We start from the raw sequence: 40,787 nt of genomic DNA, 5'->3' as shown, positions 1-40,787 counted from the left end.
CCGTCACACCGTCTCTCCAGTGGGTCCGCACAACCTCAGCTGCGCCGGTGAAGGGCGTTCTAAGTAATACTCAAAACTTCCGCAAGAAGAAAAATGGCTATTTTCACATTTTTTTCAAATTTATAATTTCACCATAAAAAACAATATCTTACATTCACCTGAGGTCACATAAGCCTTTGGTGCTGGCCCGTGCGCCCTATTCAGCAGCCGCAAACCCGAAATCAGCACTCGGTCCGAACACAATATATAGCCCAGGATACCCCCCACAGCACAAGAACCCAGAGCCACAAGTGATTCACCTTGGCCCAGAAACTGTTCTCAAAACCGCATCTGGTGGTTTCGGATTCTCTCCCCTGAGAACTTGCACTTTGGTCATTGATGGGGTCAGGTCGCTGCATGAAACAACAGGCCAGTACTGCAGGCACCCAATGACAGGCACAAAGACGTTCCCACGAATTCGATCCGTTGGCCTTGACGGAGCGCTGGTCACATTTGCAGATACTATGACAGAAGCCTCAAACCGGGCAGCGATTGCTTTTCGAAACGCAGTCGAAACGCTGAACTGGGACGGGGTTATCGAAACCTCGGCTTCGCTTGCATCAACTTATCTGCGGTTTGATCCGCAGGTCCTGCCACATGAAGACGTTCTGGAGCGTTTGAGACAGATGTTAGAGCGCCAGGACTGGTATGGCGCGCCTTTGCCAAAGGGCCGTAAGCTGTGGCATGTGCCCACTGTCTACGGAACCGATCTTGCTCCCCAATTGGATGAGGCGGCGGACGCCGCGGGTTTAAGCCCCGAAGAGGCTATTCACCGCCTAAGTCAATCGCGTGTACGCGTTTTGACTATCGGGTTTGCACCTGGGCAGCCCTATCTTGGCCCGCTGGGGCCAGAGTTCAACATCCCCCGGCAGAAAGAGCTGACCCCCATGGTACCGTGCGGTGCGCTGGTGCTGGCGATATCGCAATTTGTGCTGTTTGCGGGCCCAACGCCCACCGGATGGCGCCATGTGGGGCAGACCGGGTTTCAGTGCTTTCGCCCTGATCACGCCGACAGCTTTTCTTTGGCCCCCGGCGATGAGGTGGTTTTCACCTCTGTCACCCGCGACGAATACGACGCGCTGCAAACCGATGCCATGGGCGGTGCTGTGTTTGAAGAGATCACATCATGAGTTTGCGGGTGCACGCAATCGGCCCGGCCTGCACGGTACAGGATCTTGGACGCAGCGGATACCTTGATCGCGGTCTGTCCCGGTCCGGTGCTGCCGATGTTTTGGCTCTCTATGAGGGGGCCGCTTTGCTGGGTCAAAGCCCTGATCTGGCACAGCTAGAGATGGCCGGGCTGGGCGGCACGTTCGAGGCAACGCAAAGCCTGCGCTTTGCGCTGACCGGAGCACCCATGCAGGCCACAATCGACGGGGCGACGATTGCCTGGAACGCGTCGCATAGCCTTGAGCCTGGACAGACGCTTGTGATCGGCGCCGCCATACACGGCAATTATGGCTATCTTCATCTGGGTGGCGGGATCGATACGACGCCTTTTCTTGGCTCACGCTCGACCCATCTGACCGCCAATATCGGAGCAGCGATCCAAGCCGGTGACATTCTGCCAACGGGACCAGACAAAGGGGAAGCAGGTAAAAAGCTGCGGCCCGACAATCGGTTCTCGGGCGGTCTGTTGCGGATCGTCTCAAGCTTTCAGACTGAGCTGTTCGATCAATCCACTCTGGACCGGTTTACCGCAACGACTTTCCGACGCGGAGCCCGCGCCAACCGAATGGGCATGCAGCTGGAAAGCGACGGTGCGGGGTTTGCCGCCAAAGGTCAGCTGAACATCTTGTCCGAAGTGATCACGCCGGGAGACATACAGATGACCGGCACGGGTAACCCGTTCATCTTGTTGCCCGAGTGTCAGACCACCGGGGGCTATCCCCGAATTGCGACGGTCCTGCCCTGTGACATGCCGCGCGCGGTGCAAACACCGGCGGGTGCTGGGGTTCAGTTCGAGTTTGTGTCGCTCGATCAGGCTTTGGCGGCAGATGCAGCTTTCCGGTCGGAACTGATGCGCCTGCCCCGCCGGATCGAGGATCTTGTGCGCGACCCGCATGACATTCCAGATCTGTTGTCCTACCAATTGATCAGCGGAATGATCTCAGCCACAGAATAAGGAGTCTACCCATGCCCCGCGTCGATCTGAATGCCGATATGGGGGAAAGCTTTGGCCCTTGGAAGATGGGTGATGACGCCTCCCTTTTGAAGATTATCACATCAGCCAATATCGCCTGCGGGTTTCATGGTGGCGATTGGGACGTCATGGCCCAGACGATGGCTCTGGCGGCGGAAAACGATGTGGGGATCGGCGCGCATCCGGGGTTCCCGGATTTGCAAGGCTTTGGTCGCCGCCAAATGAAAGTGCCTCATGACAGCCTGCGCAATCTGGTGCGGTATCAACTGGGCGCGGCCATAGGAATGGCCAAGGCGGTCGGCACGCATGTCCGACATCTGAAACTGCATGGTGCACTGGCGAATATGTGTTCGGTCGATTTCGACATGGCGCGCGCCTGTTATCAGGGTGCATTGGACGTCGATCCCGACATCATCATCATGGTTCTTGCGGCCACCAAACAAGAAGAGGCCGTGCGGGAGCTTGGATGCAAATGGGTGGGCGAAATCTTTGCGGATCGGGCTTACAACGATGATGGCACACTGGTTGATCGCAGCCTACCCGGCGCCGTCATCCACGACCCTGATCTGGCCGGGCCGCGTATTCTGAATATGGTGAAAGAAGGTGCTATCATTACAGAAAGTGGCAAACGGCTTGAAACATCTATCGATACGATTTGTCTGCATGGCGATGGCCCTACGGCCGTTCAGATTGCGCGATCCGTGCGGGAAAACCTGATCAATGGCGGCGTTGAGGTGACCAAATTCACCCGATGATCAGGCAAACTTCATGGGCATTCACCAGATAGCTTAGTGTTGCCCCGGCGCGGCTTGGGTGCTTAGCATGCGGTGGCAGAAGATTTTCTTTTCCACCCCGCGCTGGCCGGGATCGGAATACGCAAGGAGCATTGCTTATGTCTTTTGATCTGATGTCTTATCAACCCCGGGGCGATAAGAAAAACTCGGACTTTTTCGCCGAATACCTGCCTAAGATCTACGAACGGCGCACCAGTTCGGGCTTAGCCGATCTGGTCGGCCCTATGAAGGCAATTGTCATGCAGGTCGAGCGCGACGCCTTGTTTGACACGCTGGTCGAGCTTTATGTGATGACCCCCTACCGCCACACGGCCAGCTATCTGGGCCAAACCCATAAATTCGCGATCCTGCATTCGCAGCCCCAATTTCCTGCGCTGATTGTCATGGCACCGCTCAGCGACGCGTTCGAGGATTTCATTTCGCGCGTCAATCGCATGTATCCGCTGGCACGCGGCACGCCGCAAACGCGGTATGTTGGCGAAATTTACGGTGCCAGCGATTTGGACACGTTAACCCGCACCCTCGAAGATCAAAATATCCGCTTTGAATACAGCGGCGAAACTGAAAACCCGTTTTATTCCGCGCAGGGTTTCCGCTTTACCACCCCATCGGATTTCACGTGCAATCGGATTGGCTACTCCAGTCTGGACTTCAACGACACTGACAGCCTTGGCCTGGGCGAACGCGTGTTGCTGAGCGATGAGGAACAAGCCCGGTTGGATCAGGCCGCAGGTTTTGGGCAAGACAGCAAGATCGCACCCCTGATGCTGGGCATCGACCATCTGGCAACACGCATTCTTGCCGGTGAACGAGAGGATGCCATTCTCGAGTTTCTGACGATGGTGCCCTATTACTTCTGGGGCGCATACAACATCTTTGACATGAACTCCTCGACCAATGTGAACCGCAACCCGACCGTGGATGATGACAAGAAATCACCCGCCAAAGTCTTCACAGCCAACAACACGCCGTCATTTGTAAACTCTTTCGCAAAGCTACCGATGCCTACCGAGGATTTCGTGCGCAATTTCGGACGTCGCCTGCACCACATGGCGGTCGAGATACAGGATGGCGACCACAATGCCGGGGAAAAGAACGTGGATTTCGTGGTCAACACGCTGAAGGACAAAGGCGTACCCTTTCTGGCCCATGTCGTGGGCGAGTGCAAAGACGATCCCAACCTGAAACAGATCTTCTCGAAACACTCGAAGAACACCCTATTGATCACCGAGTATATCGAGCGCTGCCACAAATATGATGGCTTCTTTACCAAGGACAATGTTGCCGCCCTGACCGCTGCGGCAGGTCAGGATGAGCAGTATCAGCATGGTCAGGTTTTCGACTGACAGCCCCTGAAAATGAAAAAGGCTGTGAACCGAGGTTCACAGCCAGTGCCCATGAGTGAGAATGTGCCGGCCCTTATGATGGGCCGATCATGAAACAGGTTACGTTGCGCGCTTGCAAGCGACGGCAGGCCAAGTCCGCCTGTTCGCGTGTCATCCCCTGGAAGGTAGCATCAAACCCGCGATTGCTTTGGTTCACCTTGCGCAAGGTGCCTTCCAGGGTCGTCATTTCGGTGAGCGCCGTTTTCAGCAAGACCTTCTCGGCCTCATACCGGGTCGTGTAACGGCCAACGTTCACGCCCCACAGATGCCCACCAGACGATGACAATCGAGTCACCACCTCTTGCTGCGGTTCAGGAATTTCGACCGGTTCGGCTGAGGCGACTTGCTCACCCTGAGGGCGCGGTGCCGGGCGTGGCGCGGTTGACCCTGCGGCCTCGGCAATGGCTTCCGCGATACCGTCCTGAATACGAGAACGTTTCTCGTCTACAGTTTCTGCGCCAGCCTCGGCTATCTGAACCCGCGGTCTGATGACGGGACGCAAGCTGGTTTGGGGGGCACCGGTTGCCCGCGCGACCTGAATATCACCCAACCCTGTGTTGCCCGCGTAGGCCGGACGTGCCGGTTTGCGGATGGGTGCGCGAGATGGTGCGCGCCGGAAACCCATATCGAGCAATTCCGCGACTTTTGCGTTTCGCGATGCCCCGGACTTGCCGCCAAACACAGTGGCAATAATCCGTTCATCCTTACGTTTTGCCGAAGCCACAAGATTGAAACCCGCCGCCCGCGTGTACCCGGTTTTGATCCCGTCCGCGCCTTTGTAAGCCGCCAGCAGGCGCCGGTTGGTATTCGGCACGGTTTTGATCCCGGCATGGGTCGATTGGCGTGAGAACAGGTTATAATACTGCGGGTAATCATACAGAAGATGCCGCCCCAGCGTGGTCATGTCACGTGCCGTAGACAAATGCCCGGCCTCGGTCAGACCATGCGCGTTTTTGAACGTGGTGCGGCTCATCCCCATCGCTTTTGCTGTCCGTGTCATCCGCCGAGCAAAGGCCGCCTCGGACCCGCTGAGCGCTATTCCGATCGCCGTGGCCGCATCATTCGCAGATTTCACGGCCGCAGCACGGATCAGATAGCGGAACGCAATCGTCTGCCCGGTCCGCAGTCCAAGCTTGGAGGGCGGCTCAGCCGCTGCAGCCTTGGTGATGCGTACGGGGGTGTCCAGAGTGATCTCGCCGTTCCGAACGGCCTCGAACGCGATATAAAGCGTCATCATCTTGGTCAGCGAGGCCGGGTGCAGTCGTGTATCGGCATTTCGCGAGTGCAGAACCTCTCCGGTTCGCGCATCGATTACCATTGCCGCGTAGGGTGCCGCCACCGCCTGAACGGGCGCGAACGCCATCAGCCAGACGAATGCTGTAAGGATAAAGCCCATCCGGGCCGGAACTGTCCGCCGAATCCGCACGATTTTTGCCTCTGTCTGCCTCGCGCCGCCGGGTTTTCCCGGTCAGCTCATTTATTTATTGTCTGTCAGGCTAACACAGAGTCCTCGCCAAATAAACCAAAACCCGCGCGTTTCGCCGATTCGTGAGCGGCCTCAAACGCCACTATATATGGTGTTTTTCCCCACTCTACCCACCACATTCGGATCCCCTCCAAGAACAAAGGAAACTTGTGAACAGTTTTTTCCCAACCTGCGACCAATGGGCCACATCACCCAAGCGACTGAACCAGTTCTGCAAGTCCGCTCAGGTCCTCAAGTGCCCGATATCGCGGATGCTCCGACGGTGTGTCAGCATGCTCGATATCCCACAACAGATCATGCGGGACATGAACACCCCAACTTCCGGCATCAAGCGAAGCAACAACATCCGACCGCATTGAATTTCCAACCATCATCGCGGCCGCCGGCCCATCCCCGTGTCTCTGGAAAACATCGCGGTAGGTTTGCGGCGTTTTTTCCGAAACGATTTCTACTGCGTCAAACAACTCGCCCAAGCCCGATTGAGCCAGCTTGCGTTCCTGATCCAGCAGATCACCCTTTGTCACCAAAACAACGTTATGAGTAGGTGCCACGGCCTCGACCGCCTCGCGCGCATGCGGCAACAGCTCGATCGGATGGGCCAACATCTCTTGCCCCGCTTCGATCAAAGAGCGAATGACGCGCGCAGGAACGCGGTCGTCCGTGACCTCAATCGCGGTTTCGATCATCGACAGGGTAAAGCCTTTAATCCCATAGCCATAGCGCTGGATGTTGCGCTTTTCAGCGTCCAGCAATCGTTCCATCAGGTGATCATGTTCGGCATAATCCTTCAGCAGTTCGGCAAAATGAGCCTGTGTCAGTTGAAAGAACCGTTCGTTGTGCCACAACGTGTCATCTGCATCGAAACCAATTGTTGTCACCTTCTGATCCATGCTGATTCCGTTCGGTTCCTCTTTTCTCTGACCACCTGCACGTTATATAAGCCCGGATACGAACCGAAGACTGAATCGGACCTATAAGATCAATGCGCGAAACTCCTTGGATGATGTCTGACAAATCGGACGACGATGGCGACACGTCGATCCTGGTCGAGTCGCGCCCGAAGACCAAGCGTCCACCATTGTATAAGGTATTGCTTTTGAACGACGATTATACTCCGATGGAGTTTGTTGTTCACGTGCTTGAACGGTTCTTTGGCATGACCCACGCACAAGCATTCGAGATTATGCTGACGGTTCACAAGAAGGGTGTGGCGGTCGTTGGTGTCTTTAGCCACGAGATTGCCGAGACCAAGGTGGGTCAGGTCATGGACTTTGCCCGGCGGCACCAACACCCCCTGCAATGCACCATGGAGCGTGAAGAGTAGGCGCAGCCGTCGCCAAACTCTTGTGTGGAAATATCGATGTCCTCCCGCCTCAGCTATGCATTGGAGTCTGGCCTTTCTCTATCACAACCGATCTCGGTGATCGGCGCGACGCCTGAACACAATCTGTCCGCTTTGCCTCGGGACACTCAGGTTGTTCAGCCGTTCAAGCCTTTTCACGACCGCTTTGCTGCAGCAGGTTTTGAAACCGTACCGAAAAGCGACGCGCCCTGTCAGGACGTGATCTTGATCCTGCCGCGCGCTAAGGCTCTGGCCCGTGCTTTGGTGCAACAGGCTTGCGCGCGCGCTGACGGCCAGGTGATCATAGACGGCGCCAAGACGGATGGCGTGGACAGCCTTCTGAAAGATATTCGCAAGCGTGTGGATGTTTCGGGGCCGGTCGCAAAGGCGCATGGCAAGATTTTCTGGTTCTCCACCGATAAAACCGCATTCGAAGACTGGACCGCCCCGGTATCGCAAGAGGTGCAGGGCTTTCGCACCGCGCCCGGTGTGTTTTCAGCAGACGGGATCGACCCGGCCTCGGCCCTTTTGGCCACCAATCTGCCCCAGAAACTGGGCGCGCGCGTCGCCGATCTGGGCGCGGGCTGGGGGTTTCTGTCTGCACAGATCGCACCGAATGCGGCAGTGACAACCCTGCATCTGGTCGAGGCTGACCACACCGCGCTGGACTGTGCGCGGATCAATGTGACCGATGCCAAGGCGCAGTTTCACTGGGCGGACGCGGTGACCTGGACGGCGCCCGACCCCGTTGACACCGTGGTTATGAACCCGCCCTTTCATACCTCGCGCAGTGCGGATCCCGGTCTTGGCCAGGGCTTTATCACCTCAGCCGCGCGGAACCTGACCCGCAGCGGCCAGCTGTGGATGGTCGCCAATCGTCATCTGCCTTACGAGGCCACGCTGAATGACGCGTTCATGCAGGTTGATGAGATCGCGGGTGACAATCGGTTCAAGGTCTTTCATGCCTCTCGCCCTCGGCGGTAAGCGCCGCTAACCTATTCCGCAACTCAGGAGGATTCGGATGTCCTTTTCCATAGCCGGCAAAACCGCGATTGTGACAGGTGGCGCCAATGGTATCGGTCTTGCCATCGGACGACACTTTGCGGATGCAGGCGCAAATGTCATGTTTGCCGATATGGACGAAAAACGCCTGAGCGAAGAGCTGGGCGACAAGGCCGAAGACGGCAATATCCGTTATTTCGCGGGCGACCTGCGCGAGAAACTGACGATCGCCAATTTGCTTTCGGCCACCCTGGATGAGTTCGATCAGGTCGACATTCTGGTCAACGGCGCTCGTCAGGTGATCCCGTCCGATCCGCTGGATACCGATGACGACTCGGTCCGCACTTTGCTCAACCAGAACCTGATGCCTGCCTTGCGGCTGAGCCAATTGGTTTCCAAACGCATGATAAAGCAAGCCGGCGACGACGGTGACAGCCCTGCAGGTTCGATCATCAACCTTTCGTCTATTGCCGCAAGACGCACGCATCCCGACCTGATGGCCTATTCCGTGTCAACCGCTGCGCTTGATCAAATGACCCGGTCGCTGGCCGTGGCGCTTGCCCCCAACCGGATCCGCGTCAATTCGATTGCGCTTGGCTCGGTCATGAGCGCATCGCTGCAATCGACCCTGAAGGAAAACCGCGATTTTCGCGATGACATTGAAAAACACACACCCCTGGCCCGTATCGCCGCCCCGAATGAGCTGACAGAGACAGCGCAATTCCTGGCCTCGGACGCGGCGGGCTTTATCACAGGTCAGATCCTGACCATTGACGGTGGGCGAACCCTGCTTGATCCTGTCGCAGCACCAGCACACTGAACCCCATGTTTGATACCGAAAAAGCCACAGCTTCTGGCTGGTTCCGCCAATTGCGCGATGACATCGTAGCCGCGTTTGAATCACTGGAAGACAACCACCACACCGGGCCGTTCTCTGATGCCGAACCGGGAAGGTTCGAAGTGAAGGAAACCAAGCGCCAATCAGAGGACGGATCGGATGCCGGTGGCGGGCTGATGTCGGTCATGCGTGGCGGTCGCGTGTTCGAGAAAGTCGGCGTCAATGTCTCGACCGTATTTGGCACCCTGGGCGATCGTGCCCAGAACGCGATGGCCGCGCGCAAGGGTATTCCCGGCATGAAAGACGACCCGCGCTTTTGGGCGTCGGGCATCAGTCTTGTGGCGCATATGCAAAACCCGCATGTGCCTGCGGTGCATATGAACACGCGCATGTTCTGGACGCCCCATGCCTGGTGGTTTGGCGGCGGGTCCGATCTGAATCCCTGTTTGGAATATGCCGACGACACCGCGCATTTCCACGCCACGCAAAAGGCACATCTGGATCCACATGGCACAGATCACTACCCTCGCCTGAAGGCTTGGGCGGATGAATATTTCTATATCCCCCACCGCAAGCGCGCGCGCGGCGTAGGCGGTATCTTCATGGATGACTATTGCACCGGTGATTGGCAGGCGGACTTTGCCCTGACACAAGACATCGGACGGGCCTTTTTACCTGCATTCGTTCCACTGGTCGAAAAGCGTCGCGCTCAAGATTTTGGCGAGGACGAAAAAGATACGCAACTGGTTCATCGCGGACTTTATGCCGAATACAATCTTGTCTACGACCGGGGGACCAAATTCGGGCTTGAAACGGGCCACGATCCCGACGCTGTTCTGATGAGCCTTCCGCCCCTTGCCAAATGGGTTTAGCGCTTAGAACCCAAAGTCGATGAAGTTGTCATAGCAGTACCCCTGCGCTGTTCCTGCGGACATATTGGCGCCAACGCGCTTTACCGTGACTGAATAGCTTTTGCCGGTATCGGCACCTTCTGGCGGTGTGAATGAAAACTGCACTGTCCGCGCGCCCTTGATATATTCACGGCTTATGTAAATGCGTTGGCTTGACTTGGTTCTGAGCGTTCTGATGGCATAGTCACCGATACCGCACCAATAGGCCACGGGTGCCGAGCTCCCAAATGTTTTGACCTCGTAAACCCCACCGTCCAGCGGTGTCACCTCGGTTCTGAACTGCGGTCTAACGCCGATACCAAATCCGACGGCAGCCGCAATTCCGGGCGTCAATCCAAGACACAATACCAATAACAGTCTAGAGACCCGCATAGAAAATCCTCGCTGTAAAATGGCCGCACGGATGCGGCTGTGCGACGCTGACACAACCTTAGCGCTTTCCAGCAGGTTTGCCATCGCTGTCTTTGAAGCACTGGCGCAGGAACTAGGTTGCAACGCGCCCGCCGACATCCTGGGGGGCCAAAGCCACCGTTTTGATCACTGCATGGCACGGCTGGCCCAGTTCTAAGCCCAAGGCCTCGACCGAACGCCGTGTTACCCGGGCCAAAACAACACCTGCGGGGGTCTTGACCGAGACAATTGCCCCTGGTCCCTCACCAGCACGCACCGCCTCGACCGTGCCCGAGAGGATGTTGAGCGCTGATAGCCCCTCGGGAGGTTTGTTGGACAGGATCACCTCTTGCGCCGGGATGCGGATGCGCAAATGCTCTCCAACCTGATGAGGAATGCGCGGCAGGAAAAGACGCGCGTCACCTGCGCGCAGTTCGGTGAGCCCGTCGGTGTGATGCTGCGCCACCTGCACCTGCAACACCGCCCCCACCGCGCGTACACCCGCAGGCGCCACAGACGGGTCCGCCAGCACGTCCGACGCAGGACCATGGCGCAAGACCTTGCCGTCTTGCAGTGCGACGACCGAGGTTGCCAGTCGCGCCACCTCGGCTGCGGAATGCGTGACATAGAGGATCGGCACCGAAACCTCGTCGCGCAGGCGTTCGAAATAGGGCAGGATCTCGGCCTTTCGGGCCTCATCCAACGCAGCCAGCGGCTCATCGGCAAGGATCAGGCGCGGGGCGGCCAACAGCGCCCGGCCAATGGCTACCCGCTGTTTTTCCCCGCCTGACAGCATCGCCGGACGGCGATTCAGGAGATGACCGATCCCCAGCATCTCGACCACGCGGTCCTGGCTTTCGCGCTGCGCCCCCCGAGGGGCAAACCAACGACCATAGGCCAGGTTCTGGCGCACGGTCAGGTGCGGGAACAAACGGCCTTCCTGAAAGATGTATCCAAGCCGCCTGCGATGGGTCGGCAACCAACTGCCCTGATCGGTATCGAACAAAACCCAATCGTCGACGGCCACGCGCCCGGCCTGTGGGCGCAAGAGCCCCGCCACCGCATTGATCACTGTGGTTTTACCCGCACCTGATCGCCCGAACAGAACCGTCACGCCCGGAGGGGCTTCAAACTCCAGATCCAGCGCGATGCCGGGCAATTGATGCTGCAATCGGACCGAAAGGCTCATGTCCCGGCCACCCGCCGCGCCACCCGGCGCCCCACATATTCCGAGAGCAGCAGCGCTGTCATCGCGACAATGACCGAAATGATCACCAGCCGCAGCGCCGCCGGTTCACCCCCTGGCACCTGTAAAAAGGAATAGACCGCGGAAGGCAGTGTCTGGGTCTGGCCGGGAATGTTCGACACGAAGGTAATGGTCGCGCCAAACTCTCCCATTGCTTTGGCAAAAGCCAGAATTGCGCCTGCAATGATGCCTGGCAGGATCAGCGGGAGCGTTACAGTGGCAAACACGAACATGCGCGAAGCCCCCAACGTCGCCCCGGCCTGTTCCAGTTTTGGATCCACCGCCTCGATCGACAGTCGAATGGCGCGCACCATCAAAGGAAAAGCCATGATCCCGGCGGCCAGAGCGGCCCCGGTCCACCTAAAGGCGACCACAATGCCGAACTCGGCCAGAAACCGCCCCAACGGGCCTTGGATACCAAAGGTCAACAACAGCAGATAGCCAGTGACAACAGGGGGCAGGATCAGCGGCAGATGCACCAATCCGTTCAACAGCTGCCGCCCCGGAAAACGCCAGCGAGCCAGCGCATAGGCGACAAAAATACCCAAAGGCAAGCTGACCAACGTGGCCCAGATCGACACCCGCAGAGACAAGCGCAGGGCTTCGAGCTCTGCAGGACCCAGCCACCCCATGGCTCAGCCCTGCGGCAGGGTAAAGCCCTGCGCCTCAAAAACCGCGCGCGCGGTATCTGTTTGCAAATAGGTCAGAAACGCAAAGGCTTGGGGGGCGGCGTCACGCGTCGCAGCTGCCGGATAGATGATCGGCGGATGGCTGTCAGACGGGAATACCCCGATCACTGAAACACGGCTCTCGGCCAAAGCATCTGACCCGTAAACAATGCCCAAGGGCGCGGCTCCGGTGGCTACCAGTGCCAGTGCCGCCCGAACGTTATCAGACTGGGCAATACGCCCCTCAACATCAGCCCAAAGCCCCAGTTCCTGCAGTGCCGATTTCCCGTAGATCCCTGCCGGAACGGCATCGACCAACGCCATCGCCAAAAAGCCACCGTCCAGCCGCGCATTCAGGTCCAGCGCAGCATCGATCTGGGCCTCTGCTTGCGCTGGCACCCCGATCAGCACCAGGTGATTGCCCAGAAGATCAACCCGGGTTGTCGCGTCTACCAGACCGTCCTGCACCAAAACGTCCATCCATTGCGCATTGGCCGAGATGAACAAATCCGCAGGAGCCCCCAACTGAATCTGACGGGCCAGAACCGAAGAAGCCGCATAAGAAACGGTTACCTCGCCCCCCGTTTTATCAGAGTAATCGGCAGCGATCTGATCCAATGCAGTTTTCAGACTGGCGGCCGCAAAGATCAAAACACCCTCAGCCGACGCCCGAACCGGCGCTGCCAGCACGACGCACAGCGCCATGACCATCAGCAGGCTGCGTCGGGCGACAGTCATATTTGAGCCTCCGGTTCAGAGGGTTGCGGTTCTCAACGGCATATCGGAGGCACCCGGGAACAAGCAAGGCCCTTTGCAGCCACCGATTGGCGCATATCGCCGACCTGACATGTCGCAATTGGGATTGATCCCGCGCTTTTTCCTGTCAAACCTACACCGAGCCAAAACAGGACCCGCCTCATGCTGCACCAGACCCCCGGCCTTATCGACGACATCCGCGCCCGTTTTGCCCACGTCGACAGCTGTCCGTTTCAAGGCCCCCGTATCTTTTTCGAAAATGCCGGTGGTGCGCTGACACTAAATTCGGTCACTGAAACCTCGGCCAAGTTTGCCGCGATCCCCGATAATCAGAGCCGTGACAATGTGGCCAGCCATGCGCTGGTGGAAATCATCAATACCGCAAAGGCGGATATGGCAACGTTCATGAACGCGCCAAGCGGGCAGTTTTTCATGGGCGAAAGCGGGACAGAGTTGCTGTTCCGCATGATCCGAACTGCCTGTGTCAACGCGCCGTCAGGCTCGAAAGTGATTGGCAGTTCAATCGAACACCCCGCCAGCCGTAGCGCTGCGCGTCGCTGGGCCGAGATTGCCGGGTTGGACTATGTCAACGTTCCACATGATGACGCGACGGGTATGGTCACGGCAGAGGCCTATGCGGAACAGATGACACCGGATGTGGCGGTGGCAACGATCCTGCATGGCTCTCCTGTGACCGGAATGGGTATGGAAGTCGCCGCCATCGCACACGCGATCCGCGCCGTCTCGCCTGATTGCTTCATCATCGTGGACGGCATCCAACATGCAGCTCACGGCCAGATCGATATCGCAAGCTATGACATCGATGGTTATGCCGTCTCACCCTACAAGGTGTTTTCCCGGCACGGTTTCGGAATTGCCTGGATCTCGGACCGGTTGACCGCCCTGCCCCATGACCAGCTCATCAACGCTCCGGCCTCGGGCTGGGAGTTTGGCACCCGCGACACCGGAGCCTATGCCACAATGTCGGATGTGGTCGCGTATTTCGACTGGTTGGGCGGCCGGGTCTCTGGCTCTGAAGATCGATCAGAACGCATTCGCGCGGCTGGCGCTGCGATCCATGCGTATGAAACACATCTGACGCACGCCATGATCAACGGCACCGGCAACCTTCCCGGTCTGCGCGAGATGGACCATGTCGCGATTCTGGCTGGCGCCGACAATCCGGCGCGCGAAGGCCTGGTTTCGATAACTGTAAAAGGCATGGCGTCGGCGGACGTGGTCACGAAACTGAACCAACTGGGTATTCGGACCCATACCCGAAAAGCCGACCATTACAGCGGCAATGTCCTCGACCCGTTGGGATTGCCCGATTGCATCCGAATCTCACTCTGCCATTACAACACTCAGCACGAAGTGGCTCAGCTGTTGGCGGCCATGAACGCCATAACTGATTGACGCCGAAAAATGATGCCGAATTCAGAAAGAAATTCCACGAAACCCTCTTGCGCCCACCGGAACCCTTAGCTAAATGACCCCTCACGGGTGATTAGCTCAGTTGGTAGAGCGCTTCGTTTACACCGAAGATGTCGGGAGTTCGAGTCTCTCATCACCCACCATCCTTACTTCGCGATGTATCAAGGTCTTACGCGACTAGCACCTTTTGCTGTGCTGCGCACGAAGCTGTGTCCGCTGCGCCTCCGCTGCACTTAGACAGAAAAGATGTCTCCAACACAGGAGATATGGGCCATGGCAACATTCGTAAAACGGCCTAGTGGAAAGTGGCAGGCGACTGTTCGGAAGGACGGGCTATCCCGATCCAAGTCATTTCTAAGGCGTGCTGATGCGACGAAGTGGGCTCGTGAGACGGAGTTGAGCGCGGAGAGAGGATTGCTCACCCCTGCCTTCAGCATTAACGCATCCGAGATGACACTTGGTGAGGTGCTAAGAAAATACCGTGATAACGTCACGAGCAAGAAACGGTGCGCGGACAATGAGAGCTGTGCAATTAACGGGTTCCTGCGCAAATGCTCCAAGCTAGCCGAAATGAAGGTCAGTAAGCTGCGATCCACTTACTTTGTCCACTATCGTGACCAGCGCATTAAATCCATGAAGGCGGCAACTGTAGTGAGGGAGTTGGGTTGGTTACAGCATGCCCTTGATGTCGCCTGTGAGGATTGGGGGCAGAACCTGCCACAGGGGAACCCAGTCAAGTCTGTCCGGCGGCCCAAGATCGACAACCGCCGAGAGAGGCGATTGCAGCAGGGAGAATGGCAGGCTTTGCTGGAAGCCGTGAACCAAGCCCGGTCTCCGCTGATGAAGCCATTGCTGACGCTTGCTTTGGCAACCGGGATGCGCCGAGGGGAATTGCTGACGATACAATGGAAGCATGTAGACCTTGAGCGTCGGACAGTGTTCTTGCCCCAAACCAAAAACGGTCGCGCCCGTACAGTGCCTCTCAGCCCGAATGCCGTTGCCGTTTTGATGGATCTGCCACGCGGGAACGACCGGTGTTTGCCCCTGTCTGGTAATTCTGTGCGATTAGCCTTTGAGCGCCTCAGGCAACGGGCAGGCGTGGTAGACCTTACATTTCATGACATTCGACACGAGGCGGTGTCCCGCTTTGTGGAAAGCGGATTATCGTTGGCGCAGGTCCAAATGATCAGCGAACATCGGGATTTGCGGATGCTGATGCGTTACACCCACCTGCAGACCGATGACATCGTGGCAAAGTTGGCAGCCGTCGAACAAGCGTAAATCGGCGTGATGCTGTGCAGGGTGGTCATAGTCTCTCAATGCGTCAGTTTTTGACCACCCTACTCCCTATCAAGCGACAACGCTGCTCTACTAGCCTTTTGGCTATCCCGTGGCTGGCTTTCTATCCCGCACATTTGGAAATGGCATTAACCCTTCCTCTTGTGAACACACAGGCGCTAACCCTCCGTCTTGTGAACTAACAAGCGTTACCACTCCCTCAGTTGAGCAAAACCCCTCCCTCAGTTGAGCATACAGGTTTCGCTTGGTCATTGTTGATCGGGTTGCTTAGACGACTTGGCCTTCCTTTACTCCAATGCGAGTGGAGTAAGTGGCAAGTAAGCACAAGTAAATAAACACTAAATAACGCTGACCTGTAAGCAAAGGTACTAAAAAGAGGGCATTTGATCCCTCTAGTTTATCCAATGCGTGTTCACCGGGATTTCCTCCCAGTCGCCCCAACGGGGCAGTTCCATTTGCTCGGTATCCACCAGAGCGTATTCCCCAAACTGGTCCAATGGACCGAACACAGGAGGCTTGAATGCCCCACATCACTATTGTCGACAAACCCTGTGGGTATGGCAAATCCACAGAAATCAACCGCAACTTCAAAAAGTCGGAAAAATACATAGCCGTTGTCCCGTATCTAAGTGAGGTGGAACGATTCATCAAAGGTGCCCGAACGGGTTCCGATTTCATTCTGACACAGCCTATTTGCAACGGCGGCAACAAACGCGATCACTGCGAAAAGTTGATCCGGGCGGGTAAGTCAATCGCTTGTACACATCAACTATTCTACCGGCTCGGAACTCTTGCAACCCAAGACACCGGCGTTGCGAGATGTACTGAGTTCGACAGCCACAGCAAACCGACCATCGAAGTCGATCACTTGCTTAGTGGATACAATCTCATCATCGACGAGGTCGTAAACCCCTTCGAGGTCGAACAGACTGTCCGAAAGGTTGACTTTGATGCAGTTTACCTCGGTCTTGGCATGGCAGAAGAGGAGCCTGACGGACGTATTGTTCCAACAGAAAAGTGGGATGAGCTATACCGCTTAGGGGACAAGACACTTAACCGATCACTATATGAAAAGGCCAAGTCTGGTGCACTTTATCGCATAAGCGAGAAGCTGTTAGTGCTCGCCATTCCCAAAGAACTCTTGCTCAAGCCCAAGTCCGTGACGATTTACACGTACCTTTCGGAAGGATCGGTGCTGCTGCAGTACCTGCAAAAACTGCGGAAAGACCACCCCGAATGCTTCACACTGGAGGTGGAGCGTCTGGATGCAGTAGATGAGGCAGCATGGCGAGAAGATGTTGCTAACGCGCTAACGGTTCTACCCATGCCAGAGATAGCGAACCAAAAGTGGACACATTGCGCACAGCTAAAGTCGATCAAAACGCATCGGGAGTGCTCTTCGATTGGTCAGAAGCTACGCAAGTTCAAAGACAGAGAACTGTATGGAGTAAACCTCAAAACCGTTATGCTGACGTGTGCACGTGACCTGTGGCATGGGGCAGCAACAGGCCAAAAACCAAAGGCAGGCAGGCTATCAAAGCATACACGGCTGTTCGGTCGCGCAATGAAGGAAGACGTGTACAACAAGGACACGGAGACCTTTGACGAGGAGTGGACCACAAACGGTGTCAGCTTTGTGCCCAACACTACACGCGGGACCAATGACCATATCGGGTGCACAACAGCAGTGTACCTATATGATCAACACCCCAACCCACAACTGTTGACCTTCCTACGCATGAAACGCGACAGCAAGGAGGCTCATAGGTTCTCGGATGCCTATGCGTTGACCGAACTGGTGCAGTGGCTGTTCCGGTCCGCAATACGTGTCGGTGGCCTAAACGGTACAGGACACACCCACACGCCAAGGCGTCGGGTAACGCTCTACATGCCATCTAAGAGAATGCGGAACCTACTGCTGAACTGGCTGCTGACGGGTCAGGTCAATAGTGGACCGGTCAATACAACAGGACAGAGACAGACTGAGTTGCTTGCCCGATTGGAGGGTCGTCAGGTGGCGGCAGTAGCTTAATGCCGTTTGATATAGCAGCGGAACAGACGTTCCTAACTCGTGAAGAGGCCGCCTTGCGCGGCCTTTCTCGTTTCTGGACTGGTCGACCATGTAAGTATGGGCACGTGTCCGAGCGGTATGTTAGCAATCGCCAGTGCGTGCAATGCAACGCCGAGAAAACGATGGAACGGGATCGACAGTATCGAGCAACCGATCCTTCTTACCGTATGTTCCGGTCAGTACTAAATCGATCTGGGCAAGTGCTGTTGGGTCGAGCTAAACCGTCTAACTCGGTCGGCTGCTCAAAGGAAACGCTAACGCGGCACATAGAGACCCAGTTCTCGGACGGCATGACATGGGCTCGGTACGGTCAGTGGGAAGTAGACCACATTGTCCCTCTCTCGGCTGCCCGATCTTTGGAGCACCTTGTCGAACTTTGCCACTACAGCAACCTGCAACCTCTTTGGAAGCGGGACAACCTAGCAAAGGGCGGGGCGTAAGCCTCGCCCGTGCGGGCCAGCATCTATCTTCTTTGCACAAGGCGGGTTTGCGAAATTTGTTCAGGCCGCACCTACAGCGAGTATTCAGGAAAAAAGGTACAGCCGACATTCCTTGAGTTTAGGCCGAACGTCAGTTCTGCGGACTTTGCAGCCATCCGCATATTTACTCCAAAGGACCGCAGTCAGCCCAAACCAGACATTCAGAGTCGGACTTTGCAAAGTCCGGCGGACGGAATAGGCGGACTTTCTTGCCTATTTGAAGATCATGCAAACTTCATTCAACTTGAGAACCGGTGTGGTAGCTTGGTCGAGTGAGTTCATGAGATCAGATCAGTCCAATTGGAGAACGACCATGCGTCATATCGAGTTATTTCGGATATTACCAAAAGCGACCATAGCCTTTGTGGCTTCAGTATCGATGGCCTGGGGATGCACTGGCATCATGTTGACAGGGCAGGATGGAAGCATCGTTCGCGCAAGGACCGCCGAATGGGGGCCGTTCGATCTTGAGACAAAGATCAACATTATTCCGCGAGGTTTCACTTATACCGCAGGCGAAATGCCAGATGGGCAAGACGGAGCAAACTGGACCGGCCGATTTGGAATGGTCGGTATCAGCATGTTGGATCATGGGGCTCCCGCAGATGGGATCAACGAAGCTGGGTTGACCGCCGGGTTGTTTTATCTGCCCGGCTTCACCGAGTATCAGGAGTACGACCCTGACCTTTCCGGCAACACGATTCCCGGCGATTTGCTCGCCAGCTATGTCCTTTCCCAATTTGAGACAGTTGAAGAGGCTGCCACAGGGTTGGCGAATGTCCGTGTCGTCGGGGTCGTGGATGAGACCTTAGGATTTCCATTCCCGTTTCATATGTTGGTTGCTGACCGGTTCGGCGGAAGGATCGTCGTCGAGTACATTGATGGTGACCTGACGGTTTTCGATGCCCCGCTTGGCGTGATCACCAATTCGCCAAACTACGATTGGCACATGACGAACCTAAACAACTATGTAAACCTGTCGGCTCTTGGGCTTCCCGAAGTTGAGGCAAGCGGCGTTACTTTCGCGCCCCTGGGCGCTGGGAGCGGTATGATAGGACTGCCAGGCGACTTCACACCCCCATCCCGGTTTGTCCGCGCAGTCGCCTTTTCCCAGACAGCGCGGGAGACGCAAGGTGGCTATGACACCGTACGCGAGGCATTCCGAATACTGGACAACTTCAACATTCCTGCCGATGCCGCTGAGGGCGCTCAAGACGATGTGCAGTCGGATGACCTACTTTACAGCGCAACACAGATCACAACCGCTGCGGACTCCCTGAACCTCGTTTACTACTATCACACGATGTACGACCGAACGGTGCACATGGTTGATATGAAGCAGATTGACTTCGGAGCTATGGGAGGCGAGATGATCGTCTTTGAAACCAGCGGTGATCGCGAACCAACGTTAATCGATGTGACCCCAACGAATTGACGTTTTACCACGTGGGCCGTGGCGGCATCACCGCTAGCTGCGGCCCAATAAAACTTCGGAATGGAGGGTTTACCGCTCCAGCGAGTTACCGGCGCTAGGCTCGAAGCCGCGTTCACCACTGTTCGCACTAGTGACTGGAGGCAGCCCAAACCGGACGTTCACAGTTAGACTTTGCAGTTTCCAAAACGCCAAAGAGCGAACTTTCGCACGAGGGCTACACCCGATACCAGTTTTCAACTTCTCGGGCGGCTTCTTCGGCTGTAAAAGTAGTCTCTACCTCTGCGATTGCGTACTTTACTTCGTCTGAGCTAGCACTGAGTTCTAAGACGTTCGCATCCAGATCATGGGCTGAACCGGCATTTGAATAAATCGTATCGACCCCAATTCTAATGGCGTTTCGATGTTGCAGTAGGTGCTCAAAAAACCGCAAATAAATCATCTCCTCGTACGGAGAATGACTGTCCGCTTCAGAGATCAAACCCAATTCTGCGGCCTTGGTACACGTCAAACGCCAAGCCAGTTCCATTGTCGATGGAGGCGCATCTCTGGCCTCATCAGGGTGTTTTGGGTTCGCAAACGTAGACCTTCGGATGGCTTCGAGTTTGGCGCGCAAACTCTTTGTAGGAACAGGATAGATGAAGGTGGTTGCCTCGGATGCTAAGGCTGGTTCAACCTGATCCGGCTGCGCCTGGATGAACTCGGAAAACCTGTTTCCGATGATAGGGACTTCACCGACAATCATGTCAGTGGGATCGGTAGTCTCTGTCAGCCATCGCGCTAGGGCTCTCCGGCCCCACAATCCGGCTGCCTTTCGGATCAACGGATGAGTTCCATCTGAAACATCTGGGTACTTTGCGAGTATGTCTTCGGTCTGAAACGCCGCGAGTCCTGTATCCCACCGCATGATATGTACGCGTCGTCCCAACGAGACCGAAATGGATATTTGCTGGCGCAACAGAAATGACTTTCCAGACGCTGGTAATCCAGTGAAGAAAACCATACGGCAACGACGTGCAGCGTCGGCGAGGTGTTTTCCAATCTCAGTGTCCGCAAAACTGTCGATAGAAATTGCGAATCTCCTAGTTCGGTGTCGGCAATAGGCTGGCGCGGCGAGCGTTCACCACCTCCAAGATTGTTGCCCAAGAAATCCGGCGATTTCACAGACGAATTGTCAACCTAAATTGCCCCAAAGTGAATTTTGCCTCTCAGTTACTCTCTTAACCACCTAATAACTCGCCGGTCTCAAAAATTGACCATTCCGCAGCACACGCTTCTTGACGAGCGTGCGTCCTTGACTCTTCACAGACTAGGAACGACAAGAGTGCATTGGTAAAAAATTACTCGCCGCCGCGATGCTGCCGGTTACGATAATCCAATGGCCTTCAGACTAATTGTAGCATGTGCCTCAGCATAGGAACGGGTTCCGCTGGGGTCTTCGCTATGAGCTCGTTCCTCGCAAGCATTTGCAACTGTCACCTGACGTGCTCCAGTCATCGCGTGACCCATGAAAGAAGGCGCAGTATGAACAACACATGGCTCTTAAATTGCGTGCTTGATGCCCGATAGATCAGGTCTCAGGCTCCGTGTCGACCATTCATTCATCGTGTTTGCTCGCTGCATTCTTTGTTTGATCCCGATACTTTTGGTGTTTCTCTCAGGAACGCAGCTTCCTGCTCAGGTCGCGGGCAATGCCGATGGGTCTGTTTGTGACGAAGGTTTCGAAAACAAGAACGGATCCTGCCAAAGAACAGACTTACCAGAAAACGCATTTTTGACGGGTAGCACCTATGGCAGCGGTTGGGAATGCAATCACGGTTTTCAGAATGTCGGAGAACTCTGTGAGGAAATAAGAGTTCCTGAAAATGCCTATCTTACATCAACAGGAGATCAGTGGGAGTGCAATCGGCTGTTCCAGCGTGTCGGAGAACTCTGTGAAGAAGTGATGGCACCTCAAAATGGATACGTCGAAACCCGGTTTGGCGTGCAGGAAATACACTGCAACTGGGGATTTCGTAAAGAGAACCAGGATTGTGTTGCGATAGATGTCCCGCGCAACGGCCGCCTGACTGACAAAAACAGCGCGGATGGTTGGGTGTGCATCAGAGGTTACAGCGCAGCGGATAGCGGCTGTGAGCCTGTGGCAGTTCCACAGCATGCATACCTCGCGCCTGAAACTTATTCCGGATGGAAATGCGAACGTGGTTTTCGCGCAAACCGGGACAAATGCGTTGCGATCCTTGTCCCTTCAAACGCTCATTTGAATCGAAGAGGTGATGGTTGGGAATGTAACCGGCCGTTCACGAGACAGAACGACCAGTGCACCGAAAATGCGCCGCGACAATAAGTTAGCGGAAACCAAAGTCGCCCGACAAATCCGGAAGGACTAAGCCGTGAACTATAACTCGATTAACGAAAACCTGGGTAAAAGTCTCAAAGCCGAAAAGGCGCGTCGCCGGTCCTATGGGATTAAGTTATCTATTGCGTCAGCAGTGTGCGTTGCAGCGATAATTACCGTGGTGTTTCTCTGATGCGCAAAAATGCCCCTCAAGTAACCCTTCACGGTTCAAAGATGTCAGCTCGTGGTCTGGAACAAAGAGCATTTCAGGATCGCAGTGTTCGTGAGTCGCGGAACGCTGACGTAGCAGGAGTGATTGAAGAAGAATTTGGAAAGTACTTGATTAAGGCCGGCATCCTGAGCGGTAACAGCGTTGCGCGCGCATTCCCCAAGCCACCGGCTAAAACGCAGGCAATGATTGCCGATGCAGTCGGCGAAACACCAGCATTGGCCATTGAAGCCTTAAAAGGAATTCTCGAAGAACGAGACAGGAAACGTAGCGGTCAACGACGTTTGGAAGGAAACTCCGGCACGCTCGTTCCCAGTGCAAGAGAATATGCAGAGGCATTGCGCCAGATCAGGCTCACCCCTGCGCAGGTCACAATGCTCAAAGCACTTACAATCGCAGGCAAGGAAGGTCTGACTATTGGTCACTTGTCTCAGGCAGCCTGTTACAAATCGCGCGAGGCCTGCATCAAGGTCTTCAAGAAAATCGGACTATTAATTGCTGAATATCTGGAACTCGAACTTCCCGAAGCCGGATCGGCACAGAATGATGGCGCCGCCCAGGTCCTGGCCTTTTCTCACATCGAAAGTGACGATGAGCCAGCAACTTGGATCATGCATCAGGAACTGCGCGACGCTGTTCGTTCGGTTCTATGACGTGCGTTCCAGCGCCTGCTTTTGAAGCGAAACCCGAACCGGAACAAGTGCACGAAAGGTTGCTCACGTAGCTTATGTTGGAGAAAAGACCATATCCGCTTGAATTGATCTATGTACCTGTGAAACGTGCAAAAACACTTGATCAGCAAAAAGTGCTGACGCTGGCCGAAGATATTCTGAAGAACGGCCAGAAGACCCCGATCCAGATACGCTCGGACAACAAGAGGTTCGTACTGATTGAAGGCCTTCACCGATTAGAGGCCATTCGCGCCCTAGGAGGTGATACCGTCGAAGCCTATCTGGTCCGCGCCAGACTACACTAAATACCTATTGGAATTGGCGTTCGACAAAGCCTCGGAAAATGTCAGCAGACGTTGACTTTTTTCATCCCAAAGATGCAACCGTGCGCAATGAAGGCTCTCAAATAAAGTAATACGCTGGCAATCTTCCAACTCAGAATGGTCACGCAAAACCTCGTTTAGCCGATAAAACGGTATGCGGCTGGCGAGATGGTGAACATGGTGCACACCAATGTTGCCAGAGAACCACCGCAGGATGCCTGGCAGGGCATAGTGAGAACTGCCATAGAACGCGGCGTTCTGAAGGTTCCAGCCCTCTTCCCGATCCCAAGTCGTGTGTTCGAACTGGTGTTGAATGTAGAAAAGCCAAATACCAATGGATGATGCGACAATCACGGTTGGCAGGAAAACACACGCCAACACCTCAAAGCCTCCGGCCCATAAAATCAGAGCCAATAACCCTGCAATTGCGGCGTTTGTTCCCATCGCACTTGCCCAATACAGCCAGCCCGACCGCATGAAGCCAACAGGTAAGCGGTATTGAATAAAGAACGTATAGATCGGCGCAACACCGAACAGGAAGACGGGGTTCCGGGTCAGACGATACGCGGCACGCCCGAACCAATTCCGTTTCAGGTATTCCTCAATGGTCAATGTAGGGATGTCACCCATACCACGCCGATCAAGGTTACCGGTTGAGGCATGGTGAATCGCATGGCTTTGCCGCCAAACGTCATAGGGAGTAACGGTAAGAACACCCAGAACCCGGCCGATCCAATTGCATGCGCGGCGACTTCTAAAGAAAGATCCATGACCACAATCATGCATGATGATGAAGATACGGACCAGAAATGCGGCATTCAGGATGGCCAGAAATATTGCGATCCAGACGCTGAATGACAACGCAAACCACGCTAGGGCCCATAGCGCGAATAAGGGGAAAACAGTGATCGCAAGTTCAAAAACACTGCGCTTCGCATCGGGCACACGGTACTGCGCGAGCACCCGCGTCCAGTCTTTAGGTTGCAACTTACTTGGTCTCCGACGGCTTATAGTCGCCCATTGTTCAAACGGGCACCCTTATGGGTGCCCGTGAAAGGTCAGGCGAGTGCCAGATTGGCGGCGCTTTCGCGTCCGTCACGGCCAGCTTCGACGTCGAAAGTAACTTTCTGACCGTCTTTCAATTCGCTAAGGCCGGAACGTTCAACTGCTGAGATATGCACGAACACGTCGCGCTTGCCATCTTCAGGCTCGATAAAGCCAAAACCTTTGGTTGAGTTGAACCATTTTACTGTGCCATTTGCCATGGTGGAAGTCTCCTAATACGTGCCGCCCGCATCATTGCGGCGACTCGGCGTGGTCGGTCTGAATCGAAAGACTGAACGCCGAATTGGGGAGACAGCAGGTCGAAAAAGAAAAACGTAAGCCTCGTGTATATGGACTTCGACTACGCACGATACAAGCCTTGATGCTTTGGCGGACAACAGAGAATTTGAGCCTGTCTGGCTTAGAACTAGGCAAGTAGAGGTGAAACCGTTGCTCTTCGATCCAAACTTGAAGGTGGCTTGGGTCAGCGGCACAGAAGACTAACGATCATTTTTGGGAAATTATCCTGCTGCATACGAGACAGCGATAAGCGTCCGTTTTGGTGCCTTGGCGAGACTTTGCAAAGTCCGCTTTCTGCGTATTGCTGATCTTCGTGCCCCAAGCACCACTGGTAACTTTGGGCTCGATGCTAAAGTTCGCCTGAATATCCTGAAAGGCCGCTATGCGGGACAGAGTTGCCGTCCGCCTGGATAGCCCGATTGTCCGGTGATGAATGCTGATGATCAAAATGCAACAAAGCACCCATGTTTCCATGGGCGCTTTGGTTAGTATGAAGGCTCTTACCGTGCCAGTTGGTAGCGCTTCATCGACATAGAAGATGCATCGATCATGCTCATAAACTTCTCAGCAGCCGGAGCAGAGGCAAAGCTGTCCATGGATGCTTGCGCTGCCTCCGCGCTTTCCCAATTGACGACAACCGCCCATTTGTCGTCTGCGAAGGCGGCTTGCCGGGAGATGAAGCCAGGCTGTTTACTGACGTACTCGTCCTCAATTGCCTTGTCGACCGGTTCGAACGCTTGAGCTGAAACACCCTCGGCAAGGTCCATTGTCACAATCTCGATTACACCAGCATCTTGAGCCATAGCCGCGCCTCCCAGCGTCATCATTAAGGTGATCAGGAACGCTTTCATATTGGCACCCGATCAAAACTTGCCGTTGTCATGAGCCATTTCCGCAGGGATATCGGCGATCACGTCCCAATGCTCAACGATCTTGCCGTCTTCGACGCGGAACAGATCATAGAACGCTGTTGGTTTGTCAGCGAACGTTCCCTCAGAGGCGGTGAAGACAAAGTTACCCTCGGCCACAACAATGTGGACATCCGTGTAGATCATCTGGATGCCTTGCTCGGCCATGCCAGCAAGAGCAGCACCTAAACCGTCCAGACCGTCAGCAATGTTGCTGTTGTGCTGGATGTAGGTCTCCGTGGACAGGAATTCGGTGATCCGGTCAACGTCGCCATCTTTCAGGATGGTGTTCACAAAGTCTGTGACCAGCGCTTTGTTCTCAGCGGTCTTGTCCAGATCTGTGATCTCAGTTGAACCATCGGTCTGAGTATGCCCCGAAGGATTTGGCGGTGTAATTTGGGTCAGGTTGTCCCAGTGCTCTGCAACCTTTCCGTCCTCGACGCGGAAAACATCGAACCCCACCAGAGTGTCAGCACCGAACGCCTGAGCGTTGTTGTAGGTCGTATGCAGGACAACCATGTTGCCTTCCGCGATCACCCGGTGGATATCCACCTCGATCCCGCTTTCTTTCAGACCAGGAATGAAGCCAAGGATCGGCGCAGCCCCCGTGGGGACGGCTGGGTTGTGCTGGATATAGTCCTTTGCCAGAAGCTGTTCGGCGGCAGTTGCGTCGAAGTTGACAAAAATGGCGGCTACGGCCTCCATTACGAGTTCTTTAGGTGTCATTGTTGTAGTCCTCTCTTGGTTTGATTTGACGACATTCACGCGGCGCAAGCCTGCACTGAGGTGATCGTGAATTCTGTGCCCCAGGGATCGACCTTCTGGCCGGGCGTGAGACTTGCGGGGTCAGCCAACAGCTCAACACTCGCGAGACCTGTGGTTTCGACAGAGCGCGGGCCTGCCCCCTTTGATTGCCAAGCATTCGCGGCAAGATGGTGATGGTAGCCACCGGACCCGAACCAGCGGGCTGAGGGCAGCTCAAATGTCTGAACCATACTCAGCTCGTCAGTAACGAACTTGGCTGCCTTGCTGACATCACCGACACGTAAATGAACGTGTCCGATGACTGTGCCTTGCGGTGCGCCTTGCCACTGTGTGGCATCCTCCGTTAGTGATTTCAGGTCGAGCGGGTGCGTTGTCATGTGGATGGTATTGCCTTGGCGTTTCCACGCTTCGCGAGGCAGATCACGATAGATTTCGATGCCGTTTCCTTCTGGATCGTTCAGATACAGCGCCTCGCTGACACCGTGGTGGGATGCGCCATCCAGGCGAACACCGCGCTCATCCGCGTAGATCAGCCATGCGCCGAGGTCTTGTTTGGACGGCAACAGAAATGCGGTGTGAAACAGCCCCGCCTCTTTGGGAAAGGGTTTGGCATTGCGGTCCTGGCGCAGCTCGATCAGCGTGCCGGCCTCGGTGCCGAGGCGGGCGCTTTCACCGTTGCGTTCGACTAGGCCAAGGCCGATCACGTCTTCATAAAAGGTTGCGGTCTTATCCAGATCGCGCACCGTCAGGGCGACCTGACCTATTGAGATGGGGGCGTCTGACGTTGCCATGTTCTTTTCTCCTGCGATTCAGCTTGAGAGGAACTTAGCGATGGTCTTTTCTCCATGAAATGGCGATAAGAGCGAGTGTGTATCGCACAAATGGAGACAATGCTATGGACCGGATCGACGGGATGCAGAGCTTCGTGGCTGTTGTGGAATCCGGTTCTTTTGCCGCCGCCGGACAACGGCTTGGCATTTCAAACAAGCTGGTCAGCAAACGTGTGGCCCAGCTCGAAAACATGGTTAGGCTGAATCTTCTCCATCGCACCACCAGGTCTATGTCGTTGACCCACGAGGGGGAGCGATATCTGGAAGGAGCGCGACGGGTGCTGGCTGAATTGGAGCAGTTGGAGACTGAGTTTGACGCTTCAGAGGGCTTGAAGGGCATCGTTCGTGTGGCGGCACCCCTTACCTATGGCGACACGGCGGTGGCTAAAGCAGCAAGCCGTTTCGTAGAGCAACACCCGGACGTCACAGTCGAATTGGACTTGTCGGATCATTATGCTGATCTGGCCAAGGGCGGTTTCGATATCGCAATACGGATCGGCGCGCTCAGCGACTCCAGTTTGGTCGTTCGCAAGCTCGGTGAAACGCATATGAAAGTCGTCGCGACTCCTTGCTACCTTGAAGAACATGGCACACCTTCACATCCTGCGGAACTCTCGGACCACATTTGCATTCGAGATGCGAACAACCCCGATCCAAACCGCTGGCCATTCCAGATCGAAGGGCAAACCGTGCAGGTGCCTGTCTCTGGCCCATTTCTGGCAAACAGTCCTCCCGCCTGCCTCGTACCGACGCGTGCCGGGAGCGGCATCTTCATATGCCCAGATGTGTTTTTGGGGGACGACCTTGAAACCGGACGTCTTGTGCAACTCTTTCCGGAGTTCCATTCCCGCACTTTGCCGATCCAAAGCGTGCAGTTACCTTCGGCCTTTCGAAAGCCGCGTGTAAGGGCCTTTGTGGAGTTTATGCGTGAAGAGATTCGGGCGTAGGTCGGCTCGAAAGTGGCCATTCGTGCAGTGTGCAGCATTTGGTAGGTATGGGCTCAAGTCAGTCATCTGAGTCGTTAAGTCAGATGACGGCTTAGGAACGGATAGCGGTCATTGTTGGTGGTCATTCCGAGAAATTTCGCCTGAACGTCTGCATTGAACGGCGCTGGACGTTCTTTGAAATCTGCTGAACGGCAGAGTTTCGGTCAAAGCAGACACGGGAAATAACAGACCGCGTTGCCTTGTTTGAATATCGCACTCGATCTGGCCACTCACTCGGATAAACCAAAATTCGTTGCTTTCTAGACAACGCCCGCACCAGTTTCGGCGGGCTAACCAAAACCTTGATGCTTGAGGCGAAGAGACAAAAAATGACGAATAAATGACCCCGCAAACTGCGGGGCCACAAAGGGTTTGACGAAAAGGCGACTCAACTTTTTTGAGGTTGAGCGACGGCCTAAGTTAGCTGGCAAGTGCAAGGTTGCATTTACGCCCTTCTTCCATAGCCTTCTTTGTACCGGTTAGGTCCACAATGAAATTTGCGGACTTCTTTGGAAATGCGATCAAAGTCTGTCCTTCGGCCACGGCAGTCGCCATATTCGCGTTCTTTACAACGATATAGCCACCAGAGTAGTCATCCGCTAGCTTCTTGCTTTTTATGCCTTTTGCGCGACCTTCATACACGAAGTCGTCAATTGCTATTTCTATTTTTTGACGGTTTTTGATGTCTATGTCAGCTTGCGTGAATACTCCCAAGTAACCGTGTTTTTGGTTTTTGGTTAGACCCATTTGCATGACGTTCCCGCTCTCGAAGACTTTTTCTATCAGGCATGTACCAGAGTCGTTGTCAGCATAAACCGTCCAGCCTTCAACCTCACTGTAAATCTCGAAGTTGTCGCTACTTGCCGGAACCGGGTCTTTGGCAGCGGCAACAGTTGCATATGCGGAGATTGCCGCGGCGGCAAAAATGGCAGCATATTTCATGTATTCCTCCCAATTAGATGATGCGTCGCGAAGCTACCTACGACGCAACAAAAGCAAATATTTCGATGTGAATTCATTTCAACGAGTGAAAGCGTCGTTTGCAAACAACTGCTCGAAAAGCACTGCGGAACGTCGGTGAACACCTATAGCCTGAACAACTCGCAAGCTCTTCTTTCAAAATACAAATCTTTTGTGGGAGTTTTGATCCAAACTCATGATGGCTTCGTACCTATCATACCCCTAACTGATACCCACGGTCGTCTCCCATCCCATGAACGACCGTGGGTTTTTTCGCCAGTTCCATTGGTTCGTGTCTGGAAATGACTAGGGGCTGCACCCAAAACAGAACTACAAAAGCTCGTCGCTGCATTTACAGAAGTATTTTCCATCTCGTGGATGCTTTTTGAGTAATTGTTTGGAATAGCTCCAAAAAAGTATCAACCAACATAAGCAACCATACAATTCTAAGAAGGTGCTCGGTTAACTCGCGACCAAAGCTCTCCATCTCGAGGGGTGTGCGCATTGCATGCTCCGACTTTTAAGCAGTTGGATCTATCAAATATCCAAATTGGATACATAAATAGAGCAAGCATCGAAATATCAGAATGTTTCCCGTAGTGAGTGCGGGCGTCATTTGATTACCTAGCACTTTCCTACAGCCCCGCGTTGATCCTATCCCAGGGTAATCGACGCGGGGCAACAGATAGAATCACCTCTACAAGCAAATAGTCTGCAACTTTGTCATTGTTCCAGTTCACTTTGTTTCTTGATCCTAAAAGAAAACGTATAAAGTGATCGAACTAGGTTAGCTTCCCGCCCTACTCGGGTTGGACGCGGTTACTCGTCGCATCCAACCTGAACTTAAATTTGTGAGCAATGCAGACGCCAACGGCTTGCTTTTGCAGACGACCATTCAAGTATGACCGGAATTCCTTTGGCGATAGTCAGAGGGTGCCAATCCCGTTACCTTCTTAAATGCGCGGCTGAAATTATTTGCGGTTTCGTATCCTAGCATGGAGGAGATACTGGAGACTGTCTCGCGCGTATCTGTAAGGAGTTCCTCGGCCCTTGCTACCCTGATATCGTTGACGATTTCGCGAAAACGAACCCCTTCGCTTGCTAACTTCCGTTGTAGTGTGCGAACGCCAAGATCGAGCGAACGCGCGGTGGCATCAATCGACATTTCCTCCCGATGAAGTTGTTGCCAAACCACCTCCTCGACTTGTCCTCTAAGTGTTTGAGGTGGGCCGCCCAATCGTTCGCGTGAAATATCTCCGACAGTTGTCGAGCCTCCGCTAAGTTTTTTGGGCGCGGCTTCGGAGCTCAAAGCCGAAGCTTCAAACTCAACCCCAAGGCGGGTGGCGTTCCAGATTACAGGACAAGCGTAAGTGTCTTCTGCCTCGACAAACCCAGGAACTTTCGGGAAGTCCAAGAGCACGGCCGATGGCTTCCAATCGTTTCCTAAATACGCGCGGAATATGCTCAGAAAAACCCCAACGGCCGAGAAACCGATGTCCGGATACGCGAAATGCGAGCGAAGTCCAAAACGATAACAGTAGCGCGCGCTAGTGCCCGAAGTTTCAAGCCACGCGCGATCCGTGGACGAATGAAATGGCATGACGGCAGAAGCTCGTATTAGCGCTGCCCCCAGCGTTGGAGCAGAAAGAACGTAACTCCCCCAGGCGCCGTAGTCAGCGACAGTGAGATACGGTGACCACAACAATCCGATGTTTTGTTGTCCCGTGGATCGTGCGGCTTCGTGCACAAAGGTCGCCAAGGCATGCTCCGAGATGTAACCGCCTCTTTCCTCAATGAAGTGAACAGGAAGATCGGCAGAGTCAAAAGCACGCAACAAGCGTCTTTCCCCAGCGGCCTCAAGCACAAACTGGGGCATCGCGCCCAAGGCCTTGGCCGAAATCATCGGTGGTAGGTTCAATCCGTCAACCCGCTTGTTCGCCCGCGTGTCGTGAAATGATACGCATCGGCTGAACGGATGTGCAAGCTTTCCCTAAACAGCAGGGAGCATTGCAATATGAAAATACTTCGGCCATTACACGGCGGTTTTTCGATGCATTTTTTGGGAATGGTGCTCGGCGCAGGTATTTCTGCTTCACCAGTTTTCTCCCAGTCCTTCAACGACACGGGCGACATCCTTGCACGATCAGCCGAGGTCGAGGACATCGAGTACAAGATTATGGTGCAGCGTGCCACCCAGACGGCCATTTGGGGAATGCCTGCCGCAGGTATGATCGATTTCCTCAAGGGCATTCGCCGCGACCTCGGTGGCGACTACAATGACATCATTTATCTCAACAAGCCGTTCGACTCCAAACATGGGTTTCTTACGGCCAACGATGTTACGGCCTATGCTTGGGCTTCAATGACCTCCGAACCCGGTCCCCTTGTCATTGAAGTGCCCGCTGCCACCGACAAGGTGAACTACTTCGGTACAATCGTGAATGCTTGGGATGTTCCTATTGTGGACGTAGGTCCCGATGGTTTCGATGAAGGTGTCGGCGGCAAGTACCTCATGCTACCCCCAGGCTACGAAGGGGAAATGTCGCTGGAGGAATTAACTGAAGCGGGATACCTTCCCTTTGAAACAGATACCTACGAATATGGTTTTTCGTTCCGGCCAAAACTGACGAATGGCGGAACGGACGCCGATGCGGCCGAGTACGCTCAGACGATCAAAGTGTACTACCTGTCCGAGGCCGACAATCCGCCACCCAACAACTATCTCGAAGCGTCAGAAGTGCCGTACGACTCGCTTCCATACTACAACGAGACATTCTTTCAGGACCTGAACGATTACGTTCAAAACAACCCGATCCGTCCACAAGACAAGGTTATGGTGAATTTTCTGAAAGATCTCGGGATCGAGAAGGGAAAGCCTTTCGAACCAAGTGAACTTCAAATGCAGGCAATGAACGAGGGATTGTTGCTCGCGTACGCCTCGATGCAGAACTACTTTGTGACGCCCGGGAAAGCCATGATCCCACTTTGGGTCGACGATAGCGGCGAGATGAGGAGCCAGTGGTTGATTTGGGATTTCGCGGATGGTCAACCCGAGGCTGGTTTCCCCTATGAGACTGAGACCGAAGTCCTTGTGGATGCGCGTGCGGGCGGCAGTTATTTCTGGATTACATACCTGCCGAAACAACTGGGCGGAGGTACATTTTATCTGACAGGCCTGCGCGACAGCGACGGGGAAATGTACGATCACAATCAGACCTATAAACTGAACGTCCCAGCGGATACACCTGCCGACGATTTCTGGTCCGTGATTGTTTATTCGATGGAGACCAAGAGCTTCATTCGGAACGTTGATCCTGTCGGTTTGTCCGAGCGCGACACTGATGCGATGCAGGCTAATGAAGACGGTTCTTACGACATCTTTTTTGGACCAGAAGCACCGGAAGGCATGGAAAGCAACTGGATACCAACCACAGAGCCGTACTTCCTTTTGTTTCGTCTATATGGGCCGCAAGACGGATGGCTGGAGAGTGGCTGGATGCTGGGCGATCTAGAAAAAGTAAACTGATCAAAACAAACAGTAATTCCCAATGGAGCGAACAATGAAAACAAAGTCTTTAGCTGTGCTGACTGCCCTGATACTCGCATCGCATTCTTCAGCCCAAGAATTCAAAGCCGACGTTCCTGAGAATGTTCTTACACCAGACAAGGTCGAGACCCAGACGCTTGGTGATCTGGAATTCTTCGATGGTATGCCATCACCTGAGACGGTGGAGAAAGTCTTCGACAACCTTGATCTGATCAGAGCAACGACGGCTTTCCTGGATGGCATGAAGATCGCTTCGCTTCGAGCTATGTTTCAGGGATACGAAGACTTGGGCGTCAATCCCAATGACGTCGTGATTGCAGAAGACCTGCTGGACGCGCGGTCCATCTGGCTGACGCCCAATACAACCACAATCTACATTGGTTCGAATGTCGATATCTCGGATGGCCCGATGGTGATTGAGGTTCCGGCAGGCCTGCTTGGGTTGCTTGATGACGCCGCGTTTGACTATGTGACGGATATCGGGGCGCTTGGCGCGGATAAGGGAGAAGGTGGCAAGTATCTACTTTTGCACAACGACGATGAAACGCCGGTGCCCGAGGGCTACTTCGAACTACGCACAAAGACATATGAGCACTGGTTGTTGCTAAGACGCTCGCCAGACGCAGACGGAGATACGGCTGGCCCTGTTGCCGAGATCAAGGCGGGTCTGAATATCTATCCGCTTAGTGAAGCGGACAATCCTCCCGCGGAAATTTTCCTGAATATCTCCGGTGTTCAACACAACACTGTTCACGCGAACAACGAAGACTTCTTTGAAGAGATCCACGTCGCACTCGAAAACAATCCAATTGGTGCGTTCAGTCCGGAAATTGTAGGAACGTTTGCTTCCATAGGGATCAGGAAGGGCGAGCCCTTCGAACCCGATGCCCGTATGCAGGCCATTTTCAAGGAGGCAGCAGCAATCGCAAACGCCACGGCGCGAGCGATCACGTATGCCTCGCGCGATCCGGGGGTTTTCTTTTATGAAGACCGGCAATGGAACTCACCGTTCCAACGCCAGAGCTATCTTTTTCTTGAGGACGGCGCGCGCATCCTCGATGATCGGTCGTACTTTTTCTATATGGCAACGGGCATAACGCCTGCGATGACCTCGCCACCGGTCGGGACGGGGTCTGTCTATGCGATGACAGCGCGAGACAGCAACGGACAGTACCTTGACGGCTCAAAAACCTATAAGGTAACGCTACCGGCGCCGGTTCCCGCCAAAAACTTTGCGTCGTTTATGTTGTATAGCGGACAGACTCGGTCAATCCTTGAAACTGACCAGCAATCCGGTGGTATCGACTCTAATAGACCGGGGATAAAACCTAATGAGGATGGGAGTACCAGCATCTATTTTGGTCCAGAAGCCCCAGAAGGTTGGGAGAACAACTGGGCGCAAACCATGCCCGGGCAAAGCTTCAACGTGATGATGCGCCTCTACGGCCCGCTCGAGCCTTGGTTCGACAAGACCTGGCGTCCCGGTGATCTGGAACTGGTAGAATAAAGCGACAACCGCGACTATCGGGCGACGCTACTTTTTGGCGTCGTCTGACATTTTTTCGGTGTCCGCTTCGGGCTCGAAGCAATCATTCGCCACCGATCGTACAAACGTCCGCTTCGGAACCGGACGAGAATTTGCCGCACATTTTTTTGGGAGGGTATCTAACCTAACTCTGTAGCCAATTGCCCCCATACCCCCCACGGCAGGTGGCGACCGCTGCGCCTCCGCTGCAAACGCGTTAATGCTCTTACTGAAATTCAGCGTCTAGGTAGGGGCAAAACACACTTGCGGCCTTGCTTTGCTTTGTCGATTGTGAGAGCGTCAAGTTACTGGCAACGCAAGACATCTTTCAATCGGGTGTCGGTGGCGGCAGTGGAAAACAGCACCTTGTTGCACGTGCGGATTGGGTTAGAGCGCTTCGTTTACACCGAAGATGTCGGGAGTTCGAGTCTCTCATCACCCACCATCCTTCCCCTTGATGTAAGAGTGTCGGGCCCGGTTCGCACCTTTTGTTGTGATGCGTGTGATTTTGTTGCAGCAGGAATCGAAAGGGAAAGACACCTCCAACAAATCAGACATACGCCAAATCCCAACTCGTACAGCGGCCTGCCTATCTTGATCAACCTGTGATCAGGTCGCTATTCCACGCGTGGAAACGTTCCAGAACATTTTGGGATGTGAGCTTCAGCAGCGCTGATCGGACTCTGTTTTCTTAGGGTAAGCCCCTGAAAGCTCAGCGCGAATAGAATCCATCACGAAGTTCTTGCCGCAGACGTAAACGCTCGGGGTATTCTTGCAGAAATTGTTCGGGGGGCTTGCCCTCCCAAACCTGCGCATAAACCCGCATCTTGTTGCCGCCATAGATCTTTGCAAGGTCTTCGTTTGAATAGCCGCGCGCCCAAAGGTCATCGGTAATCGCTGCAAGGATTTTGGCAAGTTCTCCATTACCGGTCGCCCCCTTGTTGAATGCATCGATCATGTAGCCGCCATCGTCGTACATGCTTGCGTTTGCAGTAGCGAACTGCACGACAAGTTCGGTTGAGAACATGTCATCCGTTGCGATTCCAACATGGTCAACACCCACAAGCTGCACATAATAGTCGATCATATCAGCGGCCTGCTTAGGTGAGATATCCTCGGGCCAGACACCGTCCATCATCCATTCTGTGAACGTAGGAGAAACGTAGCCACCGGACTTGGCCGCGCGCAGCGCCTCATCGTCGGGAATGGCCCGATAACACCCTTTTGGCGTCGCATTGGGCCCATTCGCGTACAACCCTGCAGGAACCGAGTGCGTGTAGACATAGGGCACCCCGGGGTAGTTCTCATCCATGTAGTCCATGGCGTCATTGGCCGTTTTCGAGCCCGTGTGGCTCAGGTCGAGTAAGATGCCGAAACGAACCATTTCGTCGATGACCGACTTTCCCCAAGGGGTCAAACCAATGTCGCGCCCGTTATAGGCCGCCAATTGCCCGGAACCCGTGCGGAAAATGTCATTGTAAGCCAGGATCATACTCTTGATCCCCATATCCTTGAGCAATGCCATCTTTTTGAGATCACCGTTCAGGATCGTGGCGGTTTGGCTGTTCCAGATGACCGCCGTCTTGCCCTGTATGTGGGCAGCCTCAATATCGCGGGTTTCATTCACGATCAGGTAGTTTTCCGGTTGCTGCGCCATCGCCGCGCGGAAGTGGTAGTGCTGTTCTAGCAGGGTTTCAAAAGACATATCTGCTGCGGCCAGAGTCATCTCATGCCCAGTGATACCGTTGTCCCGCGCACGCTCAAAATAGGTGTGAAGCTGGTCGTAGTCCGTCCAGCCTGTGCCGTAGGGGCTAGCCAACATGCCGAGGACGATCGTGTCCTGAACAAACTGCTTTGCCTCTTCTGATGCATCCCACGTCTTGCTCTCTTCACTCGCATGGAGCGCACCACCAAGGGTGATCGCGATAGCGCAGATGGCCAACAGAGTCTTCATGACAAAACCTCCTAAAGTGTTATTTGAACGTCCACTTGTAATCCACACTAGAAAACGATCCGCGTTCTTAGACCGAACAGCGTAACGCTATCCTGGGCGGGATTCAGCAGCGGGTCGGAAATGAACTGTACTGATGGTGTGATCTGCAGTCCGGGTGAGATTGAAAATCGGTAGAACGCTTCAAGCGTGAACTGATCTCTGTCGATACCTCTTGCCTCGGCCCAGTTCAGGCCCAGCCCGGCCAAATCGGTGTTGCGACCGTAGTAACCAAGACCGGCAGAAACGGATCGATCATAGAGCGCTGCGGTGCCCTTTGAGGCCCCGGCCCGGAAAAATGGCATCCATTTATTGTCAACAAACCATGCGGCGGAAACCGCAGCGCCGTAGTCTTCCGCTCGGCTGCCATCGTCGGCTGCATCCGCATGCCAAAGCGTCAGGTGGATATTGTCAAAATAGATACGATCGAAACCAGAGGTGTAGCCGAGCTCGAGCGATTTGAAGAGATTGCCGTCGCTAAACACATCAAAGTTTGGATCAGACGGGTCGGCGTTTGCGTCAGCAACACTCGCAACCGCGTAAAAGTTTTCGCTCAGCTTTAACCCACCAGCAATGCCCAGGCCCGGATTTGGGGCATTAAGTGTCGGGTTGGTATTGAAAGACAGGTTTTGGAACCCGCTGTAGGGGCTTACTAGCCCATAGATATCCACGAAATCTGTGACATCAATCTGGCCGACTTGCAGCGTCCACGAACCGTTCTCGGCCCGTTGGGTCCAGAACAGATTGGTCAGTAGCAATCCAGTATCGTTGAAGGCCGTCCCGGTAATCGAAAGGGCTCCACCATCCAGCCCAAGGAATTGCGGGGCAACATCCGTGTAGCTGTGCCGGTCTTCGATCTTGAATGTCAGGGAACCCCGCTCAGTTCCCTGCCAACTTCCGTAGAAACGCGCAATCCCGCTGGCTGCTTCGCCTGTTCCCAGATCAGCATCCGTGGTTTGGCCCAATGCAAGGTAGTCTATGTTGAACCGAAACCCGCCCTCAGCCAGGCGGTCTTTCCACTGAAACCAACCCGGTGCGATGTTGCGTGGAAAATCTGAACGGTATTGCGGATCGGTCAACCCGTCTCCGGGCTCTAGATCAGCTTCGACCGACGAGGGCCCGGATAGTCCCTGAGCCGACGCTGCACCAGCGAAGGCAATACTTAACGCGACAACGAGAAGCTTTATCATTCAGACGCCTTTGCCCCGCCGGTTTTGCGATTTCCCGCCGCCCGGATGCGATCAGCGGCACGCTGCTTCCATTCCAACCCGTCTGCTTCGGATTCCAAAGTTTCGACCCGCTCCGTCTCTAACTGGAACGTCGCATTCATGGGCATGAGGCCATCCACAACCATCATTTTCTGAACAGAAGGATCAATCGTCAGCCTGCCCGTCAGCCGAACGGGTTCGTGGACATAGCTGGGCGTCCAGTCCTCATTCAACCGCACACGGATCATTTGGTTGGGTGGAGGTGGCGGCAGGTGACTGCACATTCCTCGTTCTGGCACCAAATACGCCACAGGCCGACCGTCCGGATCACTTGGGGCAGGAATGGCAAAGCCCGCGAGTGTGACTGTTTGACCATCGAATTGTGGATTTCCGTGCGTTCCCGCTTTTCTTCGGCGTTCCGTCACGACCTCGCGCTGATCCAGAAGCCAGTCGACATCAATTCCATCAACTGCCAAGGCATCCTCAGTATCGGTCAACAGCGCTTGCCATTTTTGCCGTTCTTCTTCGCTGCCACGATCCCCCTGCAGCCTTCCGCGCAGTCGTACGACATACAGGAGATCGTCGAGCTGTTCCGGGCTGAGATCACGGTAAGGGTCTTCAAAAACCTGAGCGGATGGGTCTGGCAGGTCTGACCAGTCCAACGCAGCTCCAGGCGCTGCCATGGCAGCGTTACCGCACAAAACCAATCCTGCGAAGACTGCAGAGCAAAACCAATTTCGCATATGTGCTCTCCGACTGCTTTTTCTGATCACTCCAGTGTGTTTTTGTATATCACACCATCCTTCATGATCAGGCGGATCGTTTCGGGGCTATCTGGTCTCGGGTCGGCACCAAACCACTGATCACCCGTTCCAACGACCGAGAAGTCTTCAAGCGGGTTGCCGTCTATCAGCAGGATGTCGGCATAGGCGCCTTCCTCGATCACGCCGAGCTTTCCAGCGGTATAGGGGTTCATAAAGTCACCTGACAGAGCGACCACCTCGCCGCCCGTCGATGTCAGCGTAACCAACGACGTGTAGGGTCCGAAAAACTCATTGTTCAGGTGCTTCTCATAGGCAATCTGGATGTTGCAAGCCTCGACCGAACCAACACAGTCAGTCTGAAACCCTCGTTTGACTGGGCATTCCTTCATATTGTCGATGTAGCCTGCAAATGTGGCCGAGGCGGACTTTGCCTTAGCAAGGCTCGACGGGACATTTGCCACTGCCGGAATGTCTAGCAATCCAGGATCGAAGGCCGTCAGGTTGGTGGTAATGTATGCCCCTTTTTCATTCATGACTTGTGCAATTTCACAGTCAAACGAGAAGCCGTGTTCGATAGACATAACACCTGCATCAAGCGCACTCAGGATAGCTTCCTTGCGATAGGAATGCGCCATGACATAGCTGCCATACTCATTGGCCACTTGAACGGCGGCTCTGATTTCCTCGGGCGATCCAGCTAGCAATTGCCATGGGTCGAACGCCGAAACGACACCCCCAGATTGCATGAATTTCAACTGCGTCGCGCCCATGCGGAAATTGTTGCGGGCGAACTTGTAAACATCAGCCACACCACTGACTTCCTGCGCCATGTTCAGGCGGCTCATGTTGGTCTCTGAACCCGGTGGCGCAGTGAAATTCGCGAAGTCAGCGTGACCACCTCGCGTTCCTATAAATGCGCCAGATGGAAAGTAACGTGGGCCGTCAATCTGACCCGAGTCAATCGCGCGACGCAGCCCACCATTAGCCCCTCCTGCATCCCTGACTGTGGTAAAGCCCTGCATCAAATACATCTCGGCCATCCGCGCGCCATGAATGGCGAAGTCTTCCCAAGTTGTGTTCGCCTCCATCGATGGCAATGTCGGCCCCATCAGCATGAGGTGAGCGTGCAGTTCAATAAACCCGGGGGTCAGTGTCCGGCCCTCTCCGTCAATGACCGTGGCATTGGGGGCATCAATCGCATCGGTTGAAACGACCTTGATCAGATTGCCCTCGACCAATACGCTGGCGTTCTCGATACGCTGTTCATTTACGCCATCAAAAACATGCACGTTGGTAAACAGTGTTTGGGGTTCTTCCTGATCCTGAGCCAGCGCAGACGCTGCAAAAGAAAGACCCGCAGCGACGATAATCGTCGAGCAAAGGGACATTTGTAGAACAGACATAGGTACTCCCTTCATATTCGTGTTTTGAAAATTGTAGTCCGAAAAGCTTTGGATCGGTTGCCTGTTTTGAATTAGAATGTTCGAATGTGACCAAAAAAGTGGCCACCGGATAACCGAAGTTCAGACAAGGGTGACGAGCTTGCCGTTCAACTCTATCGCTCCAGAGCATAGCGAAGGTTTCATTCGTCTCTCTTTAGCGGCGCCATTTCTGCAATATCTCACCGACCGAGGGATCAGCCCGCAACCTGCCTTGGATCAGGTCGGCTTGCAGGCCGAACTGTTGTCTGACCCATCTGTGTTCGTGCACTCAGAGTTGGTATACGGCTTGGTGAATGCCTTCTCAGAAGTTTCGGGCGATCGATACCTTGGACTGAAGGTCGGTGAGACATTCGACCTAGAGGGATGGCCGCCGTTCGCTCAGGCCCTGCGATCAACAAACTCGCTGTTCGAGTTTTTTGCCCGTTTCGTGGGGCTTGTACCGCGAGAGTCTAATTCTGTGCGGCACAGCCTTGTCATCGAAGCAGACAAAGCGACGTATCGAATAGACAGGCAACAGGAGCCAGCTGTCCCACCCATACAGGTGACCGGCTTTGGCGCCGCAATCTATGTGCGCCTATTGCAGACCGTCGTCGGAAATTCTTGGGATGCTTCCCATGTGCGATGGGAAAGCAGATATATCAATGGTCTGCCGATCGGATACAAAGGTATCGAGGTTGGCCTGGGAACTGATCCAGGAATGCAAATCAGTTTTCCTGTGGAATGGCTGTATTTGCACCATGCCTCCGAAGGCTCTGCCAAGCCCATAAGCACGCCTCGACAGGATGAAGAAGTAACCGTGGTGGCCGCTTTACGATCTGTCCTGCGCGACAAATTGGATGAAACCGAATTGGGACCAGAGGTGGTGGCCGGATTGCTGGGCATACAAACGGATCGATTTCTGAAGGCGCTTCAGCAACACGGCACAACGCTGCCCCGCGAAATCAAACGGTTGCGCGTGGACCTCGCCAAAGAGCACCTCAAACAGAACCAGATGACAATTGCACAGATCGGACTGATGCTCGGCTATTCCGACAAGTCCCATTTCACCCGCTTTTTCCGAGGTCAAACCGGAATGACACCGACTAAGTTCCGTCTTGGTGGGTAAACAAATTGTTATGACTTGCTCTGGTTACACCTGCGAAAGATCGGGATGGCGCAGAACAACAAAAGCCGCCTTTCGGCGGCTTGTTCTGTGTCGCTGGTTGCGGGCGTAGGATTTGAGCCTCTGACCTTCAGGTTATG

Annotated in this window: 37 protein-coding genes and 1 tRNA gene; 20 read left to right on the top strand and 18 right to left on the bottom strand. The window is 54.6% G+C overall.

Features of this window, described 5'->3' with window-relative positions; translation table 11 throughout:
• Positions 1 to 428: 428 nt before the first annotated feature.
• From GOV38_RS22025 to GOV38_RS22010, 4 genes are all read left to right on the top strand, one after another.
• Positions 429 to 1,169 carry an allophanate hydrolase subunit 1 gene (locus GOV38_RS22025; protein WP_171210346.1) on the top strand — a complete coding sequence of 247 codons (741 nt, stop codon included), beginning with the start codon at positions 429 to 431 and terminating at the stop codon, positions 1,167 to 1,169.
• Entirely contained in the window at positions 1,166 to 2,164 is a 999-nt protein-coding gene (locus GOV38_RS22020) for a biotin-dependent carboxyltransferase family protein (RefSeq protein WP_171210345.1), read from the top strand. The genes GOV38_RS22025 and GOV38_RS22020 overlap by 4 nt, the downstream gene beginning before the upstream one ends.
• Positions 2,165 to 2,175: 11 nt before the next feature.
• The gene (locus GOV38_RS22015) at positions 2,176 to 2,937 is read left to right on the top strand and encodes a LamB/YcsF family protein (RefSeq protein ID WP_171210344.1); all 762 of its coding nucleotides are present in this window, start codon (positions 2,176 to 2,178) and stop codon (positions 2,935 to 2,937) included.
• 137 nt (positions 2,938 to 3,074) lie between these two features.
• Complete coding sequence (locus tag GOV38_RS22010) at positions 3,075 to 4,322, top strand: hypothetical protein (protein ID WP_171136787.1); 1,248 nt, start codon at positions 3,075 to 3,077, stop codon at positions 4,320 to 4,322.
• A 73-nt stretch (positions 4,323 to 4,395) separates the two neighbouring features.
• On the opposite strand, the gene GOV38_RS22005 is transcribed toward GOV38_RS22010, so the two are convergent.
• Entirely contained in the window at positions 4,396 to 5,757 is a 1,362-nt protein-coding gene (locus GOV38_RS22005) for a D-alanyl-D-alanine carboxypeptidase family protein (protein ID WP_171103974.1), read from the bottom strand.
• 278 nt (positions 5,758 to 6,035) lie between these two features.
• Positions 6,036 to 6,737, bottom strand: coding sequence for an HAD family hydrolase (locus tag GOV38_RS22000; RefSeq protein WP_171210343.1), 702 nt, complete (start codon positions 6,735 to 6,737; stop codon positions 6,036 to 6,038).
• Between the two features lie 92 nt (positions 6,738 to 6,829).
• Here GOV38_RS22000 and clpS point away from each other — a divergent pair, with 92 nt between their 5' ends.
• The 4 genes from clpS to hemF are packed head-to-tail and all read left to right on the top strand — an operon-like array spanning position 6,830 to position 9,901.
• Positions 6,830 to 7,171 carry an ATP-dependent Clp protease adapter ClpS gene (gene clpS / locus GOV38_RS21995; protein WP_171103969.1) on the top strand — a complete coding sequence of 114 codons (342 nt, stop codon included), beginning with the start codon at positions 6,830 to 6,832 and terminating at the stop codon, positions 7,169 to 7,171.
• Positions 7,172 to 7,207: 36 nt separating this feature from the next.
• On the top strand, positions 7,208 to 8,173 hold the full coding sequence (locus tag GOV38_RS21990) for a class I SAM-dependent methyltransferase (protein ID WP_171210342.1): 966 nt from the start codon (positions 7,208 to 7,210) through the stop codon (positions 8,171 to 8,173).
• Between the two features lie 37 nt (positions 8,174 to 8,210).
• The gene (locus GOV38_RS21985; protein WP_171210341.1) at positions 8,211 to 9,011 is read left to right on the top strand and encodes an SDR family NAD(P)-dependent oxidoreductase; all 801 of its coding nucleotides are present in this window, start codon (positions 8,211 to 8,213) and stop codon (positions 9,009 to 9,011) included.
• A gap of 5 nt (positions 9,012 to 9,016) precedes the next feature.
• Entirely contained in the window at positions 9,017 to 9,901 is an 885-nt protein-coding gene (hemF, locus tag GOV38_RS21980) for an oxygen-dependent coproporphyrinogen oxidase (RefSeq protein WP_171210340.1), read from the top strand.
• Positions 9,902 to 9,904: 3 nt separating this feature from the next.
• Here hemF and GOV38_RS21975 read toward each other — a convergent pair whose 3' ends face one another.
• The 4 genes from GOV38_RS21975 to modA all read right to left on the bottom strand — a co-directional run bounded on the left by GOV38_RS21975 (position 9,905) and on the right by modA (position 12,982).
• Positions 9,905 to 10,273: a hypothetical protein gene (locus GOV38_RS21975; RefSeq protein WP_254430681.1), complete on the bottom strand. Its 369-nt coding sequence runs from the start codon at positions 10,271 to 10,273 to the stop codon at positions 9,905 to 9,907.
• 151 nt (positions 10,274 to 10,424) lie between these two features.
• Positions 10,425 to 11,519: a molybdenum ABC transporter ATP-binding protein gene (gene modC, locus GOV38_RS21970; RefSeq protein ID WP_171210338.1), complete on the bottom strand. Its 1,095-nt coding sequence runs from the start codon at positions 11,517 to 11,519 to the stop codon at positions 10,425 to 10,427.
• On the bottom strand, positions 11,516 to 12,208 hold the full coding sequence (gene modB, locus GOV38_RS21965) for a molybdate ABC transporter permease subunit (protein WP_171103958.1): 693 nt from the start codon (positions 12,206 to 12,208) through the stop codon (positions 11,516 to 11,518). The genes modC and modB overlap by 4 nt, the downstream gene beginning before the upstream one ends.
• Before the next feature lie 3 nt (positions 12,209 to 12,211).
• Positions 12,212 to 12,982: a molybdate ABC transporter substrate-binding protein gene (gene modA / locus GOV38_RS21960; protein WP_171210337.1), complete on the bottom strand. Its 771-nt coding sequence runs from the start codon at positions 12,980 to 12,982 to the stop codon at positions 12,212 to 12,214.
• 180 nt (positions 12,983 to 13,162) lie between these two features.
• Between modA and GOV38_RS21955 the strand changes: the two genes are divergently transcribed.
• The 5 genes from GOV38_RS21955 (at position 13,163) to GOV38_RS21935 (ending at position 19,718) form a co-directional block, all read left to right on the top strand.
• Positions 13,163 to 14,416 (top strand): aminotransferase class V-fold PLP-dependent enzyme, encoded by a 1,254-nt coding sequence (locus GOV38_RS21955; RefSeq protein ID WP_171210336.1) that lies wholly within the window; start codon positions 13,163 to 13,165, stop codon positions 14,414 to 14,416.
• Between the two features lie 85 nt (positions 14,417 to 14,501).
• Positions 14,502 to 14,577: transfer RNA gene (locus GOV38_RS21950), tRNA-Val, on the top strand.
• 130 nt (positions 14,578 to 14,707) lie between these two features.
• Positions 14,708 to 15,715, top strand: coding sequence for a site-specific integrase (locus GOV38_RS21945; RefSeq protein ID WP_171213040.1), 1,008 nt, complete (start codon positions 14,708 to 14,710; stop codon positions 15,713 to 15,715).
• A gap of 538 nt (positions 15,716 to 16,253) precedes the next feature.
• Positions 16,254 to 17,765, top strand: a complete 1,512-nt coding sequence (locus tag GOV38_RS21940; RefSeq protein ID WP_171210334.1) for a hypothetical protein — start codon at positions 16,254 to 16,256, stop codon at positions 17,763 to 17,765.
• An 831-nt stretch (positions 17,766 to 18,596) separates the two neighbouring features.
• Complete coding sequence (locus GOV38_RS21935) at positions 18,597 to 19,718, top strand: linear amide C-N hydrolase (RefSeq protein ID WP_170334764.1); 1,122 nt, start codon at positions 18,597 to 18,599, stop codon at positions 19,716 to 19,718.
• A gap of 214 nt (positions 19,719 to 19,932) precedes the next feature.
• On the opposite strand, the gene GOV38_RS21930 is transcribed toward GOV38_RS21935, so the two are convergent.
• Complete coding sequence (locus tag GOV38_RS21930) at positions 19,933 to 20,460, bottom strand: hypothetical protein (RefSeq protein ID WP_171210333.1); 528 nt, start codon at positions 20,458 to 20,460, stop codon at positions 19,933 to 19,935.
• 813 nt (positions 20,461 to 21,273) lie between these two features.
• Between GOV38_RS21930 and GOV38_RS21925 the strand changes: the two genes are divergently transcribed.
• From GOV38_RS21925 to GOV38_RS21915, 3 genes are all read left to right on the top strand, one after another.
• Positions 21,274 to 22,062: a hypothetical protein gene (locus tag GOV38_RS21925; protein ID WP_170644849.1), complete on the top strand. Its 789-nt coding sequence runs from the start codon at positions 21,274 to 21,276 to the stop codon at positions 22,060 to 22,062.
• A gap of 183 nt (positions 22,063 to 22,245) precedes the next feature.
• On the top strand, positions 22,246 to 22,935 hold the full coding sequence (locus tag GOV38_RS21920; protein ID WP_171210332.1) for a hypothetical protein: 690 nt from the start codon (positions 22,246 to 22,248) through the stop codon (positions 22,933 to 22,935).
• A 74-nt stretch (positions 22,936 to 23,009) separates the two neighbouring features.
• Positions 23,010 to 23,258, top strand: coding sequence for a ParB N-terminal domain-containing protein (locus GOV38_RS21915; RefSeq protein WP_170334757.1), 249 nt, complete (start codon positions 23,010 to 23,012; stop codon positions 23,256 to 23,258).
• Here the strand turns inward: GOV38_RS21915 and GOV38_RS21910 are convergent.
• The 5 genes from GOV38_RS21910 to GOV38_RS21890 form a co-directional block, all read right to left on the bottom strand.
• Entirely contained in the window at positions 23,250 to 24,263 is a 1,014-nt protein-coding gene (locus GOV38_RS21910; RefSeq protein ID WP_170752037.1) for a fatty acid desaturase, read from the bottom strand. The two genes, GOV38_RS21915 and GOV38_RS21910, sit on opposite strands and share 9 nt — an antisense overlap.
• 71 nt (positions 24,264 to 24,334) lie before the next feature.
• Complete coding sequence (locus tag GOV38_RS21905; protein WP_170328727.1) at positions 24,335 to 24,541, bottom strand: cold-shock protein; 207 nt, start codon at positions 24,539 to 24,541, stop codon at positions 24,335 to 24,337.
• A gap of 579 nt (positions 24,542 to 25,120) precedes the next feature.
• Positions 25,121 to 25,471, bottom strand: coding sequence for an antibiotic biosynthesis monooxygenase (locus GOV38_RS21900; RefSeq protein ID WP_170417151.1), 351 nt, complete (start codon positions 25,469 to 25,471; stop codon positions 25,121 to 25,123).
• A 12-nt stretch (positions 25,472 to 25,483) separates the two neighbouring features.
• Positions 25,484 to 26,254 carry a nuclear transport factor 2 family protein gene (locus GOV38_RS21895; RefSeq protein ID WP_170417149.1) on the bottom strand — a complete coding sequence of 257 codons (771 nt, stop codon included), beginning with the start codon at positions 26,252 to 26,254 and terminating at the stop codon, positions 25,484 to 25,486.
• A gap of 35 nt (positions 26,255 to 26,289) precedes the next feature.
• A complete protein-coding gene (locus tag GOV38_RS21890) occupies positions 26,290 to 27,084 on the bottom strand; it encodes a VOC family protein (protein ID WP_171210331.1) in 795 nt (264 codons plus the stop codon).
• Between the two features lie 104 nt (positions 27,085 to 27,188).
• Here GOV38_RS21890 and GOV38_RS21885 point away from each other — a divergent pair, with 104 nt between their 5' ends.
• Positions 27,189 to 28,070, top strand: a complete 882-nt coding sequence (locus GOV38_RS21885) for a LysR family transcriptional regulator (RefSeq protein ID WP_171210330.1) — start codon at positions 27,189 to 27,191, stop codon at positions 28,068 to 28,070.
• A 459-nt stretch (positions 28,071 to 28,529) separates the two neighbouring features.
• Here GOV38_RS21885 and GOV38_RS21880 read toward each other — a convergent pair whose 3' ends face one another.
• Together GOV38_RS21880 and GOV38_RS21875 are read right to left on the bottom strand one after the other, a co-directional pair.
• On the bottom strand, positions 28,530 to 29,051 hold the full coding sequence (locus GOV38_RS21880; protein ID WP_170704305.1) for a hypothetical protein: 522 nt from the start codon (positions 29,049 to 29,051) through the stop codon (positions 28,530 to 28,532).
• 913 nt (positions 29,052 to 29,964) lie between these two features.
• Positions 29,965 to 30,987 carry an AraC family transcriptional regulator gene (locus GOV38_RS21875; RefSeq protein ID WP_170570598.1) on the bottom strand — a complete coding sequence of 341 codons (1,023 nt, stop codon included), beginning with the start codon at positions 30,985 to 30,987 and terminating at the stop codon, positions 29,965 to 29,967.
• 96 nt (positions 30,988 to 31,083) lie between these two features.
• Here GOV38_RS21875 and GOV38_RS21870 point away from each other — a divergent pair, with 96 nt between their 5' ends.
• Positions 31,084 to 32,595 carry a DUF1214 domain-containing protein gene (locus tag GOV38_RS21870; protein WP_217352023.1) on the top strand — a complete coding sequence of 504 codons (1,512 nt, stop codon included), beginning with the start codon at positions 31,084 to 31,086 and terminating at the stop codon, positions 32,593 to 32,595.
• 34 nt (positions 32,596 to 32,629) lie between these two features.
• The gene (locus tag GOV38_RS21865) at positions 32,630 to 34,123 is read left to right on the top strand and encodes a DUF1254 domain-containing protein (protein ID WP_170570601.1); all 1,494 of its coding nucleotides are present in this window, start codon (positions 32,630 to 32,632) and stop codon (positions 34,121 to 34,123) included.
• 730 nt (positions 34,124 to 34,853) lie between these two features.
• Here GOV38_RS21865 and GOV38_RS21860 read toward each other — a convergent pair.
• From GOV38_RS21860 to GOV38_RS21845, 4 genes are all read right to left on the bottom strand, one after another.
• Positions 34,854 to 36,095, bottom strand: coding sequence for a membrane dipeptidase (locus GOV38_RS21860; protein ID WP_171210329.1), 1,242 nt, complete (start codon positions 36,093 to 36,095; stop codon positions 34,854 to 34,856).
• Positions 36,096 to 36,142: 47 nt separating this feature from the next.
• Positions 36,143 to 37,321 (bottom strand): carbohydrate porin, encoded by a 1,179-nt coding sequence (locus GOV38_RS21855; RefSeq protein ID WP_171210328.1) that lies wholly within the window; start codon positions 37,319 to 37,321, stop codon positions 36,143 to 36,145.
• The gene (locus tag GOV38_RS21850; protein WP_254453178.1) at positions 37,318 to 38,022 is read right to left on the bottom strand and encodes a DUF3299 domain-containing protein; all 705 of its coding nucleotides are present in this window, start codon (positions 38,020 to 38,022) and stop codon (positions 37,318 to 37,320) included. The genes GOV38_RS21855 and GOV38_RS21850 overlap by 4 nt, the downstream gene beginning before the upstream one ends.
• An 86-nt stretch (positions 38,023 to 38,108) precedes the next feature.
• Positions 38,109 to 39,506, bottom strand: coding sequence for an amidohydrolase family protein (locus tag GOV38_RS21845; protein ID WP_171133795.1), 1,398 nt, complete (start codon positions 39,504 to 39,506; stop codon positions 38,109 to 38,111).
• A 76-nt stretch (positions 39,507 to 39,582) separates the two neighbouring features.
• On the opposite strand from GOV38_RS21845, the gene GOV38_RS21840 reads away from it, so the two are divergent.
• On the top strand, positions 39,583 to 40,650 hold the full coding sequence (locus tag GOV38_RS21840) for an AraC family transcriptional regulator (RefSeq protein WP_171210326.1): 1,068 nt from the start codon (positions 39,583 to 39,585) through the stop codon (positions 40,648 to 40,650).
• Positions 40,651 to 40,787: the final 137 nt, after the last annotated feature.

It is taken from the genome of Ruegeria sp. HKCCA5839 (assembly GCF_013035585.1).
GTDB lineage: Bacteria > Pseudomonadota > Alphaproteobacteria > Rhodobacterales > Rhodobacteraceae > Ruegeria.
The sequence above is the reverse complement of the archived record's forward strand: the minus strand, read 5'-3'. Positions and strand labels throughout refer to the sequence as shown.

Coding starts and splice junctions, on each gene's coding strand:
- GOV38_RS22025 (WP_171210346.1), top strand. CDS start 429: ATGACAGGCACAAAGACGTTCCCACGAATTCGATCCGTTGGCCTTGAC.
- GOV38_RS22020 (WP_171210345.1), top strand. CDS start 1,166: ATGAGTTTGCGGGTGCACGCAATCGGCCCGGCCTGCACGGTACAGGAT.
- GOV38_RS22015 (WP_171210344.1), top strand. CDS start 2,176: ATGCCCCGCGTCGATCTGAATGCCGATATGGGGGAAAGCTTTGGCCCT.
- GOV38_RS22010 (WP_171136787.1), top strand. CDS start 3,075: ATGTCTTTTGATCTGATGTCTTATCAACCCCGGGGCGATAAGAAAAAC.
- GOV38_RS22005 (WP_171103974.1), bottom strand. CDS start 5,757: ATGGGCTTTATCCTTACAGCATTCGTCTGGCTGATGGCGTTCGCGCCC.
- GOV38_RS22000 (WP_171210343.1), bottom strand. CDS start 6,737: ATGGATCAGAAGGTGACAACAATTGGTTTCGATGCAGATGACACGTTG.
- clpS (WP_171103969.1), top strand. CDS start 6,830: ATGCGCGAAACTCCTTGGATGATGTCTGACAAATCGGACGACGATGGC.
- GOV38_RS21990 (WP_171210342.1), top strand. CDS start 7,208: ATGTCCTCCCGCCTCAGCTATGCATTGGAGTCTGGCCTTTCTCTATCA.
- GOV38_RS21985 (WP_171210341.1), top strand. CDS start 8,211: ATGTCCTTTTCCATAGCCGGCAAAACCGCGATTGTGACAGGTGGCGCC.
- hemF (WP_171210340.1), top strand. CDS start 9,017: ATGTTTGATACCGAAAAAGCCACAGCTTCTGGCTGGTTCCGCCAATTG.
- modC (WP_171210338.1), bottom strand. CDS start 11,519: ATGAGCCTTTCGGTCCGATTGCAGCATCAATTGCCCGGCATCGCGCTG.
- modB (WP_171103958.1), bottom strand. CDS start 12,208: ATGGGGTGGCTGGGTCCTGCAGAGCTCGAAGCCCTGCGCTTGTCTCTG.
- modA (WP_171210337.1), bottom strand. CDS start 12,982: ATGACTGTCGCCCGACGCAGCCTGCTGATGGTCATGGCGCTGTGCGTC.
- GOV38_RS21955 (WP_171210336.1), top strand. CDS start 13,163: ATGCTGCACCAGACCCCCGGCCTTATCGACGACATCCGCGCCCGTTTT.
- GOV38_RS21945 (WP_171213040.1), top strand. CDS start 14,708: ATGGCAACATTCGTAAAACGGCCTAGTGGAAAGTGGCAGGCGACTGTT.
- GOV38_RS21940 (WP_171210334.1), top strand. CDS start 16,254: ATGCCCCACATCACTATTGTCGACAAACCCTGTGGGTATGGCAAATCC.
- GOV38_RS21935 (WP_170334764.1), top strand. CDS start 18,597: ATGCGTCATATCGAGTTATTTCGGATATTACCAAAAGCGACCATAGCC.
- GOV38_RS21930 (WP_171210333.1), bottom strand. CDS start 20,460: ATGATTGTCGGTGAAGTCCCTATCATCGGAAACAGGTTTTCCGAGTTC.
- GOV38_RS21925 (WP_170644849.1), top strand. CDS start 21,274: ATGCCCGATAGATCAGGTCTCAGGCTCCGTGTCGACCATTCATTCATC.
- GOV38_RS21920 (WP_171210332.1), top strand. CDS start 22,246: ATGCGCAAAAATGCCCCTCAAGTAACCCTTCACGGTTCAAAGATGTCA.
- GOV38_RS21915 (WP_170334757.1), top strand. CDS start 23,010: ATGTTGGAGAAAAGACCATATCCGCTTGAATTGATCTATGTACCTGTG.
- GOV38_RS21905 (WP_170328727.1), bottom strand. CDS start 24,541: ATGGCAAATGGCACAGTAAAATGGTTCAACTCAACCAAAGGTTTTGGC.
- GOV38_RS21900 (WP_170417151.1), bottom strand. CDS start 25,471: ATGAAAGCGTTCCTGATCACCTTAATGATGACGCTGGGAGGCGCGGCT.
- GOV38_RS21895 (WP_170417149.1), bottom strand. CDS start 26,254: ATGACACCTAAAGAACTCGTAATGGAGGCCGTAGCCGCCATTTTTGTC.
- GOV38_RS21890 (WP_171210331.1), bottom strand. CDS start 27,084: ATGGCAACGTCAGACGCCCCCATCTCAATAGGTCAGGTCGCCCTGACG.
- GOV38_RS21885 (WP_171210330.1), top strand. CDS start 27,189: ATGGACCGGATCGACGGGATGCAGAGCTTCGTGGCTGTTGTGGAATCC.
- GOV38_RS21880 (WP_170704305.1), bottom strand. CDS start 29,051: ATGAAATATGCTGCCATTTTTGCCGCCGCGGCAATCTCCGCATATGCA.
- GOV38_RS21870 (WP_217352023.1), top strand. CDS start 31,084: ATGAAAATACTTCGGCCATTACACGGCGGTTTTTCGATGCATTTTTTG.
- GOV38_RS21865 (WP_170570601.1), top strand. CDS start 32,630: ATGAAAACAAAGTCTTTAGCTGTGCTGACTGCCCTGATACTCGCATCG.
- GOV38_RS21860 (WP_171210329.1), bottom strand. CDS start 36,095: ATGAAGACTCTGTTGGCCATCTGCGCTATCGCGATCACCCTTGGTGGT.
- GOV38_RS21855 (WP_171210328.1), bottom strand. CDS start 37,321: ATGATAAAGCTTCTCGTTGTCGCGTTAAGTATTGCCTTCGCTGGTGCA.
- GOV38_RS21850 (WP_254453178.1), bottom strand. CDS start 38,022: ATGGCAGCGCCTGGAGCTGCGTTGGACTGGTCAGACCTGCCAGACCCA.
- GOV38_RS21845 (WP_171133795.1), bottom strand. CDS start 39,506: ATGTCTGTTCTACAAATGTCCCTTTGCTCGACGATTATCGTCGCTGCG.
- GOV38_RS21840 (WP_171210326.1), top strand. CDS start 39,583: ATGTTCGAATGTGACCAAAAAAGTGGCCACCGGATAACCGAAGTTCAG.